Consider the following 57,671-nt stretch of genomic DNA (forward strand, 5'->3'; position numbering starts at 1 on the left):
TAAAGGCATTGATCTCCGCCCCGAATTTAATCCCGTTCTTCTCCAGGTATTCCAGCATGCCTTTATCCCTGAAGTTTTGGGTGCCGTTAAAGGCCATGTGCTCCAGGAAATGGGCGAGCCCCTGCTGATGGTCTTCTTCCAGTATGGAGCCGACATTCTGGGCAAAATAAAAGGAGGCCCTGTTTTTGGGTTCTTCATTGTGCATGATATAATAATGCATGCCGTTGGCAAGTTTTCCGCTGACCAAGTTGGCCGGCGTAAAATCTACTTCGGGGACAGCCTGTGCCGGCATGATTTGCGGTACGATCAGGGAGAGTATCGGGAATACCTTTTTTCCAATATTCATGTGTAGTGCTTTTAATGCCTGTGTATAACAGACGTTTATTTAAAAATTTGAGACAGTTTTTTCTCTACCACGTACCCTCTCAGGTTTTTGGCTATGATCCTGCCCTCCGGGTCTATTAACAGGTTCTGGGGTATGGCCTTTATATCGTATTGGAGGGCGACTTTGTTCTTAAAGCCTTTCAGGTCCGACACATGGCGCCAGGCAAGGTCCTCTTCCTCTATGGCTTTCAGCCACTCGTCCCGTTTGGTGTCCAGGGATACGGCAAGGATATCAAAGCCTTTATCGTGATATTTGGAATAGGCCGCTACGAGATAGGGGTTTTCCTTTCTGCAGGGACCACACCAGGAGGCCCAGAAATCGACCAGAAGGTATTTTCCCCTGTAATCGGAGAGTTTTACCAGGTTGCCATCGGGATCGTTTTGAGCAAAATCTGTGGCCATATCCCCTATGTTCTCATTGGCTTTCTCCAAACCGGCCAAAACCTCTTTTCCGAATCTCAGCTTCCGGAGTTCCGGGGATAAGGTTCCGTACAGCTTTTTGAGCTTTTCGGGATCGTCTTTTGTTTTCAGTTTGTCAAGGGCTTCAAGGCTGAAATAGGAGTCCGGGTTATTGTTGATGTAAACAAACCTCAGGGAATCTTTTATCCGTATCATTTCCATAAGGACGGTGTTCATTTCTTTTATCAGGCGCTCCTTTTCTTCGCCTTCCGCCTGCTTTATATCTTCGGTATGGAGCTTTTCCTTGATGTATTCAGGCAAGGCTATGGCATTGATATATTCTTCATACTGATCGTTGATCTTTGACCCCTGAATTTTTGAATTGGCGAGGGAATCCTTGGCTCGAACAGAAATATCTGCCCGTTCCAGGTACAGCATTTTCATGTCGTTTCCCGGTTTCAGTTCCTGCAGGCCTTTACCGGAAGGATCAAATATCAGAAAGGCGATTTGCGGTTCCGTTAAGGTATCTTCGAGGATAAACATATTATTTTCATAAGACGCCGAATCAATAATGTCTTCCGGCTTTATTTTATAGGGTTTTCTGGATAAATACACCCTGGCATCAGGATGTTCCATCTGTTCCATTTCGATCGAAACGGTAAATCCGGTTTTTTCTTTTTTACTACAGAAAGTCAGTAATAATACGCTGGAGAGACAAGCAAGTTTTTTAATCATTTCGTGTTTTTTTATATGTTTGATTTATTTCGTATTCCTTATCCTAATTGAGGTTGGGGTTTTTCAGCGTTTCGTCGTAAGGGATGGGAAATATGACGTCTGCAGGGTCCCATCCTTCCTTATACGATCCGAACACTTCGTCTGCCCTTTCTGTCCTTATGGTGTCGAACCACCTATGGCTCCATTCCGCAAACAGTTCCCGGGCTCTTTCGTCGTAAATGACCTGTAGCATGGCCGCTTGTGTTGCAGCCGTGACACCTCCGAGATTTGCTCTGGAGCGGATGACATCCAGGTCTGATGTTGCACTGTTCTCTCCCGTAAGATTGTTTTGATGTGTACGGGCTTCTGCCCGTATGAGATACATTTCGGCAAGACGGATAACCATATTGGCTTCTTCGGTTTCCGGACCTGCCGTATTGGAATAGGCCCTGTATTTCAGGGGGCCGTTTCCCGTAGGCGTAAGCCAGGCCGATCTCCGGCTGTCTTCTTCCAGGATCAGCCCCGCCATGACCTCGGTCAGGAATACCCTGGGGGTCTCTATGGCATTCGCAGTGAGCTGAACGTTGGTATAACGGTTCGATCCTGCATTGGCAAATTGCAGTATGCTTTCCCCGGAATCTGCATAAAATACCCTGTCGAGATCTTCCAGTTCGTAGAATCCGGCGTTTATTACTTCTGTGGCCAGACTTTCGGCCTCTTCCCAGTTTTCGCGGTATAGCTGTACGCGGGCCAGGAGTGCTGTGGCGACCCATCTATTGGCACGTATTCTTTCTCCTGCGAGGGTAAAAAGGTCTTCGCTTAGCGATGTTCTGGCCTCGTTAAGGTCCATTATGATCTGGTCATATATCGCAGAAACCGGTGAACGCGGCAGTAACCGCGTTTCCTCGTAATCCGGAATAAGTGCAAGAGGAACCTCCCCGTACAGGTTTACCAGGTAAAAATAACTCAGGGCTCTCATGAATTTGGCTTCTCCGGCAAGTTGTTGTCTGGTTTTTTCTTCCAGTGCCGTAGAGCCTGCGATATTGCCGATAAGGTTATTACACTGGTAAATAATGTTGTAATACCCGCGCCAAAGATTAGTGGTCGACGACCCGGTCGGGTCAATTTCATTGATGGCAAATTCCAGATAGGAGGAGGAATAACTTGCCCGTTCCATTTCATCCGATGCCAGTCCGATGTGGCTGGTGAGGTATGTTATGGAGCTACTGCCGGTGGCATAGGCATAAATGCCTCTTACCGCTGCATTTGCAGATCCCTGGTCAGAAAAGACTTCTTTGGTGTCCAGTAGCTCCGGCGGCAGGTCTACATCGACAAAATCGTTACAACCTATCGGCAATAAAGATGTCAGGATACTGAATACCAGGAAGCGGAGAAATCGTGTTTTTTTATTTTTCATGAATGTCATAACAGTAATTTCTTTAAGGATTAAAGACTGAGTTGAATTCCCATAACAACGGTTCTGAGCGGGGGAAGGGACCGCAGTGTAGCGGTCTCCGGATCACCGGCATTATAGGATGTTATGGTGAGGAGATTATGGCCTTGTGCATACACCGACAGGGAGCTCAGCCCGAGGTGATTCAGTACTTTTTTCTTAAACTGGTAGGACAGTGCCACATTTTTCAACCGGATAAAAGAAACATCCGTATACATCATTGAGGAAAATACGCTGGGGGCATGCCCTCCGTTCAGGTCGTATAAATCCAGAAAGGAGGCGGTAGTGGTATATTTTTGAATGGGATTGGTATCTCCCGGATTTTGCCAGCGGTTCAGGACTACGGAGGGATAGTTTTTTCCGACATACCCGATAGGTTGTGTCAGGGAAGAAGCATATGAACTCAGCCAGCTAAAGCCTTTCTTTTTCCTGAATTGGAAAAAAATATCCAGATTAAACCCTTTATAGGAAAACGTATTCCTCAATCCGCCGTAGAAATTGGGGTCGGTGTCCAGCAATGGCCTGAAATCGCCTCCTCCTTTATCATAGGCAGGCTCATAGGTTCCGTTGCCGTTATAATCTTTCATGCGGTACAGACCGGTTTCGGGATCTACTCCTACCACATGGCCGGAAATGACTGTGTTGAGTGATTTTCCGATGATAAAATCACTGCTATAGCTCGATGATTCCAGTCCCGGAAACTTCTTGAGTTCGTTTTTCGGAATAGTAATATTAAAATTGGTGGTCCATCGGAAATTCCCGTTGCTGATGTTGGTCGAGGACAACATCAGTTCCCAGCCCCGGTTTTGAACCAGCACATCTTCCAGGTTGGCCACCACATTGGCATAGCCCGTAATAAGGGGAAGCGGATAATTTACCAGCGGATCGGAAGAATTGTTGCGGTACCAGGCGGCGGAGAGCCTCAGGCGGTCCATGAAAAAATTCACATCCATTGCAAACTCCAGCTTTATATTCTTTTCCCAGTGCAGGGTAGGCTTGAATAACGATTCCGGGATCAGGGCAACTTCACCGTCATAACTCCCCGGCCCCGAAAACCCGTTCTGAGTAGCGTATACATCCTGAAACTTGTAATTACCTATCTTATCGTTTCCGGTTACGCCATAACTCCCCCTGAATTTCGCAAAGCTGACAGCGGTAAGGTTTTGCATGAAATGCTCATCGCTGATAATCCATGCCGCACCTATTGCACCGAAGCTGGAAAAGCGGAAATCGGGTCCGAAACGGCTGGAACCATCCCTTCTTCCGGAGAGGTTAATGATATATTTATTGTCATGAGCATAATTTACCCTGCCGAAAAAGGCGCCGTAACGGTATTGTGAAAAGCTGCTCGACGGATTCATGAACATGTCCGGTGTTACCGGGCTCAGAGACCCTATCAATCTGTCGTTTTCATATCCTTTGATGGTTAGTGAATACCTGTTTTGCTCATTGCTTTGCAGCGACCCCCCGATAAGAGTGTTCAAAACACCTTTTCCAAGCTTCAGCGTATATTCCACCTGGGGTTCCCAGATCCAGCTTTTAAACTCACTGTTCCCCAGATAGTATAATCCGTCAGCTCCCGTTCTGTCCAGGGGGTTAAATGCCGTGGAAGGCCAGATCTTATCATCTTCTGTTGTGATGAGATTATATCCTATGCTACTTTTCAGGATAAGGTTTTTAATTGGGGTATAGGTGATAAAGGCATTGGCATTCAGCGTTCTGGTTTTTGCCTCGTATTTTCTATAGATATACGACAAGGGATTATCGCTGTCATAGCCCCCTTCATTCCAGGCCAGATCGCCGTTTTCTTCGTATAGTTTGTAATTTGGGGGAAGTGATATGGAAGCAGTAAGGTCGGAAGACGGGCTGGTGTTCCTTGTAGCGGTATAGCTGGCGGAAAACGACCCGGAAAATTTTTCGTCCCGGCTTTTGGTGGATATGTTTACGAAACTCGATACCCTGGTATTGGGAAAGTCTCCCGGGAAAACATTGGTTTCCCTGTGATAGTTACCTCCGAGCCTGAACTGGATCAGCTCACTGCCCCCCGAAAGCGAAAGCTGTGCATCATGAGTATAGGCCGTACCACCTATGAGCTGTTTGACAAGGTTGTGGTCTCTTAAGGTATCGTATTGTGCAAGGTCGTATACCTGGTTCCGGTCTGAGGCCCTGGAGCTGTTTGCCAGTTCGTAAAGGTCCAGTCCGTCATTTCCCAGGGCTTCTTTTCGCATGGCCACATATTGCTTTGTACTAAGCATGTCGGGCAAAGGGGCCATACTGGCACCACTTGAAATGTTGGCGTCGAACTTCAGGGTGCCGGATTTCCCCTTTTTCGTAGTGATCAGCACCACGCCATTGGCCCCCCGGCTCCCGTAAATGGCCGTGGCATCGGCATCTTTCAATACCTCGATACTTTCTATGTCTGCCATGTTAATATTGTACAGGGGGCTTAGTCCGCTCGTGCTGTTGGCGCTTATGGCAGAACCGATATTGTCGAGAAATTCCCCACCACTTGCTATAGGCACATTATCTACTATAATTAACGGTTCGTCTGAAGCGCCGTTCAGTTTATCTATCTGGGTACGACCCCTGATCTCGATATCAAATCCGGAACCCGGATTACCATTGTTCTGGGTGATCAGCATACCTGGTATCCTCCCCGACAGGGCAGCAACCGGATTAACCACGGGAGACTGGCTCAGTTCTTCGCTGGTAATCCTGGAGATGTTCCCGGTACGCATTCTCTCGGAGGTGGAATAATATCCTGCATTTATCGTGACACCGTCCAGCATATCCACTTTTGTGACCAGGGTAATGTCAATAACTGATTTATCCCTAACGGTTATTTCCTGTGATTCAAACCCCATTGCGGTGAAAACCAGTACATTTTCGCGGTTGGGTACTGCAATGGTATAATTCCCGTCCATATCGGTAAAAGTTCCCGAAGAAGTTCCTTTGATACGTACGGTAACACCGGGCACGGGGAGACCCTCATCGTCGGTCACCGTACCGCTTACTCCTTCCTGAACCCTGTTAAACTGAGATTTCTCACGGATAATGATGGTGTTGTTACTGGTGAGTATGATATTGAAATCTTTTTTCTTTATGACCATTCCAAGGAGTTTGTTGGCATTGATGTTTCCTTTCCTCAGAAAAATTTTCGGGAAACCTGCAAAGAGGTCAGACCTGTAAATAAAGGAATATTCTGTCTGTTGATTGATCAGGTCGAAGACCTCGTCCACACTGTAATTGCGGTCGCCTGAGATAGTAATTTCCCTGTTTTGTGACAAAACTTCCCTGGGAGAAAAACCGAATACTGTCGTACAGAATAAAAGAATAAAAATTCTCATGAAAAAAGAGAATAATATTTTTAATTTTGGAAAAAGGACGGGTGTAAAATCTATTTTCATAAATTCAACGTGTGTTAGTTAGATTAATGGTTTAATTAATGCATCAGAAGGGGGAAGTACAGGTCTGTTTTGTAGGAAATTCAACCTGTGTTCCCCTGTTTTATTTAAGAATTACGGTATTTTCATTGATCTCATAGTTTATATTATTCATTTCACTTATAATTTCAAGAATATCGAGCAGGTTCTGTTTTTTCTTTAACCCCCCGTTGAATGTCAGGTTTTCCAGGTCCTTGTTTTTAAAGACGACATCCACGTCATACCATCTGGACAGCACTTTCATGATATCTTTAAGCGGAGTATTGTCAAAGCTGAATATTCCGTCTTTCCAGCAGATCTCCCTGTACACATTTGCCTGGTTTACGGAAATTTTCCCGTCATCCAGGCTCATAACAGCCTGTTGTCCGGGCAGGAGAAGCTGTTGCGAACCCTCTCCGGTGATTTTTATTTTCCCTTCGGACAAGGTGGTGTATATGTTTTTTTCGTTTTTGTAGGCCCTGACATTAAATTCCGTACCTAAAACCTCTATTTCCTGGCCGGGTGAAATAAGCTTGAAAGCATCTCCCTGGTGTTCCGTGCCGGGTGACACATCAAAGTAGGCTTCTCCGTATACCAGTTCTACCTGCCTCGTTTGTCCCGGATGAAAAAATACCGGATACCGGAGTTGTGAATCCGAGTTGAGCCATACGACAGTTCCGTCAGCCAGTTCTACCCTGAACTGGCCTCCTCTCGGAATGGTCAGTATATTAAAATTATTTTCCCGGAGTTTTCCCGTATTGGTACTGTAAACCAGGCTTTCGTCGGTACTGTAATGAATACTGTCGATAAAAGTATTGCCCTTTCCCAGAACGATTTCATCACCGTTACCCAATTGTAAAAGCGCCTTGTTTGTACCCGGCCTTATGTCCTGTAGTACCATTTTTGTGGTAGTCTCTTCCTGTTTTTCATTAGGGGAGGAGTCGTATAATACAACGAGGGTAAGGCACAACAGGAATATACAGGCAGCTGCATACCGGAATATCCTGATGCGGCGCACGCGCTTCCTGTGTTGTAACGAGCTCCCGAACTTCTGCCAGGAAGGATGATGATCGAAACGGTGTTTTGCATTCAGCAATGAATGGAGTTCTACATATTCCTTAAAAAGCACTGTATTTTCATCGCTTTCTATCCATTTGGTCAAAAGGTCACTTTCCTCTTCAGAAATTCTCTTTTCTATATATTTTAGAATTAACTTATTTGCTTCTTTTTGTTTCACTTTGTCCCGGGTCTTTACCATTATGTCGTAAAAAAAGGTAAAAACCCTTGACTTATTTAATTTTTTTTCACATTTGCAGTACACTTTTTCCAGCTTTAGTCTATTATCTATGTATAAAGAGCATCATATTCTATTGAAAAATATCCGCGATGGAGATATACATAGCTTTGAGAAAATTTATGCGGAATTCTATGAGAGCCTGTGTCGTTACCTGCTGAATTATACGACAGACAGAAAGGAAATCGAAGATGCCGTTCAGGACAGCTTTTTGTATTTATGGGAGAAGAGAAGAAAAATTGAGATAAAGACCTCCCTGAAAAATTACCTGTACAGAACGGCTTATAATCGTTTGGCAGATAAGTTCAGAAAGGGGAAAAGGCAGGAGAGCATGCTTGATTTTTACTATCATACTGCCGTGATGGAAGTGACGGAGACAGACCCCGAGTACAAGTCACAGCGTATAAAAAAGCTGGAAGAGTGTATCTCCGGATTGCCGGAACGATGCAGGAGAATATTTGTGGCCTGTAAAATATCAGGGCTTAAATACGGGCAGGTTGCGCAAGAATTCAACCTTTCCCTGAAAACGGTTGAAGGCCATATCACCAATGGCTTTAAATTAATAAGGGCATGTATGAATGACGGGGAATGATCAAACAAAAAAAGCCCCTATCCCTCGCGGGATAAAGGCCTTCAGATATTATGGTGAAGTTGTTATTCCTTCTTGTTGTCGCCCGGCACCGGCTCTTCGTCCTTGGTGGCGTTTTTAAATTCCTTTATCCCGCTCCCGAGTCCGCGCATCAGTTCCGGTATCTTCCTGCCGCCGAAAAGCAGCAGTAATACTACGACGATCAATATGATCTGTGGCGCACCAATCATTCCTAAGATAATATTCAATGACATCATTTTTAATTACTTTTACTCACCAGGTGAGATTTAAAATGCTCCGGCACAAAGACCGGAATGTTTGGTTTCTCCATATATGCCCCGTGGTGTTCCGGGACGCTTTGCAGTAACAAAGGTAAAAAGAAAAGTTGAATCGGGGCGTTAATTATTATATTTTTAAGATATAGTACGGAACGTATAGCGTTATATTTGCAGGAGTTATGACACAGAGCAAACCCAGAAGAAAGAAGCTTGCAAAAAAGCTTTTGCACAAATACCGGCTGGTCATCCTCAATGAGGACACCTTCGAAGAGCGTTTGTCGTTCCGGCTGAACAGGCTCAACGTTTTTGTGGTAGGCACGTCTTTTGCCGTGTTTCTCATTGCGCTCACCACCATCCTTATTGCGTTTACCCCGCTCAGGGAGTATATACCGGGATATTCCTCTACGGCATTGAAACGCCAGGTTGCCGATCTTACCTATAAGGCGGATTCGCTCGAGCAGGTACTGGGGGCGAATGACCGTTATATCACTAACGTCAGGAAGATACTGACCGGAGAGGTCAGTCCCGAAGAGATAGGCGGGGATACTCCCGGGGATTCCCTGTCGCCGGAAGACCGTCCGGACCCGTCCGGCGTAGACCTGTCACCCGGAAAAGAAGACCTCGCCCTGCGTGAAGAAGTGGCTATGGAAGATAAGTACAACCTGATGGGCAGTGCCATGTCTGAAGTGGATTTTGTACTTTTTCCTCCTGTATCCGGGGCCATTTCCAATGAATATAACCTCGAGGAAAAACACTTTGCCGTGGATATTACCGGTGTTTCCGGAACCCCGGTGAAGGCCGTTGCCGACGGGATCGTTATCTTTGCCGAATGGACCGTGGATACCGGGTATGTGTGTATTATAGAGCATTCGTTCGGACTGATCTCCGTATACAAGCACAACGGCTCCCTGAGCAAGTCACAGGGCGACCTGGTGAAGGCCGGGGAAGTGATAGGAACCATGGGAAATACGGGAGAACTGACTACCGGGCCCCATCTGCACCTGGAATTGTGGAGTAACGGATATCCGGTAAACCCCACGGACTATATAGATTTTGATTAAAGAACAAGGGCTTCTGTACCTGATACCGGGTATTAAGGATGGCCGTAGCAATATTTCATTTGGCGTATGTCTCTAAAATCCTTTGCGGCAAAGATTTTTGCCGGAAGTGTATACCGCAGTATACAACGGTGGGCCGGCAGGCCCGTAGAAACTCAGGAAAAGGTATTCCGTAACCTGGTTACCGCAGCGGCTTCAACCGCTTTTGGCAGGGACCATCATTTCGGGCAGATCAGAACCCATGCAGATTTTGTTAAGAATGTCCCGGTACGCGATTATGAAGAACTCAGGCCTTATGTAGACCGGGTGGTCAGCGGAGAAGAAAATGTCCTCTGGAAGGGAAAACCCCTGTATTTTGCCAAAACTTCCGGAACCACTTCGGGAGCAAAATACATTCCCCTCACCGCCGAGTCCATGCCATACCATATCCGTGCAGCCCGGAATGCGATATTGTGCTATATCCATGAAACGGGAAACTCCCGGTTTGTAGACGGGAAAATGATCTTTTTGCAGGGCAGCCCGGTACTTCAGGAAAAAAACGGGGTGAAGCTGGGAAGACTTTCCGGTATCGTAGCCCATTATGTGCCGAAATACCTGCAGAAAAACCGTATGCCCAGCTGGGAAACCAACTGTATAGAGGACTGGGAAACCAAGGTCAGTGCCATTGTGGAGGAAACGCTTTCCGAAAACATGACGGTGATCAGCGGGATCCCCTCCTGGGTACAGATGTACTTCGAGAAATTACAGGCGCGAACCGGTAAAAAAGTGGGGGAGATCTTCAGGCATTTCGAACTGTTTATCTACGGGGGGGTCAATTACGAACCCTACCGGGCGAGGTTTGAGGCCCTTATCGGCAGAAAGGTAGACAGTATAGAACTGTTCCCTGCCAGCGAAGGCTTCTTTGCCTTCCAGGATTCCCGGAAGGAAAAGGGAATGCTGCTGCAGCTGGATTCCGGTATCTTTTACGAGTTTATCCCGGCCGATGAGTTTCCCGGTGAAAACCCGGCACGGCTCACCATAGGAGAGGTGCGCCCCGGAGTTAATTACCTCATGATCATATCCACCAATGCCGGGCTTTGGGGGTATAACCTCGGCGATACCGTACAATTCACCTCCGTAAACCCGTATCGCGTTATCGTCTCCGGCCGGATAAAACACTTCACTTCTGCTTTCGGCGAACACGTTATCGCCAAGGAAGTGGAGCAGGCAATGAAAGAGGGGATAGCCGGTTTCGGGGGCAGTATCAACGAATTTACCGTGGCCCCGCAGACCGACCCGTCCGAAGGGGAACTGCCGTATCACGAATGGCTGATAGAATTCAGTGAAGAGCCACAGGACCTGGAAGGGTTTGCAAAAAGGGTGGACCAGGCCCTGCAGGGACAGAACAGTTATTATTACGACCTTATTTCGGGAAATGTGCTCAGCCCTCTGAAGATCACTAAAATCAGGAAAGGTGGCTTTGCCGGGTACATGAAGAGCATAGGCAAACTCGGCGGGCAGAACAAGGTGCAACGGCTTTCCAACGACCGGAAGCTGGCAGAACAACTGTATGAGTATAGGGCTTAATATAAAAATCCCGTATTTTTGCACGGAAAACAGGATATGAACAAAGTAAAGAACAGAACCAGGGCACAGGAATCTACCAATGCTATTGAACGGATGTATATCGCTATGAGGCATCTGCTCAACAGGGGGTTTTACAAGCCGATGGGTATTTCGGGGGAAACACTTAGAGAGTCATTGCTGCTGCTCCGCCCGGAAATATACGGTTCCATTGCCGAAAACAAGGTAGAACTAAACGGTCTGACCTATATCCTGGACCGGCTTCCCATAGGGATAGAGGAATGTCGCTATATCAACCTCACTTCGGATGAAGGATACAAAAAATCGCATTTTCTCCCTATTATCCCTCCCAAACGGAGACGTAACTGTTACCGTGTGGATGCGGAACAGATGAATGTGGAGATCACCAGGGGGCGGTCGGATATTTACGATATCCTTACCCATCTTACCTTCCTGTATATAGAGTCTGATAAAATACGGCGAAGGGTATATCAGGATGAAACAGGAGAAATTACAAGAGACTGGTTTAAGCTGGAGTGGGCCGTACAGAAGGGAAAGCTGTCCAGGGCAGAGCGGGAAGGGGCTCTTATTCATGTGGCCAGTATCCTGGGCCGCACTTTTGAGGAGGCACTCGATGCGCATAAGGCATTTGCCACCAAACAGATGCCGGAACGGTTTTTACATATCATCTACTGGATGGGAAAACTCGCCATAGAGGAGGAACGGGACAACAACAAGAGGGCCATAACCTTCAGCCCCATTCTCAGGGAACGGCTCGGGCACCATATTCACGGAGAGCGGTGGGCCAATACCATCAAGGGGATACTGCTTGAAAACAACCTCCTGCACCGGCCTGTTCACATCATAAGTGCCAATATGCACAGTGTGATGAACTCCCTGTTTGCTTCCGAAGCACTGAAAAAGGAAGTCCCGGGCAAGGAACGCCTGGAACTTTATGAAATGCTGAGCCTTCCCGAAAATGGCCATTTGCGGGAAAAGGTCACTTCCTTTGCCCGCAGGAACGGGATGATCTCCGTAGATGACAGCTCGGGTACCAATATAGATGTACAGGTATTCGACACCTCGAAAATAGGTTTCACACATAAGGATTACCATTTTAAAGCAGGTGCCGACGGAGAATATCCCCTGTTGTTTGTTATGGATTACGCCTTTGGCGAACAGGCCTATGAAACCATTGACGAGTTTTTAAAACCCTATAAAGACAAAAAGAAAAACAAGGCCGGGGAAAAGCTTCATTTTCTCAATGTCAGGTCGGTTTCCATTATGGGAAAGGCAGGGATACTCGAAGGCGGAAAGGGCGACCTGATGATCCCCTCCGCCCATATTTTTGAAGGCACGGCAGATAATTATCCGTTTGAGAACGAACTCTGCAAAGCCGACTTTGAAGGATATGGCCTCAGGGTGTTCGAAGGAACCATGATAACGGTTCTGGGGACTTCATTGCAGAACAGGGACCTGCTCAAGTTTTTCCATGAGTCTACCTGGAATGTGGTGGGACTGGAAATGGAAGGGGCCCATTATCAGAAAGCCATACAATCGGCATCGAGGATCAGGAAAAGTATTGCTGAGGATGTAAAGGTGAGGTATGCCTATTACGCGTCTGACAACCCCCTGGAAACCGGGAGCACGCTCGCTTCCGGCGGACTTGGAACAACGGGGGTCAAGCCGACGTATCTCATTACCCGGAGAATTCTGGAGCAGGTCCTGAATGAGCAGGAAGAACAAACGCAGTAATTTTAGAAAACAGCTAATGTTATGAATGATAACCCATCGCAACGGCAGGGATCGGATGAAATAGACCTCGGAGTGCTATTGCAGAAAACAGGAGACTTCTTTAAATGGATCATCAGAGGGGTCTATCATATCCTGATGTTTTATAAACGATTCGGCATAGCTCTTCTTATCCTTTTGATCATAGCTTTTGTAGTAGGGTATTTTATGGATAATTCCGGGGGTAGCAGCTATAAGAGTGAGGTGGTGGTGGTGCCCAATTTCGGCAGTGCGGATTACCTCTATTCGGGCATTCAGGAGATAGAGACCAAAAGACAGGGAGGGGACATCAGTTTTCTTAAGGGCATGGGACTGGAAATTTCAGGGGGCTTTAACGGGATCACCGTAGAACCTGTTGTCGATATTTACGGATTTCTCGAAGACACCGATAGGCTGGAAGCGTTCAAGGCTTTGAAGGGCGACATGGCCATGGCCAAAAACCCGGAGATGGCCGTGAATTACAGATACCACAGGATTACCATTCGTACCGGCAGGAAGAACGACGCCAAAGAAATAGTATCGGCCGTACTCCGGTTTCTGAACAGCAATGAATATTACCGGCAGGTAGGGGACAGCCTGAAGAAAAACATGATCTCCAGGCTGGAGACCAGCAGGGAGGCAGCCCTGTATGTCAATGACATCCTTCGCGCACAGGGCAGCAATACAGGGGGGACGTTAGACCCGGGTAGTACCGCGGTAGTACTGAGATCTGAACCTACAGCTGCCTCGGCAGAACTGGTAGATGCCCAGCAGGAACTTTTTAAGACCATTGATAAGCTCAGTATCAGCGCCGTTGATGCCGACAAGGTGGTCAAGGAGGTATCGCAAAGGCTGGATATTCCACAGAGAGGCATTATCACTACGAGGAAATGGATGTTCCCGCTTACCGTGTTTATAGTGTTTTCCGGGATCTTCCTGCTGATCTTCCTTTTCCGGAGAATGAAAGAGATCGCTACGGAGGAAGGGTGATAAATAGGAGACCTCGTTGCAAACGAGAACCAGGCCAAACTACGAACTAACAACCACGAACTAAGAACTGTACCGCATGAACAGCGAAGCGATTTTCGGTATTACCGGGAAGGCTGAATTCGAAACAGCGGCACTCCGGGTATACCGTTACCAGTATCAGCACAATAAGGTGTACGGAAAGTTTTGCGATCTACTGGGCAGGACCCCGGAAAAAGTGCGTGCACTGGCGGAGGTACCTTTCCTGCCGATCTCCTTTTTCAAGACCCGCCGGGTGGTCGCTTCGGAGCGCAGCCCCGAAGAGCTCTTTACCAGCAGCGGAACAACGGGTGAACAGACCAGTAAGCATTACGTTACGGACAGGGGCCTGTATGAAAAGAGCTTTTCTGAGGCTTTCAGGCTTTTTTACGGAGATATTTCGGAATATACGGTACTCGCCCTGTTGCCGTCTTATCTGGAGCGTCAGGGCTCTTCCCTGATCTATATGGCAGACGCACTGATAAAGCGTTCGGGAAGCCGCGATAGCGGGTTCTATCTGCACAACCTCGATACCCTGGCATACAAACTTGCCGAACTCGACGGCAAGGGGAGGAAAATAATATTGATAGGGGTTTCCTTTGCACTGCTCGACCTGGTGGAACAACGGAAATTCAGGCTGAAAAACACTGTCGTTATGGAAACCGGGGGCATGAAAGGGAGGCGGAAGGAACTGGTCCGGGAGGAATTGCACAGCATACTGCGCAAAGGGTTCGGTACAGGCAGTATTCACAGCGAATACGGGATGACCGAACTGCTCTCGCAAGCCTACTCTTCCGGTAATGGCGTCTTTCGTTGTCCTCCCTGGATGGGTGTCCTGACCAGGGACCCCGAAGATGCCCTGTCTTTGCAGGACGCTGGTAAAACAGGAGGGATCAATGTCATTGACCTCGCCAACCTGAATTCCTGTTCCTTTATCGCCACACAGGATCTCGGAAAGCTGCATGCGGATGGCTCTTTTGAAATACTGGGACGTTTTGACCATGCCGATATCAGGGGGTGTAACCTGATGGTGATGTGAGCAGGGGCAACCTATAACCGTCTTTATTTATAATTAGTCTTAGACCGGATTGAAATTATCTGTATATTAGATAGTTAGCTTTTGTTTTTTGTATCTTTGTATGAACGAAACGGAAGCGTAGGACATACGCAGATAAAAAACAGACCGATGAAAGACTTAGTAAGACAGAAATTAGGAATAAACGTAGAGGTAATGGACCTGCTGAACGAACAGGTAGCCATGGAGGCTCATTCCTCAGCCATATATCTTGCCATGGCTTCATGGTGTGACAGGAACGCATTGAACTGCAGTGCAAAATTCTTTTATGAGCAGGCTGAAGAAGAGCGGGAACACATGATGAAGATATTCCGGTTTATCAATGACAATGGGGGGATGGCCTATTCTCCGGAAATCCCTTCGGTATCACATGATTTCGATTCGCTTGAAGGAATATTCGAGATGTCACTGGAACAGGAGATAGGTGTTACCAAATCCATTCACAATATTGTGGCCAGGTGCCGTAAGGTCAATGATTTCGGTACGGAAAACTTCCTGCAATGGTTTGTGAAGGAGCAGATGGAAGAGGAGCAGACCATGAGAAATGCCCTTGACCTGTTCGACCTGATGGGCACCGACGGGATCGCTCTCAAGCTTATCGATGAGCGTATTCCGGGGATCAGTGAATAGCATATAGCACATAGATGAAAACAAAAGAGCCGTCCGCAGGGATGGCTTTTTTTATGGCTTACAATTCCTTAATTCCTCGACCCCATGATCCTCAGGGCCCAGTACAGCAGCATGGCCAGTGATCCTATGGCGGCGACCAGGTAAGTCCTTGCGGCCCATTTCAGGGAATCCTCGGCGCCCTTGTATTCCTGCTGGCTCAGCATATGCTTGTTTTTAAGCCATGCCAGGGCCCGGTTACTGGCGTCGTATTCCACCGGTAAGGTCACCAAGCTGAAAATGGTGGCAAAAGACATCAGTACCAGTCCGGCGACAGCTACGAGAAACCCGAATTGTGAAGCAAGCCCCAGGATAAGCCCCCCGAAGATGAGCCATTGCGACAACCCGGAGGAAACACTTACCAGGGGAACGAGTTTGGACCGTAGCTGAAGCCATTGATAGGCTTTTGCGTGCTGTACGGCGTGCCCGCATTCGTGGGCAGCCACTGCTGCCGCAGCGGCATTCCGCTGGTTATAGACACCCTCGCTGAGGTTTACGGTCTTTTTTGCCGGGTTGTAATGGTCCGTAAGCATGCCGGGAGTGGAAATGACCTTGACATCATAGATGCCGTGGTCGGCGAGCATTTTCTCCGCAATCTCCGCCCCGCTCATACCATTGCGCAAATGAACCTTGGAATAGTACTTAAACTTGCTCTTGAGCTTGTTGCTTACCATCCAGCTGACCAGGGCAATGACCCCGATAATGATATAATATCCTAAATAACCTCCCATGTCTTTTCTGTTTTAAATGCTTAAAAATACAAAAATTTTATCCGGAACAAGGTTACCGTTCCTGACCGGTATGGCAACGGTCTGCCGGGTTGGCCGGACCGGGGTTGCCACGCACTACTTCTGTGGTTCTGACAGGCAAAAAGCCGGCCAAACCGTTGACAGAGATCATATAATTAAGAATATTTTAGCAAATGGTGACACCTGGATGAACTTTTGTCATTCCCCGGAACCGCATCGTCATAAAAGAATAAAAAATAATTTTTTGGGACGCAAGCCCTTCCCCGGGGTATTAATAAATGAAGAATGAATAGTTAATAATGAAGGGGAGGGCATAAGAGTACTATATGGAAGGAGCATCGGAGCGCATTATTTTGAAACTTTTGTTTTCATGTGCAATATTTGGATTTGGTGAATTTCTCCGATGCGGTACGGGGGTGTCATTTGGCATTGGACACCCCGTACCTTCCATCAGCCTACGATATTGATAATCTTTCCCGGAACGATAATTACTTTTTTCGGGCTGCGTCCCTGAAGCTGTTCCATAGTCTTTTCGTGGGCCAATACGGTTTTTTCCATCTCCTCCCGGCTCATATCAAGGGGCAATTCCAGCTTAAAGCGCATTTTGCCGTTAAAGGAAACAGGATATTCCTTGGTGCTTTCTACCAGGTATTTTTCTTCAGGCTCCGGGAAGGGAGCGAAAGCCACAGAGGTTTCATGACCCAGTAATTGCCACAGTTCTTCGGCAATATGCGGGGCATAGGGGGCAACGATAACTGTCAGGGGTTCCAGTACCTCACGGGCATTGCACTTCCGGGAAGTAAGCTCGTTGACCGCGATCATAAAAGAGGATACCGAAGTGTTGAAAGAGAAGCCTTCGATATCTTCATTCACTTTTTTAATGGCCTTGTGCAGTGATTTCAGGTTTTCGGCAGAAGCAGGAGCATCCGAAACATAAAAAGCTCCGTCCTTTCCGGAATGATACAGCTTCCACAGTTTTTTCAGAAAACCGTGAACCCCGGTGATGCCGGCAGTATTCCACGGTTTGGCCTGGTCCAGGGGGCCGAGGAACATCTCGTAAAGACGAAGGGTATCGGCACCGTACTGTTCGCAGATATCGTCCGGGTTGACGACGTTGTATTTGGATTTGGACATTTTTTCCACTTCCCGGCCCACGATATATTTTCCGTCTTCCAGTATGAATTCGGCATCCTTAAACTCGGGCCGCCATGCTTTAAAGGCCTCCGTGTCCAGCTCTTCCGATATATTAACAAGGGAAACATCGGCGTGAATGGCCTCCGTTTCGTACCCGGGGGCAAGGTTCGCCGAGATAAAGGTGTTGGTGCCTTTTTTCCGGTATACAAAAGCACTGCTGCCCAGTATCATCCCCTGGTTGATCAGCTTTCTGGCAAATTCATCTACGGGAACCAGCCCGAGGTCGAACAGGAATTTCTGCCAGAAACGGGCGTAGAGCAGGTGGCCCGTGGCGTGTTCGCTTCCACCGATATAAAGGTCTACGTCCTTCCAGTAGTCCAGGGCTTCCCCTGAGGCAAATTCCGAGGGGTTTCCGGCATCCATATAGCGGTTAAAATACCAGGAACTCCCCGCCCAGCCGGGCATGGTGTTCAGCTCGAGGGGAAATACGGTCTTGTGGTCTGTGCGGTCATTGCTTACCACCTCGTTCCTTTCCGTATCCCAGGCCCAGGTATGCGCATTGCCCAGCGGGGGTTCCCCGGTTTCCGTGGGCAGGTATTTCTCCACTTCCGGGAGCCTTACCGGCAGGTGCTGTGCAGCTATCATTTTCGGCAGGCCGTTCACATAGTATACCGGGAAGGGTTCTCCCCAGTAGCGCTGCCTGCTGAATACGGCATCGCGGAGGCGGTAGTTGGTACGTCCTTTTCCCGCTCCCCTGAGTTCCAGTTCCGCAATGGCTTTTCGGGTGGCCTCTCCCTGGGAAAGACCGCTTAAAAACCCGGAATCCGCAATTACGGTACCCTGTTTTTCACTGTGGGCTGCCTCCGAAATATCGGCGTTTTCAAAGATATTCGGTATGGGCAGGCCGAAGTGACGAGCAAAGTCGTAGTCACGCTGGTCACCGCAGGGCACGGCCATTACGGCCCCGGTACCGTAACCGGCCAGGACATAATCCCCGATCCAGACCGGAACAGCTTCCCCGGTAAAGGGGTGCTCCGCATATGCCCCGGTAAATACCCCCGAAATGGTTTTTACATCGGCCATTCGCTCGCGTTCGCTGCGTTTGGCCGTGGCTTCGATATAGTCGTTCACCGCGGTTTTCTGTGCTTCCGTAGTGATGAGCGGTACCAGTTCGTGTTCCGGGGCCAGGGTCATAAAACTCACCCCGAAAATGGTGTCCGGGCGTGTCGTGAAAACGGGAATGGTATATGTGGTATCTTTTACCCTGAAAATAACCTCCGCACCTTCGGAGCGCCCGATCCAGTTGGTCTGTGAGTCCTTGAGCGGTTGCGGCCAGTCTACACGGCCCAGTCCCTCCAGCAGGCGTTCGGCATAAGCCGTGATACGCATGCTCCACTGTGTCATTTTCTTGCGTACCACGGGGTGGCCTCCACGTTCGGAAACTCCGTTTACGATCTCGTCGTTGGCCAGTACCGTACCCAGTGCAGGGCACCAGTTTACTTCGGTTTCGGCGAGGTAGGTAAGACGGTATTTCAACAGGGTTTTTTCCTTTTCTTCGGCTGAAAAGGCATTCCACTGCGCCGCCGAAAATATCGCGGTATCACTGTCGCATTCCGCATTTACATTTTCATTGCCCCCTGCTTCGAATTTTGCGGTAAGGGATGCAATAGCTTCGGCCTTGCCGGTATCCCTGTTGTACCAGGAGTTGAACAATTGTATGAAGATCCACTGCGTCCACCGGTAATATTCCGGGTCGGAAGTACGTACTTCCCGGCTCCAGTCGAATGAAAACCCTATTTTGTCCAGCTGTTCCCGGTACCTCCTGATATTGGCATCCGTAGTAATGGCGGGATGCTGCCCCGTCTGTATGGCGTATTGCTCCGCCGGCAGCCCGAAAGAATCGTACCCCATGGGATGGAGTACATTATACCCCTGGTGACGTTTGTAGCGGGCATAGATGTCCGATGCGATATATCCCAGCGGATGCCCTACGTGAAGTCCGGCACCCGACGGATAGGGAAACATGTCCAGCACGTAGAATTTAGGCTTTTCAGCACCTTCGGATCCCGGGTTTGCAGCCCGGAAGGTCTGCCGTGTTTTCCAGTATTGCTGCCATTTGGCTTCGATGGTCTTGTGGTCGTATTTCATATGCGGAATGTACCGGAGCCCCGGTATTTTTTACAGTTAAGACACGATTGAAGCGCAAAAGTACAGTTAATGAACGAAACTGGCAATACGGGGGGGAATTCGATAATGTGCCAATAGGTCAATTAGTCAATGTGCAAATTAACCAGATTATCACATTGACACATTATCACATTATCGAATTGGCACATTATCACATTACCCCAATTAATTTTAAAGATTTTTAAGGTCCTTGATTACCTTAAAGGCCTTGTCTATCTGTGCTTCTCCCACGATAATGGTAAATTCATTGGTGGTGGAAATGACCTCGTGAAGGATGATCCCCTCCCATGCGAGACGCTGGAATATGAAATAGTATATTCCCGGAATGACCACATTTTCCTCCGGAAGCTTTACGGTTATGGAGGCGAGGTCCTCCACCTTCTGCGTCATTTTTTCTTCGCGGAACATAGATTCTACCACGGAGTTCTGGGAGTTACTGACCACGATATTGGTTTCGTTAACCCCCCTGGAGGAAGTGTAAAAGGCGTCCTTGTTTTTGTTGACCTCATTCAGGAGATTGGCCTGGCTGTTGAGTATGGTGTCGGAGAGGAGAAAAGTGTAATCGGTAAGGGACGACCGTACCGTGATTTCCCCGATGTTCTTGAGTACTTTCAGGATTTTATGCGTAGCGCGAAACTCCATGTCTGTCGACAACCGTTTGAGCGCCATGACCACAGCACCACTTCGAACTTCCTTGCCCAGTTGGTCCTCAATTTCCGGCCCTATGATGCGGGATAGTGAAGTGAGGTTTATAATTCCTTGTGCCAGAGCACTTTGTAAGAAGGGCTTTGTCTTGATGTAGTTCTCCACTACGGAAGAAATCGTTTTCATTGTGAAATGGTTTTGGTTTTTGAAAAAGCTAAAATAACAATTTGTTTTATTTAAAACAAATGGTAACAAGAATAAATTAAAAAAAATTTCACGAGGCTTTTCCCGTGTTTTAAAAATAATGTGTTATAATTTAATTTGTCTGCCCGTTTATTATCAAGTTAAAGGTTAAAACCCTGCTTTCACCGGCCTGCAATTCCATTGCAGTTACTTTAGTTTGTATATCCTTTGGTTACTGAGTTATTGCGTGTTGACTAAATAACTTAGTAACTCAATAACCTAATAACAAGGCAATTCCATTGCCTTTTTAAACCCCTGGACTTGTTGTCCGGAGTGGTTTAGTTTCGGGAAGCAGCAAATCAGAAGTGAAAGAAGGCATCTTCGATATGGTTCAGTTCGGAGTGCTCCCCTTTCCCCGTGACGGTAATGATATCGAAGCGAACCTCGGAGTTGATGTTACGGGCCCTTACATAGTGGTCTATGGCTTTTACCAGTAGCCTTATTTTTTTCCGGTTCACCGCATCCTGCGGAAGGGCAAACAGGAGTGAACTCCGCGATTTTACCTCCACCACGGCAAGAATATCTCCCTTAAGGGCGATGATGTCTATTTCTGCCCTGGCAAAGGTGTAATTGCGTTCCAGGATGGTGTAACCCTGTTCTTCCAGGTACGCTGCGGCCCTTTGCTCTCCTTCAGATCCGAAATCGTTATGTGCTGCCATAATACGTTGGAAACTATTTTAAAAATACACAAAAAAACAACACGAAGAATTTTCTTTCATGGTTTAGAAACTGTTTAAATTTTGTTTTTGGAATATTTTATAGTGTATTTTTTTGTCAGGCGAAGGTCTTTTGAGGTGCATAGCCATAGCTACGTACCGAAAAATAGCTGAAGCATGGCGGAAAAAGACGCATAAAAGAACCGAAGGATAAAACTTAAACAGTTTCTTAATCCGGAATGGCTCCGGCATGGTAGCAGAAAGCCCGAAAGTTTATAACTTTGCGAAAACATGGATTTATGAGTTACCAAAATTATTTCTCACTCATAACAGCATTTTTATTGCTCTGGGCAGGGGCTTGTAAAGACGGTGCGGCACGTCGCGGGGCCACACATGAGGATGACACTTTCCGGAAAGATCTGCGGGCCGAAAAAGGAGATACCCTGGACCTTGTTTTTGAAAATGGCAAGGCTCATATAAGCATATTTAAAGAAGAACGACAGAAAAAATACCTGCGTTTTACCACGGCAACCCCCGGCACGTTAACCGCGGAAATCACTGCCGGAGATTCCGGGGCCAATCTCCGGTTCGGTCAGATTTTAATGCCCGACGGCACCGCAGACGGGCCATTCGGAAAGACCATCGAATATCATCTGCCCCATGCCGGAACCTATCTTCTGTGGATAGGGGAAAACCAGATGGCCGGCGATCCGTGGGAAGGGGTCTTTGAGGTTAATGCCGTATCGGGCAAGTAGGTTAGGGCCTGCCGTCGTTCGTGAAAGAGAGGATGGTCTTTTCCTTTCCAACCTGGAGTTTTACCCTTTGCCCGAGAATAAGAGCCCTGTTGTCCTGAAGGTGCCCCGCGGGAAAATCAAAGCACACCGGGAAATGGTATTGGTCCGCAATATCCATGACAATGCCTATGGCATCCTTTCCCCACGGGATGCTGTTGTCGTGCATCCGGGTCATTCCGCCTACCACCAGCCCTTTTATATGGTCAAAATACCCGTTCCGCTTAAGGTTCATCATCATCCGGTCTATATGGTAGAGATATTCGTCCAGGTCTTCGATAAACAGTATCTTACCCTCCGTATCTATGGCAGAGGGAGAACCCAGCAGGCTGTACAATATGGAGAGGTTGCCCCCGGTGAGAATCCCTTCCCCGTTCCCGGTACGGTTTTGTGCCCTTGCGGGTACCGTATAGCTCAGGGGCTTTCCGAATAAACCGTCTTTAAGGCTCTGCATGGATTCCGGAGTGTTTTTTTTGACGTTGAGCGGCATGGTGGCATGCAAGGTGGCTATGCCCATATTGTGTATATGGCTGTGCAGTACGGTAACATCGCTGTAGCCCACGATCCATTTCGGTTTTTTACGGAAGTGTTCAAAATCGATCAGGTCAATGATACGAACCGTACCGTACCCGCCCCGGGCAATCCATATGGCCTTTATGGCAGGGTTGTCCAGCATCTGCTGGAGATCTGCGGCCCGCTCGCGGTCTGTTCCCGACAGCTGGTGGTATTCCGGGCCTATGGTATTGCCCGGTACCACATGCAGCCCCCAGTGCCTCAGCGAATCTGTCGCCGGTAACGCATCTTCGGGCTGAAAACTCCTGGCAGTGGCGATAATGCCCACGGTATCACCCTTTTGTAAATAAGGAGGAATAACCATATGTTGCGCATTCAGGAATGCCGTGTGGAAAATGAGCAACAGAACGGGAACGATTTTGTACATGGAAAATATATAACTGGTGAATGACAGGTGGCAAATTAACAAATATGTGGTAAAACAATGATACGATTTGCCGATTTTTACGGTCTAATCCATCCTAATGATTATTTTTGCACTGCTGTCCGGACCGCGTTTTTGTAACGGACAACAGGCGCTTTTGTTGCCTTTCAGCATTTGATTTTTCGAAACCAGAGACCAGAGAAAATACATTTTATGTCACAATACCCGAAACGTTATACCGTTACATCTGCATTGCCCTATACCAACGGCCCCATACATATAGGCCACCTGGCAGGGGTTTATGTACCCTCCGATATTTATGTCCGCTACCTGAGATTGCGCGGAAGGGACGTCGCTTTCGTATGCGGAAGCGATGAACACGGAGTGGCCATTTCCATGAAGGCGAGAAAGGAAGGAGTATCCCCTCAGGAGATTATAGACCGGTATCACGGAATGATCAAAAGATCTTTTGAAGAGTTCGGAATATCATTTGATAATTATTCCCGGACCTCAGCACCGATTCACCACGAAACGGCTTCCGGTTTTTTTCGCAAGCTTTATGACGATAATAAGTTTATCGAGGAGGTTACCGAACAGCTGTACGACGAAAAGGCCGGGCAGTTCCTGGCCGACCGTTTTGTGATAGGCACCTGTCCCAAATGCGGGAATGAAGAGGCCTACGGCGATCAGTGCGAAAGCTGCGGCGCATCGCTCAATGCTACGGACCTGATCAATCCGAAATCCACCATTACCGGGACAACCCCGGTATTGAAAGAAACCCGGCACTGGTTTCTCCCGCTCGACCGGTACGACTCATTCCTCAGGGAATGGATACTGGAAGGGCATAAAAACGACTGGAAACCCAATGTATACGGACAGGTAAAGTCGTGGCTCGACGACGGACTGAAACCCCGGGCCGTAACCCGTGACCTGGACTGGGGCATTCCCGTACCCGTGGAAGGCGCGGAGGGGAAAGTACTGTATGTCTGGTTTGATGCGCCCATAGGCTATATCTCATCGACCAAGGAATGGGCCGAAAGGGAAGGGACAGATTGGGAACCCTACTGGAAAGACAAGGACACCAAACTGGTTCATTTTATCGGAAAAGACAATATCGTATTTCACTGTGTGATCTTTCCCGCCATGCTCAGGGCAGAAGGAAGCTATATCCTTCCGGATAATGTGCCGGCCAATGAGTTTCTCAATCTCGAGGGAAATAAGTTGTCCACTTCAAAAAACTGGGCGGTATGGCTGCACGAATACCTGGAAGACTTTCCGGGAAAACAGGATGTGCTGAGATATACCCTCACCGCCAATGCGCCGGAAACCAAGGACAATGATTTTACCTGGAAAGATTTCCAGGCCAGGAATAACAACGAGCTGGTTGCCATATTCGGAAATTTTGTAAACCGGGTGGTTGTGCTGACCAACAAATATTACGACGGGGAAGTCCCCGGACCCGGAACCTATACCGGTCACGATAGCAAAACCCTTGAGGCCCTCCGCAAATACCCGGATATCATAGCCTCTTCCATAGAACGGTACCGCTTCAGGGAAGCGTTGGGTGAACTGATGAATGTGGCCCGGCTGGGCAATAAATACCTGGCCGATGAAGAACCCTGGAAACAGGTGAAGGAAAACCCGGAAAGAGTGCAGACCGTAATGTATGTGGCGCTTCAGGTGGCAGCAGCGCTGGGAGTGCTCAGCGAACCCTTTCTTCCCTTTACGGCCCGGAAACTTCAGGAAATGCTGGGGCTTAAGGAACCGGGAAAAGGAATATCCTGGGATGCTATTGCAACACCGGGGGCACAATTGCCCGCAGGACACCGGATAGGTAAGGCATCACTGCTCTTTACAAAAATAGAGGATGCCGAGATCGAAAAACAGCTGCAACGCCTGGAACAGACCAGGGAGAGCAATAAAATTGAAAAACAGGATACCACGGTCATGGAGCAAAAAGAAACCATCAGCTACGACGATTTTGCCAGGCTGGATATGAGGATAGGCACCATTGTAGAGGCCGAAAAAATGAAAAAGGCCGATAAGCTCCTGGTGCTGAAAGTGGATACGGGCCTGGATGTCCGTACCATAGTTTCGGGAATCGCACAGAGTTTTACCCCCGAAGAGATCATCGGGAAAAAGGTTACCGTACTGGTCAACCTCGCCCCCCGGAAACTCAGGGGAGTGGAAAGCCAGGGTATGATACTGATGACACAGCAGGCAGATGGCAAGCTGGTATTCCTCAACCCGGACGATACCGTAGCAAACGGGGAGAGTGTTTCATGAGATCAGCACCAATTAAACAACAGGGTAATTAATCAACAGCGCATACGATGAACATATTAATACTGGGCAGTGGCGGAAGAGAACATACTTTTGCCTGGAAGATCGCCCAAAGCGATAAGGTAAAACAATTGTTTATAGCCCCCGGAAATGCGGGAACTGCAAAAACCCGGCTTGCTTCGGGAGCGATGGCAACCAATGTAAATATAGCGGCTACGGATTTTGAGGCGGTAAAAGAGCTCGTGCTGGAAAAGCAGATAGACATGGTGGTTGTGGGCCCCGAAGATCCGCTGGTAAAGGGAATACACGATTATTTCCTGGACGACGAGCAGCTCAGGGAGGTGGCAGTTATAGGTCCGCAAAAAGAAGCAGCCCGCCTGGAAGGGAGCAAGGAATTTGCCAAGGAGTTTATGGAAAGGCACCGGATACCTACGGCGGCCTATCGCAGTTTTACCGCTGCAGAACTGGAAGAAGGCTACGCCTTTCTCCAGACCTTACAGCCTCCTTATGTGCTGAAGGCCGACGGACTGGCCGCGGGAAAGGGAGTACTTATACTGAACGACCTCGAAGAAGCAAAGGCGGAACTCAGGAATATGCTGGTAGAGGCCAAATTCGGAGATGCCAGTACCAAGGTGGTCATTGAGGAATTCCTGAGCGGGATAGAACTGAGTTGTTTTGTGATTACCGACGGGGAAAATTACCTGACGCTTCCCATGGCTAAGGACTACAAGCGTATAGGTGAGGGCGATACCGGCCTTAATACCGGGGGCATGGGGGCGGTTTCCCCGGTGCCGTTTGCCAGTGAGACGTTTGTGAAAAAGATCGAAGACCGTATTGTAAAACCTACCATTTCAGGTTTCCGTAAAGATAACCTGCCCTACAAGGGCTTTGTTTTTATCGGGCTGATCAAGGTAGGTGACGACCCCTATGTTATAGAATACAATGTGCGTATGGGAGACCCGGAGACCGAAGTGGTGCTGCCGAGGGTAAAAAACGACCTGGTGGAGCTCTTTGAAGCCGTACACCGGGGAACACTGGACGGTGTAAGCCTTGAAACAGATGACAGAGCGGCAACTACGGTGATGGCGGTGTCCGGCGGATACCCGGAAGCCTATGAAAAGGGAAAGGAGATCACGGGAGCCGATGATATTGAAGATTCCCTGGTCTTTCACGCGGGGACCCTCCTTGAGAACGATAAGGTACTGACCAGTGGCGGACGCGTAATAGCCGTTACTTCTTACGGAAAAGACTTTAAGGAAGCCCTGCAGCAGTCGTACGGGAATATGAGTAGGCTGTATTTCGACAAAATGTATTACCGCAGGGATATAGGGTTTGACCTGTAGCACGATGCGCCCTTTCCGGGGGCTTAAAATTCCTCTGAGCCTGGCTGGAGACTCCTTCCCTTTCTCCCGATTCCGGGGACCGGCCGGTCCGGATCACAGCATTGTCATTCCGACGACAGAGCCTGTCCCGACCTTTTCGGTAGGGGAGGGATCTCTTATACAAGACGGCTCTCCCCGCAGGGTTATAAAAAACCGGAAGTGATTGAACACCAAACACCCCGGCATTCAATAAAGGCACATTCAGAATTAAATAAACATTTGTAATTCAGCGGATTAATCCGTAATTTAGAGAAACAAAACCCCGAAAATTGGCCAAAGTGCCAAAAAACGGGGTTTTTCTATTTTACGTACCCATGAAATTACAAAGAATCTCGGAATTACAACACACATTTTCCTTTTTATCTTCCACGGAACAATTAACCGCCTATCGGGAACGCTTTTTTGAGAGTGACCTGGGAAAAATCTACCAGGCTATCCCCTGGGATGAGTTAGTCAGGGAATTTGGTTTGAAGCCTTGTGAAAAAGGTCCTCGTTTTATGTTCAGTCCCCGAGGGCGGATCGCTTTAATGGTTTTAAAACATCATGCGGGCTGTTCGGATCGAAAACTTATCGAACAACTTAACAGTAATATCGATTACCAATTCTTTTGTGATATCCATTTGGGATTACAGCGGATCACCAACTACAAGATCGTCAGCCAAATCCGCTGTGAACTCTCCCGGGTATTGGAGATCGATGCGTTAGAAAAGGTATTCTATACCCATTGGAAGCCCTATATTGATGAAGCTGAAAAAGCTGTCGTGGATGCCACCTGCTATGAGAGTGAAGTCCGTTACCCCACCAATCAAAAACTGCTCTGGGAAGCTGTAGAGTGGCTTTACAAAGCCCTGCGGCGGCTATGCCGGGCCCTAAAGGTGAAGCTTCCCCGTAGCAAATACCTCAAATGGAAGAAACGCTATATCGGTTACAGCAAGATGCGCAAGAAAACAGTCAAGAAACGTCGCTCACTTACCCGGGCACTGCTGCGACTCTTGGAGAGGTTCCTGAGTTTTGAAAAGCAGTTGCTCAAAGTGCACTCCGTGGAACTGCCCAAGCGCTACTATAAGACCATGTACACCATTCGGAAGGTCTACCGGCAGCAATGGAACCTGTTCACCACAGGGGAAAAGCCTAAAGGTCGTATTGTGAGTATCGGCAAGGACTACCTGCGTCCCATTGTCCGGGGTAAGGAGATCAAGAAAGTAGAGTTTGGTGCCAAGGTCAACAAGTTACAGATAGACGGGATCAACTTTATAGAACTCATCAGTTTTGATAATTTTAACGAAGGCACCCGGCTGAAGAGTTCCGTGTATAAAGCACAAGGTCTTACCCGAAGAAGACTAAAGGTTCTTGGAGCCGATGCCATCTACGCCACCAATGCCAACCGCAGGTTCGTGACCAGGCATGGGATCAAGACTGATTTTAAACCCAAAGGTCCTAAAGGCAAACACCGTAAAGAGCAAGCCCAACTGAAGGGACAAATCACCAAAGAACGGGCTTCCAGGCTGGAAGGCAGTTTTGGTAAGGAAAAGGAACATTATCACTTGAAAAAGATAAAAGCCAAAACCAGGGCTACCGAAATCTTGTGGATCTTCTTCGGCATCCATACGGCTAACTGTCTGGAAATCGGTAGGCGTATGACAGGACAACTCCACCGACAAGCAGCCTGATATGTTTTTAGAATAAGAGCAAAAACTACAGGATACCTATGTCTGTTTGGTACGACAATCCGGCTAAAACACCTAAAGTATCCTCAAAAAAGAAAAAACTCCGGTGATCCATATAAAATCACCAGAGTTTGTTGTCTATTTTTTTGGAAATTAGCTTACTTCTGAAAGCGCCAATAAAGAAGCCGCTCCTGAAGATCAGGGCGGCTTTTAATATTTTGCCTTAAAGGCCTGCAATAGCACTCTGACTTTTGCGTTTATTTCAGGAAGGAATGTGCAGAAATACTTTTGTTCTCCGTGCCTTCTTCATTGAATTTTTTAAGTTGGAGTATCCAGTAAACAACGGCGCACATACAGATGATGATAAATATCCAGTTCAGGGTGTTTGCCGCCCACCAGCTTTGGAGTTCCAGATCCCGGAGGGCGTGCAGCGGAATAAAAAGGATGTGTTCAAAGAGGTATTGAATGCCTTCAAAAAAATCTTTCATCGCTTCAAGGTAAAAGTTATACTATATTTACCCTGCAAATGTACATCATTTACACTGTAAACCTATAAAAACAAGAGATGATTTCCAGTTTTTTTAACCGGACCAAGCCCATAAACATGTTATTCATAGTGCTCTATGCCGTTTTTTTTTACGGGCTTACCCGGTTTTATCTCTATAAGGCCGACTGGAGCGCAGGGGCTTTGACCGGGTATGCCGGGCAGATACTGGTATTGGTGTTCAGTATATTCCTGATCAGTTTCATCATCCGGAAAAATGCCTTATGTGAAAACAACTCCTATTCCGCGTTGTTATTTGTCGCCTTTATGGCCCTTTTTCCCCAGATATTCGTGAGTCCCGAGATCATTATGGCCAACCTGTTCGTGCTGCTCGCATTGCGGCGGATTATCAGTATCCGTTCGTTTATCCAGGTAAAGCAGAAACTCTTTGATGCTTCGTTGTGGATCTGCGTATCGGCACTTTTCTATGAATGGACGCTGGTATTCCTGCTGCTGGTCTTTGCGGCCATCATGGTGTACAGGGTGGGGGAGTACAGGAACTGGCTGGTGCCTTTTGTCGCGGTTTTTGTGGTGGGGATGTTGCTGCTGACCTATGTGATCTGGTTTCGCGACCTGCACTGGGTGAGGGAAACATTTCCGTTTTCCGTGGATTTTTACAGTATAAGGACCATGACGCCCGGGTTTATCTCGGCAGTTGTTCTTATCGTCCTGACCGGGCTGGTATCGGTCATATCCTTTATAACCCGTTACAAGACCAAACCCTCCGGGGTGCAATCTTCTCTCCTTCTTATTGTCATAGCCATGCTGCTGGCATGTGGGGTGGCTTCGGTATCCAATAACCGCGAAAGTGACGAGGTGGTATTCGCTCTTTTCCCCGTAGCGGTGCTTGCCGCCAATTACCTCCAGGAGATCGTGAGGCCGTGGTGGAAAGAAAGCCTGTTGTGGTTTTTTGTGGCGGCTCCGTTTATCCTGTTGTTTATAAACTGACGGCGCTTTCCCTTGGCTCAGTGCTGTAACTTGGGACCGTAAGCGAGGTCGCCGGCATCGCCAAGCCCGGGAATGATATAGCCCTTTTCATTCAATCTGTCGTCCATAGCGGCGATCCACAGGTGGGAATCTTCCGGAAAATACGCTTCTACCGCTGCAATACCCGGTGTTGAACCGACAACGGCCAGCAGGTGTATTTCCGAAGGAGTTCCCATTTTCTTCAGGGCATCATAGGCAGCCATAAACGATCTCCCGGTGGCCAGCATGGGATCGGCCAGGAGCAGGGTCTTTCCCTGCAGGGAAGGAGAGGAAAGATATTCTACCAGGATCTCGAAGTCATCTCCGTGACCGGTGTGATGGCGATAGGCTGAAACAAAAGCGTTTTCCGCCCCGTCAAAATAATCGAGCAGGCCATTGTGAAAAGCGATACCCGCCCTCAGGATGGAGCAGATGACCACCTTGTTCTGTATGAGCGGAATTTCCTTTTCCCCGAGGGGAGTCGTTACCGTTGTGTTGCGATAGGAAAGCGCTTTGCTCAGCTCGTACCCGAGGATATGGGCTATACGTTGTATATTGGTCCGGAACCGCATGCGGTCTGACTGTATCTTGATATCTCGTGCTTCGGCAATAAACCGGTTGAGCAGGCTGGCCTGTGCCCCTATGTGATGTATCTGCATATCAGGGAGATTTGATTCCCGTAAAATTACACAAAATGTACAAAGCAGCCGCAATACAGACAATTACGGAATCCCGCCGCTGACTTGTCAGGATTGTTGTACATTTGCCGGAAAGAACCCCTCTTCGGCAAAATTAAAGACGAAACGGAAATTTAAATCGTTTTTATAAGCAACGGTTTCGGGGAGAGGGCGTCTTTGGAGTAAGCCATTTTGATAATACAGAAATTGATAGAAAAATTAATAAATATTAAATCTGATGATGTCCGGAAGTATTTATCCAATACTTTCTGGTTGATGTTGGAAAAGGTTTTTCGATTACTTATCAATGTATTTGTCGGAATATGGATTGCCAGAAGTCTTGGACCTGCGAATTATGGAACCCTTAATTTTGGAATTGCATTTGCAACGGTTTTGTTTCCTTTAGTGCATTTTGGATTACAGGGAGTCTTGGTAAAGGAGCTTTATAGTAGCATGCAGGATAAAGAAACCATTTTGGGTACGTCGTTTGTGTTAAAGACCATATTGGGATTGAGTGTTTTTTTATCAATGCTGATATTTTATCATTTTGGTTTATTTCCTACAAAAGACCAGGGTTACATAGTTTTGTTATCTTCTTTATCCGTTGTTTTTTTGTCATTTACCGTCATAGAGAGCTGGTTTGAAGCCAAGGCAGAGAATAGGAAGGTGTCGGTCTACAAGGGGATTTTTTTTATAATATCTTCAGGCATAAAGGTTTTATTCATATTCAATGAAATGCCGGTATTTTATTTTGCCCTGGCATATAGTTTAGAATTTTTTTTGGCTGCCATAGCTTTGATCATTTCATACTTGGGAGAGGAGGGGTCTTTATTTAATTGGAGATATAGTGGTTCTGTATTGAGAAAGCTGATAAATAAATCCTGGCTTCTTATTCTATCAAGTTTCTCAGCAATTCTTTATCTGAAAGTCGATCAGATAATGTTAGGAAACATGACTTCGTCTGATGATTTAGGATACTATTCGGCTGCCGTCAAGTTATCGGAAGCATGGTATTTTGTTCCCTTGGTATTGGGAAATGCTTTATTCCCGGCAATTTTAAGTGCAAAACAAGAAAGTTATGTCAAATATAAAAGGAGAATACAACAATTGAGTGACCTGTTTTTTGTTTTGTCATTTTTTTTGGCTTTTTCAGTTACCTTTAGTGCGAAATTTTGGATAAGAGTTTTTTATGGAGAGGCATATGAACCTTCCGCGGTTATTCTGCAAATTCATATTTGGGCCGGAGTTTTTATTTTTTTGCGGACAGTTTTGAGTAAATGGCTTATTGCAGAAGATAAATATTGGTTTTCTCTTTTATCTCAGGTTTCAGGTGCCGTATCTAATATTGTACTTAATTATTTTTTGATACCCATTTATGGAGGAATAGGAGCGGCAATTGCAACTATAATATCGTATAGTATAACTTCATTTTTTATTTTGGCCCTTTTCAAGGAGACCAGAAATATGTTTTTTATCTTTTTGAGATCAATGTTTTTTCCTGTCAGAATGTTCAGATTATGAAAAAAAGAATAAAGAAGGTGGTTTTATGGGTTGAACACAAAGGGTTAAAAATAATATCCATTAACCCCTGGTTCAGTAGTTTTTATTATTTTCTTTTTTCCTCTGCATTCAGGAGAGAGCATCATGCAGTAATAAAAGGAAGGATACAATATTATAATCAAAATATTTGGGGAAATGATGTCAATTATCTTTTGACACGAAATATTCACAGAATAGAAAAGGGGCTTATAATGAAGCAAAGAAAGCCTGTTTTTGCATTGGAATATATAGAAGAAACTGTTCATGCCTATGAAATTGCGGTTAGGTCATATAGTAATGAACAGGTCAGGGAGTTTAAATGGTATACGGACGTCCTGTCTACATATTTTGAATCTGTGGATCATAGTAACACTGTAATCAATTTGGAGAGGAAGAAGTTTGAAAACTGTAGGATTGGTTTCAAGGATGAACTAAAATCGGCTCCATACAAGAGAAATTTTGATTTGCGTCAGGTTTCTTATGACCAAATGTATAATCTTGCCATTTTGAGAAGATCTGTCAGGTGGTATGAGGAACGAAAGGTTCCCAGAGAACTAATAGACAAAGCCATAAAAATAGCCGGTTTGTCTCCATCGGCATGCAACAGGCAGCCATTTGAGTTTCGTGTATATGACAAGCCTGAACTCGTACGTGAGATAGCTGATATTACTTGGGGGACAAAGGGGTTCAGTCATAATTTCCCCGCATTAATTGTTCTTGTTGGAAAATTAGAAGCTTATTTTGATGAACGGGACAGGCATGTAATATATATTGACGCATCACTTGCCGCAATGTCCTTTATGTTTGCTCTTGAAACACAGGGATTGAGCTCATGCCCTATTAACTGGCCTGATGTGAAAGAATTTGAATCAAAAATGTCCAACTTGTTAAAACTGGTTCCACATGAAAGGCCGGTGATGCTAATTTCATTGGGATATCCGGATAAGGATGCCATGGTTCCTTTTTCGGAAAAGAAAGGGCTTTCGGTATTAAGGACTTATAATAAGATAAATTAAAGTGATAAATGAATATATTGGTAGTAGGAGCTCACTTCTATAATAAAGGAGCTCATTTGATGATGAAAACAGTCATAGATGAATTTAGAAATAAGGAAGAATATACTTTGTATTTAAGCCCGTGTTCTGGTACTAAAGAGCAGATAGAAGGTTTGGGATATAAAATCATGGATTTTCCTTTGAAACATGTAACGGCTTATAGATCATTTAATATATTTTTCTTTTTTGGGAATATTCTGAAATATCTGAAAAAAGAATATAGAGGGACTCTACCTTTTGATGACATAGATGCTGTTCTCGATATATCGGGTTTTGCTTTTAGTGACCAATGGGGAGATCAGGCAGTCCTGAATGTTCATCGATTGATTAATAAAATAAAAGCAAAGGGGAAGAAGTATATTTTCTTACCCCAGGCTTTTGGCCCGTTCTCTTCCAGAATAATAAGAAAGTATATGAGAGAGGGGGTGAGCAAAGCAGATCTTGTTATGGCTCGAGACAATAATTCCTTTGAGATGTTGAAAGAATTGGATCGGAAATCGGAAATTTTAAAATATCCGGATATTACTATAGGATTAAAACCGGGAAAAACAGAGTTTGATCAGGAAAATTTTGCCTGTATTGTTCCTAATGAAAGAATGCTGGATCAAGGCAGAGAATACTGGCCAGAGGGGGAGTATATGAAATACGTAAAGAAGAGTATAAAGAAAATCCTTTCGGGTACAGATTGCAATATATTGGTTCTTGTTCATGATAAAGGAGCCGGAGATATGAAGTTGGGGAGGGAAATAGTTGATGATTTTCCTGAAAATAACAGGATATCTCTATTTTATGAAGAAGATCCTGTGAAGTTAAAATCCATTATCGGACAGGCAAGTTTTGTAATAGGTTCCAGGTATCATGCATTAGTTTCAGCATTATCCCAGAATATCCCATGTATTTCTTTGGGGTGGTCTCATAAATATATAATGTTATTCGAAGAATATAACACAGAAGAATATGTTTTTGAGATTCCTGACGACGAGAAGTTCGATGAAAAGGTAAATTTCATCTGCTCTCTTTCGAAACGAGAAGAAATCATAGATAGGTTAAAGAGTGCAAATCTGGAATTGATAGTGAAGAATGAGGAAATGTGGCAACTTGTTTATGAGAAACTGAATGCATAATAGCAGAAATCATGAAAATTGCTTATCTATTAGAAGTAAACCCCTATATCAATTCGGGAATTGTTAAAAAAATCAATGCTCAGGTAAAGGAATGGAGAAAGCAGGGAAATGAAGTATATATATGCGTTTTGTGGCCACGAAAAAAAGAAAATGAAAAAGTATATTTACAGGGTTCTTTTTTTTCTAACACCATATTGGATAGGTTAGTACCTGACGGTTTTGTAAAAACATATCTTACAAAGATGGGTTCCATCAGCAGGATTGCCTCTTATTTAAAAGGAATAAATCCTGATGTGTTATATGCCCGTCAGAACATATGGTACCCCGGTCTTACGGGTGTATTGGCAAGGTATAATACTGTTCTTGAGCTGAATACCGTCGATTTTATGGAAATGGAGTTTTACTCTACGATCAAGAAAAAGGTTTACCTGTTCGGAAAAAATAGAATCTTAGGTGCGGTTAAGGGCTTAGTGGCGGTGAGCCCCGATATACTGCGATTTTACGAAAAATATAAGAAAGAATATGGTCTGAAAAGTGTAGTTGTTTCCAATGGGATTAAGTTGGCTGATTTTCACAGGAAAAAGAAGCCTGTTGATGGTGAGAAAATATCTCTGGTATTTGTAGGAAGTAAAAACATGAAATGGCATGGGTTAAACAAAGTTTATCGTTTAGCTGAAAGGCTGCCGGAATGCGAGTTCCGAATTGTAGGTTATGAGGGGAAAAACTATAAAAATGTTAGTTTTTATGGGTGGACGAATAAAGAAGAACTTGAAGTTATATATACCAGAAGTCACTTCGGTATCGGGTCTTTTGATAATCATTTGGTAGGCAAATATGTAGATAGCACGCTTAAGGTCCGTGAATATCTCGCTTATGGCCTACCGGTAATTCTCGGTCATTGGGATGTGGATTTCCGGAATTCTGATTTCGTATTTAAAGCAACGGATAAGTCAGGGAACCTTAAAAATATAAGAGCGATAAGAGAGTTTATGCAGAAGTATAAAGATTATACGGTTAGCAGTGAAGAAATCCGAATAATAGAATCTTCTGTAAAAGAGAAAGAAAGACTGGAATTTTTTAAAGAGATAGTATCTAATTAAACAAGAGTGGCGATCTTAAGAAAAACATATACCGCATTATTTTTTATTGGTCTTTTTTTTATCCCTTTTAATTCTTACGAAGGAGTCGGGTTTCTGGGTGAGTTTTCGAGGGAGTCGTCCTTTCTTTTTTTTACTTCGGGTCTTGTATTATATCTTTTGTACGCCTGGGGTAAAAACAAGGTGTTGTTGCCGTTGAAAAACGAGATTTTTATTTATATCATTATTTTCGTTTTTTATTGTTTCCTGACAAGTATTTTAAACAGTTATAATATTTTTCAAAGTTATTTTAAGCATACTTCTGGAATTATCCGTTTTCTGAAACAATATCTGGTTCTTGTGGTTTCGGGGGTATTCCTGTTAATATATTACCTTGGAGCATTTAAAAAGTATACTACGGAAGTATTACTTCTAAAAGTGAGAAAAGTTCTTTTATATTCTTTTATTCTTGTTTGGATATATGCATTAATCGAAATTCTAATTGTTGTTTTTAAAAAAGATTATTTACTTTCCCTACTTCACCTGTTTGATTATTTTCCCTTTACAGAGGTGAGACTGGACCTTAATAATGGAAGGATATCTTCTGTCTCGTTTGAGCCTCCTTTCCTCGCAATATACCTGATTACAATAGCAGCATGGATGTTCAGTTATATTCTTACGAGTAAAAGCTGGCTTCGGTTTCTGCCTACCATTGGGGTTGTGCTGTTAACATATTTTTCCGGATCGAGAACTGCATTAATCGTTATTGGTATCCAGCTTTTATGCTTTTTGGGAGTTGTACTGCATATGAAAAAATATAGAAAGTATATTCTTTACTTGGCGACCCTGATGTTTTCTGGCTTCATTTTTGTAATTATAATAACAAGAGGAGGAGCATTAACAGCAATATCTGATAAGCTTTCAACCCTGAATTTCAAGGAAAACCTTACCAAGAGTGTATCCAACAAAACAAGATTCGGAATGCAATATGCCAATCTAAAAGTTTTTGAAGAGCATCCCATTTTTGGAGTAGGCTTTGGTCAACAGGCTTTTTATAGTCGTGAGCATTATCCATTATGGGCTACCAAAGATAATTATGAATTCGAATTGATGTACCTTAACGAAGAAGAGCGATCTTTTCCTCCAGGGTTCAACTTGTATATCAGGTTACTGGCCGAAACAGGGGTTCTGGGATTATTAATGTTTTTAATACTCTTGTGGCTGGCTGTTGTGAAATTAAAGCGAGCAGTGAAATATGAAGAAGGACTTAATCGTGTTATGGCGATCGTTCTTTTGGTCTCTATAGTAGGATATATCATTAACTGGATGCAGATAGACACCTTTAGAATTTTCGGGTTTTGGGTCTGTATCGCCTTACTAATCCACCTTCAAAAAGAGAAGAAACAATCCGGTAAAGTTTTTAGAATTGAAAAAATCTGATCTGTTATTGCTTATTCCTCATTTCAACAATCCTCAGGGATTGTTGAGATCGCTCAAATCTGTAAAAGAAAAAGAGCCTTTAGATGTTCTGGTCGTAGATGATGGGAGTACAGAGGGTAGAATAGATGATGCTGTTATAGCACAAAATGTATCCTCTAATCTGAATATAAATTATTGTTACCTGGACGGAAACAGGGGGATTGAACATGCCTTAAACAAAGGACTTGCTTACGCATATGACCGCGGCTATACTTTTATTGCGAGGCTTGATTGCGGGGATGTGTGTGTGCCTGACCGATTTGCCATCCAAAAAAGCTTTTTACAAAAGAATAAAGACATCGGAATTGTAGGTTCTTTCGTTCGGTTCTTAGACATGAATAATAAGTTTGTTTATAACCTGGAGTTGCCGGTAAATAATGAGAGTATACAAAAAAAGATGTTTCTGAATAGCATGTTTATTCATCCCACAATTATGTTTCGAAGGGAGGTGCTGGATAAGGTCAGAGAATATCCTGTAAACTATAAGGCAGCAGAAGATTACGCTTTCTTTTTTGAGGTTCTGAAATATTATAAGGGTGCGAATATCCCTGAATATCTGGTGTTTTGTGAGATAAATCCTTATGGGTTGTCGATAAGGAAAAGGAAGGAACAGGTGAAAAACCGGATAAAACTGATCATCCGGAATTTTAGGTTCAGATGGTATGCGGTATATGGGCTAATAAGAAATATCATTATCTGTCTTGTGCCATACCGTATTGTTTTATTTGTAAAATCAAAACTCAAAGGATATGGGAATAAAACTTAATAAGGATGAAGTCTATAACTGGCTGTGCTCTCTGTTATTATTCTTCATTCCCTTATCCACGGCAATACCGAACCTGATTCTTCTTCTCATGTTACCTTTGTTTGTGTGGAAGGTTAAGGAGACAGGGGTTAGACCGTTCAATGAAATTACATATATGTTTCCCCCAATATTGCTATTTTTTTTCTTCCTAAACAGTATATTGAGAGGAGAATTCCACAATGAGATAGATATACTTCTCAGAATGGGTATAATTGTAATTTTATTTTTTGTTTTTTCCCTTGCGACCAACATACAAAGATTATTGTATTTTTTCGTTTTGGGAGTACAATGCAGTATACTGGTATCGGGAATTAACACATTGGATTTTTTTATTCATACTGGTGAATTGCCTTTTGGGAATACCGGGTACGTAAATGAGATATTGCTGTTGGAACGTCCTTATATGGGGTTTGTATGTGTTTTATCAACAATCATTTCCTGGTATATCTTTTTTGAGAGTAAGAAGAAGAAAATCAAAATAGTGTTTTTAGTCAGTTCTTTTCTCTCTGTCTTTTTTATCCTGTTTATCTCGGCAAGAATGTCTCTGTTAACTCTTTTAATAGTTGGAGGTATAGGAGCACTATGCCTCCGAAGAATGAAAAGAAGAAAATTATGGGTACCGCTTGTGTTGATTACTGCTTTTACAATATTTTTATTGTCTGGTGATAGCATAAAAGAGCGCTTTTATCTGAATGGGTCGGTTACAGAAATCGTGAGTACAATGAAAAATTATGAACCGAGATTTACTATATGGCCGTGTAGTTTTGACGTTATGGAGAGAGGCTCCGGGTATAGCAAGGCATTTGGCCTGGGAGGTTTTGGTATGGCGGTGACGTATTTGGTCGATTGTTATAACACATCGATAGAGAACCCCTCCAAGAGAGAATATTATAATACCAAAAAGTTTAATAGCCATAATCAATTTATAGATATATTACTTTCGCATGGGTGGGTAGGGTTGTTTTTATTCATTTTGCTAATAATTATAATTATTTTGAAAGGAGTGAAGGAGGATAGAAACAGGTTTTGGTTCTGGTCAGTGATTATAGCATTTCTCTGTTTCTTGACGGTGGAAAATATGCTCCACAGACAGCTGGGGTGCTATGCTTTCGGGATGTTAGCGATATTTATGAACGGAGCTTTTAATGTCTATTCAGGTAAAGATCTTCCAACTGTTTGAAATTCACGTCTTTATTAAACAATTTTTCAGCCCTGAGTCTTGACCTGGACCCCATCCTTTGTTCGAGAGAGGGAGTTTCCCTAATTGTTGTAATCGCTTTTTCAAATTCGCTTATATCAGAACACAGATAACCTGAAAATCCGTCTTCTACGGCATCCTTATTTCCTATGACATTAGTTGCAATAACCGGTTTTTCTAAAGCCATAGCTTCAATGATGGTATATGGCAGTCCCTCCCATAGAGAGGTCTGAATATAGATATGAAAATCATTCACCAGGTCAAGAGCGGTTTCTCTGGGAAGCCATCCGGTAATACTAATATTGGGGGAGTTTAACAAAGACCTCTGGTCCCCGTCACCGATCCATATAAATTGAATTTCAGGGAATTTCAGTGCAATGCAATTAAATAGCTCTGGGTGTTTCTGTGGACAAATCCTCCCTATGGTACCTATGGTATAGGGTCTGTTTTTCTCCTTGTTTTTTTTGATTATGGTCTTGATGTCAATCCCGTTCCTGATAAGGATGGCAGGTCCTATTTGCCTGGCATATTCTTGTTCTGTATCGCCGCAGGCAATAGTAGTCCCCCCGAAAAAAAGGGTCATACATTTTTCAATAAGCCAAAAAAGCTTTCTTTTGGATTTTGAAATATCTGTACGGACAAAAGAATAACCATGAGGAGAGTAGTATACAACTCTTTTTTTTGATGTAAAAGCATTTGCTATTCTGCCAAGAGCACCAGCCTTTGAAGAGTGTAAGTGGATGATGTCCGGGTCAATTTTTTTTAGTAATCTGACCAGAGAATAAAGGGCATGGACATCCTTAAAAAAGGAGATTTCCCTTACCATTGAAACTTCTATAAGTTCAAAGTGTGTAGAAAATTCAGAGCGGATTTTCTGAGAATCAGTTTCCTTTCTGTTGGCACTGTATATCAAGTAATTTTCTATCCTTCCGGAACTGTGGTTTCGAAAGTATTCTCCGAGGTCTTTCAGATAAGAGTATACCCCTCCTCCTAATGCCTCAACAATATGTACGACTTTCAATTTTTTCTACAAAAATAAGAACTAAACAATTATTACTAACAATAATTAATTTAGTTGAAGCAAGAGAACATGAATTTTTATTCCCTTAAGTTTTCAGAGGAAATGTAATTTGTCAGAATAAGATAATATTAATATAAATCCCAACCCATGAAAAAAACACTAACCCTCCTTCTCACCGCCGTACTTATTCTCTCCTGTTCCACTAAAATCATAACCAGTTTGTCGTCAACACGTAAGGCTCTTCCGGAGGATGCGAAGGTGTTGGTGTTGTCGGTACAGGACAGGAACAAGCTCCTGATGAGTCTCAGGATCCGGTCTTTTCAGGAATCGGTCTCTCCCTTTGTTTTTCCGGTTGTTTTCAGAACGAGCACCCCGAGTATGGCAGCAATGGCAGAGGCGAGTAAAATACCGTATTTGGCCTGGTTGATCATCTCGTTGTCGTTAAAGGCAAGGTTGGTGACAAACAAGGACATGGTAAAGCCCATACCTGCAAGAAGGGATAGTCCCAGAACGTGTCTCCATCCCGTATTTTCGGGTAATCGTGTAATCTTCAGTTTAGACATCAGCCAGGTGAAAGAGAATATCCCCAGGCATTTTCCGGCCACCAGCCCGGCAATGACCCCGAGACTTACGGGATTTGCGATATCATCCAGGAAATTGCCGCCTACGGCCACTCCCGCGTTGGAAAGGGCAAACAGGGGGATGACCAGAAAGTTTACCCAGGGGTGTAATGCCGTCTCCAGTTTTTGCAGCGGGGTCTGTGCCGCATAGCTCACCTCTTTTATCTGTTCTATGATACTGTGTTGTACCGGGGTGGTCAAAGGGCCTTTGAGCGGGATTTCCCGGTTAAACCGGTGCATGAGCCCCTGGATATGGCTGGAATACTCGTTCTCATCGACCTTGGTTCGCGCGGGAATGGCAAAGGCTACCAGCACCCCCGCTATGGTGGCATGCACTCCCGATAGCAGGAAGGCGAGCCATACGCCGCTTATACCGAGAATGGCATAGAAGAGGATGTTTCTTACCCCCATGAAATTGCCGATGAGCAATATCCCGAGAATGACAAGTCCTATGGACAGGTTCACAAGAGAGAGGCTCGAACTGTAAAAAAGGGCGATAACAATAACAGCGCCGAGATCGTCTACGGTAGCCAGGGCCACCAGGAAAACCTTGGCAGCAAGAGGCACCCGTTTGCTGACCAGCCCGAGAAGGGCAAGGGTAAATACGATATCGGTAGCCATGGGAATTCCCCAGCCATCGGCAGACGGCAGGTTATGGTTCATGGAAATATATATGGCCGCAGGAACGAGCATCCCTCCCAGGGCAGCTATAAAGGGAAGGAGGGCCTTTTCGAAGGATGCCAGTTCCCCGCCGATCATTTCGCGTTTAAGCTCAAGCCCCACCACAAAAAAAAACATGGCCATGAGCCCGTCGTTGATCCATTCGTGCAGGGTGTAATCGAGATGAAAGTCTGCAAACCTGATATCCAGCGGGGTCTCCCAGAATTCGTTATAAGCGTGTTCCAGGGGCGAATTGGCAAGAATCAGGGCAGCGATTACGGCCAGGAACAATACAATACCCCCGGCATGTTCGTAATGCATGAATCTGTTTATGGGCGATAAGGTCTTGTCCAGTAGATCTTTCTGCATGGTCTAAATATTTTATTTTCAGCGATCCGGCATTTGGTTTTGGAGATTGGGCCATAGAGAATACCCCGCTTTAAGCCGGAACCACTAAAGTATCGTTTTCTTTAATAAAATACTACGCTTCAATGTTAAAAATTTACAGTTCCGTAGGATCATTGCGGCACCCTGAATTTCCGGTTGCCGGCTGTAGCCGTCATAAGATACTTAAAATATATTATCTTTAACCCTTCGGAAAAACCGATTGCGCCTGGAGGCCACGAGCTATACATTCAAGTATCCTGATCATGGAAAGAGTATTGATTACCGGTGCTGCCGGATTTATCGGGTCGCACTTGTGCGACCGTTTTGTGTCCCGGGGTTTTTACGTCATAGGAATGGACAATCTCATTACGGGGGATATGGGAAATATTTCCCACCTGCTCCCGCTGGAGAATTTTGAGTTCCATCATCACGATGTGACCAAATTTGTCCACGTCCAGGGAACGCTGGATTATATCCTGCATTTTGCTTCCCCGGCCAGTCCTATAGATTATCTCAAGATCCCCATACAGACGCTTAAAGTGAGCTCTCTCGGAATTCACAATCTCCTGGGGCTGGCCAAAGACAAGCGGGCCAGGATACTGATCGCGTCCACTTCCGAGGTTTACGGAGATCCCCTGGTACACCCGCAATCGGAAGACTATTACGGGAATGTCAACACGATCAGCCCGAGAGGGGTCTATGACGAAGCCAAGCGGTTTCAGGAATCCATGACGATGGCTTACCATCGCTTTCACGGTATCGAAACCCGTATAGCGAGGATATTCAACACCTATGGACCCCGCATGAGGCTCAACGACGGCAGGGTAATCCCCGCCTTTATGGGGCAGGCCCTCAGGGGAGAGGACCTTACGGTTTTCGGAGACGGAGCGCAAACCCGTTCTTTCTGCTATATCGACGACCAGGTGGAAGGGCTTTACCGCCTGTTGTTCAGCGATTACAGCAACCCGGTAAATATCGGGAACCCGGAGGAGATCACGATCAGGGAATTTGCCGAAGAGATCATAAAGCTTACGGGAACCGAACAGGGCATTGTATACCGGCCGCTGCCGCAGGACGACCCCATGCAGCGTCAGCCGGATATCGGCAGGGCACGGGAAATACTGCAATGGGAACCTGAGGTAGACCGGGCCGAAGGGATGCGGCGGACCTACGAGTATTTTTCCAGGCTCTCTCCGGAGGAGCTCCGCAAAAAAGAACACAAGGATTTTTCATCTCATATTAAACGGTAAAATTTCGCAACGAAACCCGCAAACCGGTATCTTGGACAAAGAGGAAAGGAGTTGATTTGGGTAAAGAATTTTTGTGCCGCAAGACATTTGAGAAACATATTAACCCATCATTGGTTTACAAATGACGAAATGGACGGAAGTCGGAAGTTGTCATTCCGACGATAGAGCCTGTCCCGGCCTTTTCGGTCGGGGAGGAATCTCCGGCGCTTCCGTTATGTTGTTGAAATTTCTTTGGGCCAGGGTGTAGATTCTTCCCTTCGGTCTGAATGACAGACTAAGAACTAATAAACTAATAAACTAAATGAAATACAAGGCAGGCCGATATTCCATGTATATCAAGCCCATAAATTACATTATGGATCTGCTGGTCATTAACGTACTGGCCATGATACTGCCCATTAATTTTGTCAACCCCTATCTCTTTCATGCCTATCTCACCCTGGCATGGATGATCATTTCCCTGAAGACCGAGTTTTATGAGGTTCAGCGCTACGCCAAGCTCACCAGGGTACTTACCCTTATCTTTCAGCAGTTCGTGTTCTTTTTTCTCGTGCTGTATGCGTTTATCGGCTTTTTTAAGCAGCCCAATATGAGCAGGCTGGCCCTGGCAGAATTCTTTGCATTTAATTTTGTGATCATTTCCTCCCTGAAAGTCCTTACCTACGTACTCCTCCTGCGGTACCGGGCCTTTTTTAAGGGAAATACCCGCCGTGTGGTAGTCCTGGGCGACAACAAGAAAACGCAGCAGCTGATAGATGTCTTTAATTCCAGGCTGGAATTCGGGTATGAATTCAAAAGGCAGTTTTCCCTGGACGAAGGCGACGACCTGTTTACCCTTTACAATTATGTGATTGATCACGACATTGACGAGATCTACTGTTCCATCGCAGAGGTGAGGGACCAGGAAATGCTGGACCTGATAGATTTTGCCGACAACAACATGAAGCTGCTGAAATTCATCCCGGACAACAAGAATATTTTTGCCAAAAAACTCAAATTCGAATATTACGATTATATCCCGATACTGTCGCTTCGGGACATTCCCCTCGAAGACCCCCTTAATGCCTTCGTAAAGCGTTTTTTTGACCTGGTATTTTCTACGGTGGTTATCGTATGTGTACTCTCCTGGCTCACGCCCCTGCTGGCGCTTGTGATAAAGCTGGAATCAAGCGGCCCTGTTTTCTTTCGCCAGCGCAGGCATGGCGTCAATTCACGGGAATTCTACTGTTACAAGTTCCGTTCCATGGCCATGACGGGGGATGCCGATAAAAAGCAGGCTACCAAAGGAGATATGAGGATTACGCGGGTGGGCAGGTTTATCAGGCGAACGAGTATTGATGAACTTCCCCAGTTTTACAATGTTTTCCTGGGACAGATGTCGGTGGTGGGCCCCCGGCCCCATATGGTAAAGCACACCAACCTGTACGGCCAGCAGATCGACAAGTATATGGTGCGCCATTTTGTAAAACCGGGCATTACCGGTCTGGCGCAGACCAGGGGGTACCGCGGTGAAATAGAAACGGAAGCCGATATTGTAAACCGGGTGAAATTCGATATATTCTATATAGAAAACTGGTCGCTGGCCCTGGATATAAAAATTATCGGGCAAACCGTTCTCAATGCCATTCAGGGAGAAGAAAAGGCATATTGAACGGTTCTGCGTATCTTTGCCCGGGAAGCAGTCCCGGTTTTGCGAAAGCAGGTTATTTCTGGAGCAGGGAAACGGTTTCCGCACAGATTATAAAAAAACAGAACTATGGATTTCAGTGCACTGGCCTATGCCATTTTTGAAGAGAGCATACACAAGTATCACGAGCTGGACGAGGTATACCAGCCTTTTGTAAACCCCTATCCCAAAGACAGGATAGAACACCTGCTGTACCGTAAAAACTGGATAGATACCGTACAGTGGCACTACGAAGATATTATCCGGGACCCGGAGATCGATCCTGTAGACGCCCTCGACCTGAAACGGAAGATCGATGCTTCCAACCAGGACCGCACGGATACCGTGGAGTATATCGACAGTTATTTCCTGAACGAATACAGGGGGGTAACCCCCTTGCCGGGTGCAACCATTAATTCGGAGAGCCCTGCCTGGGCCATAGACCGGCTTTCGATACTGGCACTCAAGATCTATCATATGGATGAGGAGGCCCGCCGGGAGGATGCCTCAGAAACACACAAGGCGAAATGCCGTGAAAAGCTCGGCGTGCTGCTGGAACAGCGTAAGGATCTCTCTACGGCCATAGACCAGCTCCTGGACGATATAGCCTCCGGGAAAAAATACATGAAAGTGTACAAGCAGATGAAAATGTATAATGATGAGGAGCTGAACCCTGTGTTGTACCAGAACAGGAAATAGGAACGTTCCCCGGAAAATTCGAAAGGTGAATACACAACCGTCTGCCCCCCTGAAAAAAGGATCTCCCGGAAACGGGACGGAACACCTGCTGGTCATAAGGTTATCGGCCATGGGTGATGTTGCCATGACCGTGCCCGTGCTGATGACCCTGCTACGGCAATACCCCGGCCTGGAGCTTACCGTACTTTCGAGGGAATTTTTCAGGCCTGTGTTTGATGGGATACCCCGGCTGAATTTTTACGCAGCGGATGTCAGGGGAAGGCACAAGGGGATACGAGGGCTTTACCGTTTATACCGGGAGCTTAAAAAGACGGGGATCGGTGCCGTTGCCGATCTTCACCATGTACTTCGCAGTAATATGCTCAGGATATTTTTCCGAATGTCCGGTTTTCCTGTAGTACAGATCGACAAGGGGCGAAAAGAAAAGAAGGCGCTTACCCGTTCCCGGAACAAGGTCCTTAAACCGCTTAAGACAACCCACCAACGCTATGCCGATGTCTTTGGGAAACTCGGATATAGCATCGATATGGAGCACCCCGTTTTCCGGCCCAAAGAACCGCTCGGGGAGACCGTTATCACGGCAACCGGCCTGGATGCGGAGAAAACGGAACAGGGGAAGCTTATAGGAATAGCTCCTTTTGCCGCTTTCGGCGGAAAGAGGTATCCCCCGGATTTGATGGAGAAGGTCATAGCCGGGCTGGATCGTGACGGGTATAATATCCTGCTTTTCGGAGGAGGAGAGGAAGAGATACGGGTTCTGGGACTACTGGAAGGGCGGTACCGCAATGTGACCAGTGTGGCGGGAAAGCTGTCTTTCCGGGAAGAGCTGCAACTGATCTCCAATCTCGATGTCATGGTGGCCATGGACAGTGGTAATGCCCACCTGGCGGCGATGTACGGGGTAAAGACCATAACCCTCTGGGGGGTAACACATCCTTATGCCGGCTTTTATCCCATAGGTCAGCCGAAAGCCAATGCACTGCTTTCGGACAGGGAGAAGTATCCGCTCATTCCCACTTCCGTATACGGCAAAACGGTTCCCGAGGGCTATGAAGAGGTCATGCAGACCATAGACCCGGAATCGGTAAGCAGGAAGATCCGGGAACTGGTGTGATACGGGCTTGTCATGGGAAATTATAGCTCTTGTCACGGCCGGGTCCGGCAGACCGCTTATTCCCCCCCGTCATTTTCCTCTTTCTTTTTTTCGGCTTTTTTCTTTTGTCTCGCGGTCAGCAGATGCGCCTTGTCCGGTTCGCTGAGCAGGAATCCGTACGGCTGGGTCTGCGGGATAATATCGAAAATGACCTTGAGCATGGCCAGTAGCGGCAGGGCCAGGATCATTCCCATCAGGCCGAAGAGCATGCCGCCGAGAAACAGTGAGAGCAATGACACCAGCGGGTTGAGGCTTACCTTGCCCCCTACGATATTCGGAGTGATAAAGTTTCCTTCCAGGGTCTGTACGATCTGGAACCATATGATAACCCCGACGGCATACCAGCCACTGTCTTTGGTGGCCAGCGCAAAAAACGCCGGAATAATAGACCCTATAAAAATGCCGATATACGGAAAAATGGTCAGCAAAGCTGCAAGGATACCGAAAAACCAGGCGTATTCTATTCCCAGAATATACAAGCCTATGGTGTTGAGTACGGCCACTATCCCCATAACGGTAACCAGCCCCACCAGGTAGCTTTTAAGGACGAAATAAATCTTTTCCAGCCCTTCTTCTATGACTGCTTTCGGAGTGGATGAAAAGGCGCGGAAACAAAAATCCCTGAAAAAAACGCGGTAATAAAGGAAAAAAAAGACCATGATGGGAACCAGTATGGCCGATGACAGGGAGTTGCCGATCGAGCTGAGGGTTCTTGTGAGGTAGCTTCCCATGTCCGACATGCTGTCGGAAAGCTTTTCCTTGCCCTGGGACACCAGTTCGTAGGAAGAGACATGCAGTTTGTCTGAAAGCCAGTCGAGCAGTTTGTCGGCTACGCCCTGTATCTTGCTGGCAATGTCCGCCGCATTATTCCCTATGTTGATGGTCTGCGATACCAGGAGATACCCGATGCCCAGTATCACCAGTACACCGAGTATTAATGAAGTGATCGAAGCCCAGGAACGCGCCATTCCTTTGTTTTCCAGTCTCCGGCATAAAGGGTACAGGAGCACGGAGAATATGATGGAAAAAAGTATGGGTACAATAACACTCTGCAGGGTATAGCAGATAAATACGATCAGTACCAGCATCAGCAGGCTGGATGCAATATCGGAACTAATGTTTTTCTTAACGGTGTTTTTCATGAAAGGAAGGGAATGATTTGAATGGTCCTTTGATCAAATATACAGAAAAATCCGGCAGATCCCTTTGATTCCCGGAATATCTTTTGCGGGGGAATAAATGCTTTTGCTTTGTTAAACATAAGATAAAAAAGATCTCACCTAAACTTAACAAGGGCACTTTATCTTTTACGGTTCAATAAAAGCTTAAACAGCTTCCATAACACGGTAACGGTTTGTATAGTACTTATAAGATCATACTGCTTCTGTTCCTGCCCTTTTTCTGCCCGGGACAGGGAACAAAAGCAGAAACGCACACGCTGCATACATTTCGGGATTCCCTGCTCACTGCGTATAAAAGCGAGCTGAAGAAGGCCATACGGCAGGGGGACACCGGGATTATGGCACAGAAGCATATCCGCCTCGGGGATTTTTACCGGAAAAACGAGGTTTTTACCGAAGCCATTGCCCGGTATAACGAGGCCCTGGGAACCCTTTCCGGAACACGGCAGGACAGTGTTCACAGTGTGTTGAACCGCAAGATCGGGGAGATATACCTGTCGCTGAAAATATTTTCGAAGGCGAGGCAATACCTGGAGCAAAGCAAGGCTATTGCCCTGCAAACCGGTTACAAGAAGGGCCAGGCCAGGGCGGAGGGGCTTCTCGGAACCTGTGCGGAAAAGGAAGGGAATTATCTCAAGGCCCTGGAACACCAGCAGCAAAGCCTGGAATTGTTTGAACAGATCGGCGACAGCCGCGGGATCGCCTTTGTTCATGAAAATATAGGAAGTGTGTACGAAGATCTCAGGCAATACGATATCGCATTCGAACATTTTGCCAGATCCCTGTCCTATTTTGAAGGGAGGGACGATGAGGCACAGACCGGTGTGCTGAACAACATGGGAGATGTGTACAGGAAAACGGGTAACCATACCAGGGCGCTGGAATATACTTCAAAGGCATTGCAGATGGCAGAGCGGAACAATGATCTCCATCAGCAGAAAAGCGCACATCAGGACCTTTCGGAAGCCTATGCCGGAATGGGAGACTACCGCAAGGCCTATGAGCACCTGGCGGTGTATGATGCCATGTACAAGGAACTGAATGAAAACCGGGACATCAATAGTTTCAATACGTTACAGGCCGCGTATGATATTAACCAGAAGGAAGCCCAGATCAGGGTTTTGGAGCATCGGAATGAAGTCATAACGGCCAATCGCAACCTTATACTGGTCACGGCAATCGCACTCCTGTCTCTCGGCGGCTTTGCGTATGTATATCGTTCGAGAAAGCGGCAGATGAAAGTGAAACTGCAGGAATACCGGCAGCATTTGCTGCGTGCAGAACTGGACCGGAAAGAAACGGAAGAACGCAGGTTACAGGATGAGATCAGCCTGAAAACCGCAGCGTTGTCCAGGTATAGTCTGAACATGGCCCAGAAAAACAAGCTTGTCGCCGACACCGCCTCCGCCCTTAAAAAAATAGCTTCCCGGAAACAGATGGATGCCCACGCCAGGGTAAGATCACTGGCAAGGGAATTGGACAACAATCTTCAGATAGAAGAGGAATGGGACGAGTTCATGGGCTTTTTCAAAGACATACACCCCGGATTTTTCAGGAAACTGTCAGCTGTCGCCACGGAAAAACTTTCGTCTGCCGAACTTCGCCTTGCCATGCTGCTCCGCCTGAACCTGTCTTCCAAAGAGATTGCCCCCATACTCCGGGTCACACCGGATAGCGTCCGGGTGGCCAGGTACCGCCTGCGTAAAAAACTCCCCATTCCGCCCAAACAGGAGTTAGTCGGTTTTTTGATGGAATTCTGAAAAATTTTTTCTTCAAAAACAGCCTTTCTTCAGTAAATGTTACCTGTGTGTGAACAAACCGTAAATGTTGCCTCCAAGTATCTCTCCGTATGTAAGCTTGTTTCCTGTTTGTTGCTCGTGTTTTTTGTTTGCAAAATATTGGTATACATACTTTTGGGTTGTAATCAAAACCAAAAAAATGAAATTGGAACACTACTTTAAACTGCTTTTTGCAGCACTCCCTGTCCTCCTGTTTCCCGTGTATGTGCAAGCACAGCAATCGGGAAATATCAGGGGAGTTATCACCGATGACACCGGGTTGTACGTCCCGGGTGCCACCGTATTGATCGATGACCTGAACAAGGGCACGGTGACTGACCTCGACGGGGATTTTGTCTTTGTAGACGTATCTGCCGGTACTCATACGCTTTCTGTACATTACCTCGGCTATCAGGCCATAACCCGGGAGATCGAAGTTACTCCGGGAAAAACGGTAAGTATGGAAATATCTCTTACCGAAGAGAATACGGAGCTCGATGAGGTTGTCCTTACCGGGTACGGTTTCGGAAGCCAGGCCAAGGCACTGAATACCCAGAAAAACCGGCAGAATATTACCAATATTATCTCTGCCGACCAGATGGGCAAGTTTCCCGATGCCAATATCGGGGATGCGATAAAACGCGTTCCCGGAATTACCATGAAAATAGACCAGGGGGAAGCACGTGACATCATAATACGCGGACTGGCCCCGCAGCTGAATTCGGTTACCCTTAACGGGACCCGGATCCCGTCTGCCGAGGGAGATAACCGGAATGTACAGATGGACCTGATCCCTTCAGACATGATACAGACCGTTGAGGTAAGCAAGGCCGTGACGCCCGATATGGATGCTGATGCCCTCGGAGGATCGGTAAACCTGGTTACACGCTCTGCTCCGGGAGACTTCAGGCTGTCTGCCACGGCGGGTTCCGGGATCAATACCATCACAGATAAACGCATCCTGAACGGATCGTTTTTGCTCGGCGACCGCAGTAAAAACCAAAAATTCGGCTGGATGTTATCTGCATCCGTCAATGATAACGACTTCGGGAGCGATAATGTAGAGGCCGAATGGAGTGACGAACTGGAATACAATAATGGCGATGAAGATAACCTGGAGCTGGCCGGTGTCCACCCTTACGCGTCCAAAGTGGAGGTCCGGAAATACCTGGTACAGCGTATTCGCCGAAGCATATCTGCCAACTTCGAATACAATTTTAACGCGGATAACAGCATTTACTTCAAGTCTATGTACAACTGGAGGGACGACCGGGAAAACCGTTATACTTCGACAACGGAGATCCTGGACGGGGAGGATATCGGCCCTGCAGATTTTGAAGTGGATACCGGAAATAACCTGGTGCGGTTTCCGGTGGAAGGCGAAAGGTCGCTGAAGGGAGGGGTAGATTCCCGGAGAGGCAAAAGCCGCCGCCTGGAAGAACAGCGTATGCAGAATTACACTCTCGGCGGGGACCACCTTATGGGAAAAATAAAGCTGGACTGGATGACGGCATATTCCGAGGCCAGGGAAAGAAAACCACAGGAGAGGGGTTATGCCTTTGTGAGCGATCCGTATACCGTAGAGAACGGACTCAATACCCGCAAACCCGTCCACCGCGCCCTGACATCGCTTTCGGCAACAGATTATGCCTTTGATTCCTTCGGGGAAGAGACTTCAGAGGCCAGGGAAAGGGATATCAATGCTTTTATCAATGCAGAAATACCGGCCGATTTTTTCGGATACGGCAGCGGAACTGTCAAATTCGGGGTCAGGGGACGTTTTAAAGATAAATCCAACACCCTGGAATTGGCCGGATACAACCCGGAATTTGACCTGGAAACCATGGCCGATACGGATCTGGTGCACTACAATGACAACGACTTTCTCGCGGGAAAGCAATATGTTCCCGGCACCTTTACCGCTGCAACCTATCTCGGAGCCCTGCAATTTTCAGATGCAAGCCTTTTTGAGAAAGAGGACCTCGAAGGAGATTACCTCGGGGAAAATTTTAAGGTAAAGGAAAATGTCGTTGCGGGTTATATCATGGCCAATCAGAAATTATCGGACAAGCTGAGCCTGCTGGCCGGGGTTCGTGTGGAAAATACCTGGGTGGAAAGTGAAGGAAATGAGGTGGTCCTCGATGAGGAAGGGGAATTTGCCGGAAGCAATACCCTGTCGGATAAGAACAACTATGTCAACATACTTCCCGGGCTGCACTTCAGGTATAATGTAAACGACAATACCGTACTCAGGCTGGCGTGGACCAATACGCTTTCGAGGCCCAATTACATAGACCTGGCTCCTTACGAGCAGATCGTGCGCGAAGACGAGGAGGTCTTTTTGGGAAATCCTGATCTCGAACCTACCACTTCCATGAACTTTGACTTCATGGGCGAACACTACTTCCGGTCTGTGGGGATCGTGTCCGGAGGGGTGTTCTACAAAGACCTGAAAGACTTTGTCTATACATTTGTCACCGAAGATGAGGCTACGGGCTATAAACGCTTTCAGCCGCTGAACGGGGATAAAGCAGGTATATTCGGTCTGGAGGCTGCATTTCAGCGCCAGCTGGATTTTCTGCCGGGTTTTGGCAGGAACCTGGGGATCTACCTCAACTATACCTATATTGAGGCCAATGCCAAAGGAGTTACCAATGAAGACGGCGATGAACGCGGTGACCTCGATCTGCCCGGTTCTGCCCCGCATATGTTCAACGGTTCTTTGTCTTATTCCGGCAAGAAGATCGGGGCCCGGATCTCTGCAAATTATTCCGGGGCTTATCTTGATGAACTCGGAGGCGACAGTTTCGAAGACCGCTATTACGACCAGCAGTTTTTTCTCGATTTCAACGCTTCGCTCACCATAAACAAAAACCTGCGTATCTATGCCGATGTGAACAATATCACCAACCAGCCCCTGCGTTTCTACCAGGGAGTGAAAAACCGTACCATGCAGATGGAGTATTACGGCAGGAGGATCACTTTCGGAATAAAGTATGATCTGTTTTGACGGAAGCATGAACCGCCCTGCGAACCTCTCCGGCTTCGCAGTTGATGTATCATGAACAGCCGACACATCCGGGGAGCCTCCGCCCCCCCCTGTTTAATAGCTATATGAAGCGATATGGCCAACCTGTAACCGATACTGTAACATTAAAACAATACAATAAAGATGAAGAAATTAGTTATGCTGAGCATCATAACGGCGATGCTGTCCTGCAAAGAAAAATTACCCGTTATAAAACCGGTGGTGATTACTGAGAAAACTCCGAATGATACCGATGATCCCGCTATATGGGTAAACAGGGAGAACCCGGAAGAAAGCATTGTCTTCGGTACCGACAAGGGAAGTCACGATGTGGCCGATAGCGGGGTATACGCCTTTGACCTCAGTGGAAAGATCATTCCTGAAAAGAGCATTACCGGGCTTATACGCACCAATAATGCCGATGTGGAATACGGTTTGAAACTGAATGATTCCACCTATACCGACATACTGGTATTTACCGAACGTGGACGCGGGCAGATAAGGGTTTTTTCCGTACCGGATATGGCCCCCCTGGACAACGGCGGTTTTAAGGTCTTTACCGATGCCGGCGACAGTAACCCTGAATTTAAGGAACCGATGGGGGTCGCGGTATACAGGAACCCGGATACCGGCCGTGTTTACGCCATTGTAAGCAGAAAGAACGGACCTTCGGAAGGGTATCTCTATCAGTATGAGCTGGCTCCCGGGGAAGGAGGGCTGCAGGCCGGCCTGGTACGGAAGTTTGGCAGGTTCAGCGGGAAAAAGGAAATAGAGGCTATAGCTGTAGACGATGCTTTGGGATACATTTATTACAGCGATGAACAGCAGGGAATACGCAAGTATTATGCCGACCCGGGGAAAGGAGATGAGGAACTGGCTTTTTTCGGAGGGGAACATTTCGAAGATGACAACGAAGGGATTGCCATAGCAGCGTATCCCGATGGCAGCGGGTATATTATCGTATCAAACCAGGGAGCAAATAACTTTAACTTTTTCCGGAGGAACGATAACACTTTCGTAAAGACCCTTAATCTCGGGACTACAAGCACGGACGGGTGCGAGATTACCCTGGAGCCTCTGGGCCCCTCGTTTCCCAATGGTTTGTTTGTGTCTATGAACGATGCCAAAAACTTCTTTTATCACCCCGCAGACTCTCTTTCATTAACAGAGTAAATGATTTTTTAGTATCCTTTCCGGAAAGATAAGGGAATATAAAAAATCGTCGGTTTGCAAACGACGCGATGGCAGGTAGTACCATCAAAGAAACTCCAACAACATTACCGAAAGCCCGGAGATTCCTCCCATACGGTCGGAATGACACTTACAACCTGCAACTTTCAAACAAGACTACAAACTAAATGAAAAAGGAGCAGGATGTGTTGCCTGCTCCTTTGGTATAAAACGGATCTATTTCGAACCGAACAGCTTCCGGGCTACTTTAAGGGCAAGGGCCCTTTTCAGGATATACCCGGTGGTTTTACCGACGAGATTCAAAAAACCCAGGTCGTCCTTGAGGTTGTGATAGTTCAGTTTGATCTCTTCCCGGGCGATATCTTTTTGAAGCCGCAGCGCTTTCAGGTCCTTGTCGACTTCTTCAAAAGAGGTATATACTTTCATTGGCACAGGTTTAGCGGGTTTTCAATGGTTCTAATCATTATCCAGGAAATCCCTGGATGCCTTTATCAGCACCTTGCGCTCTATGGTCTTCCTGAAACCGTAATAGACCACTACGGCAATGAGAATGTAAATTCCTCCCAGGATAAGAAAGCCCAGGGCCAGATTGTCCAGCCATTCTCCTATAAACAAGGCTATGGCAAATGTGATTAATAACATAGCTCCGAAAAGAACAGCTCCGATGATCAGAAAAGTGATCATCGAAGTGGTTCCCTTCGTAAGCTTTTTAAAAACGCTGAGTTTATAGTATTCATACATTTTTTCTATAAACTCCTGGGTACTTTTATTGAGTTCTCCCGCGTTTTCTGAAATGCTGTGTAATGACATAAAAATGCATTAAGTTTGGACGAATATGTTTACGTCCTGTTTCTATTTGGCCGTTTTGGTTTCCTTCTGGAGCTTGGCATTTTTTGCCCTCAATTCTTCCAGCTTGTCCTCCAGGGCCAGCAGGACATCGTCGGCCTTGTGGCTCATGGAGGAAAGAGTGTCTTCCAGTTTGGTCTCGAATTTCTCTCTGGCGTCAGTAGCTTTCCCCGACAATGTGGTCTTTGCCATATGAAGCTGCCGCTCCAGCTCCTTTTGCGTCTTTTTGGCTTTTTTATGTATTTTTTTCCGCGTATTCAGACCCTTGTCCGGAGCATATAAGATACCAATTCCGGCTCCTATGGCCGCACCGGTTAATAATGCTAAAAGTGTTTGTCCTGTTTGCTGTGACATAATGTTCGTATTTTAAGGTTAAAATTCAGTGAATTTTTATAAGTGATATTTAAGGTACGCATTATGAGAGAATTTTACAAATATCAGGGTACATTTAGTTTAATGTTAACAATTGATCGACTTCCAAATAATGGTCGTCAGGCAATTGAGTGTAGCCGAACCAACCGGACAGGACGAGCATTGAAACCATTTATCAAACATAATCGTACAACCGTCCAAAGAAAATTTTTAATATCTTTGAGGTACAGGAAACAGCCGTATGTCACTTGGTGATACGATGCGGGTGTAAGCAGAACCGGAGATACTACAGGCTGTTCGTCAGCCTGAAAATAAATATAAGCCGGTGTCCGGTAAACGCAATGGTTCGTAAGACGATCATGTATGGATGAACCCGGGTGGTTGTAGTAATGCCGTCCGGGTTCTTGTACATATGGTGTTTACACGTCGTCGTAATCCACGGTAATCGAGGAGGTTACCGGGTGCGACTGGCAGGTAAGTACAAATCCCTCTGCAATTTCGCCGTCGGTAAGGATCTGGTTCTTTACCATTTTTACCTCCCCTTCCGTAATCCTGGCCATACAGCTGCTGCATATCCCTCCCTGGCAGGAAAAAGGGACATCGATATCCCGGGCCAGAGCCGCGTCCAGTACTCTTTCCGACTGTGGCATGGTAAATTCGAACTCCTCGTCGTCTACGATCAGTTTTACCCTGGTCTGTCCGTCCAGGTTTTCATCCAGTGGCTGTTCCTCTGCCGAGGAGGTAAACAGTTCGAAATGGATGTTTTCTGCCGGTACACCGCTTTCTTTGAGCGTGTCCGATACGGTATGGATCATTTCCTCGGGACCGCAGAGATAGAAAGCATCAAAGGTCGTATCCTTCTGTTTGTTCTTTATCACGTAGTTTACGGTAGCCCGCTCTATTCTTCCGAAAAGGGCATGGTCCTCCTCGCTGCGCGAATAGATGTAATAGACGGTCAGCCGGTCCGGGTATGCCGCGGCAAGCGCAGTAATTTCATTCTGGAACATGGTCTCTGCCGCACTCCGGTTGCCGTATACCAGTACAAAATGACTCTGGGGCTCTTCGTGGAGCAGCGTCTTCATGATGCCCATTACCGGGGTGATCCCGCTTCCCGCTGCAAAGGCCCCGATGGTGCGTGCCCTGGCGGCATCGGGTATAAAAGTGAAATGCCCTTCGGGAGAGTGAACTTCGAGAACATCACCGGCGCTCAGTACTTCGTTGGCGTATCTTGAAAAAAGGCCGTCCCTGATCTTTTTGATCCCCACAGACAACCGGTTCCCGGAAGGGGGAGAGCAAATGGAATACGAGCGTCTTATTTCCTTTCCGTCAAACTCCTTTTTTATCGTGATGTACTGTCCGGCTTTATGGTGGAATGCCTCCTGCAGGTCCTCCGGGATCTCGAAGGTGACCGTTACCGATCCGGGCGTATTTTTCTCTATCTGGCAAACCCTTAGCGGGTGGAAATGCGACATAACGGGATTTTTCGCAAATTTACATAAAATAGTTGTTTCCGGGAGGGCTTTATGAGCAACCAGGCCGGCACATCACACCGCTCCACATGACTTAATCGCCCCGATACCCGGTCACTTCCGCCTAAAATATTAAATTTGATGTAACAACCGCCATTGAATGATGACCAATCCGGTAGAAAAGATGTGATGCTGCTGAAGTTCCTTTGGGCCGGGGTGTAGATTCCCCGCCTGCCGGCCGGCAGGTTCACTTCGTTCTGAATGACAGGGGATTGTCATCCCGAGCATGGGCGAGGGATCTCCGGTCCTGCCGTGATGCTGTTGAAGCTCCTTTGGGCTGGGTTGGAGATTCTTCACTCCGCTGCGCTGCGTTCTGAATGACAGGATTGTCCGGAACAACCAAACTAAGAACTAAGAACTAACAAACTAAATGATTAAAGACCTTATCAGGCTACAATGGAAATCCTTTTTCCGATCGGCAAGTTTCGGTAAAGACCTGGCGCTGCGTCTTATAATGGGGTTTGTGGCTGCGTATTTTACGGTGTCTTTCCTGTTCCTCGGCATAGTCCTGTATCCCCTGGTAGGAGAACTGTTCCCGGGGCAGGACCGGTTGTCGGTGGTCAACGGAATGGTCTTACAGGTTATGGGGGCAGACCTGCTGGTGCGTTTCTTCCTGCGTACCGTGCCGACGGTAAGCGTAAAACCCATGTTGATATTGCCCCTGAAAAGGCAGAAACTGATCCATTATGTGCTGCTGAAAAGCCTTTTCTCGGTTTTTAACCTGTTTCCCCTGCTTATCGCTCTGCCGTTTTCGGTATATGTAGTTGTAAAGGGGCATTACGGTCTGCATACCATGATGATCTGGAGCGGAAGTATTGTGGCGTTGGTACTTGCGGTGAACTATGCGGATTTTTTTCTCAAACAGCGGTTTTCGTCCGGTATTGCGGCGATATTGCCCTATGTGGCACTGGCACTGGGGATCGTGGTACTGGAATATACGGGGGTTTTTGATGCGGGAAAGGCTTTCGGGCGGTTTCTCCGAAGCCTGCCTGCCACGCCTGTTTTCCTGGCAGGGCTGTTCCTGTTGCCGGTATTGCTGTACCTGCTCAATTATCACATGCTCAGAAAAACATTTTACCTGGACAGGAGTATCGGCTTTCGCGAAGCCGGCGGAAGCATGGCCGATATGGGCTGGGTGAGACGGTTCGGGGACATGGCCCCTTTCCTGCAGCTCGACCTCAAACTCATATGGCGCAACAAACGGCCGAGGACCACGGTGTGGCTGTCCCTGATCTTCCTGGCTTACGGACTGGTCTTTTATACCAACCCGGCCTTCGGGAGCATGTCGGCCTGGTATGTTTTCGTAGGGGTATTTACCTCGGGGGCCTTCATGATCAATTTCGGGCAGTTTGTACCCTCCTGGGACAGTCCTTATTACAGTGTGATAATGGCACAGCCGGTTTCCCTGTACAGATACCTGTTCTCAAAATACCTGCTCATGACCTTTAGCGTAGTGGTGTTGTGCCTGCTGAGCCTGCCCTAT

At 46.4% G+C, this 57,671-nt stretch carries 47 protein-coding genes (2 of these 47 cut by a window edge); 27 read left to right on the plus strand and 20 right to left on the minus strand.

The window, feature by feature from the left end; all coding sequences use genetic code 11:
- From DN748_RS07695 to DN748_RS07715, 5 genes are all read right to left on the minus strand, one after another.
- Positions 1 to 346, minus strand: the beginning of a protein-coding gene (locus DN748_RS07695) for a M16 family metallopeptidase (RefSeq protein WP_112371209.1). It extends 2,450 nt beyond the left edge of the window; 346 of the gene's 2,796 nt are visible here — the first part of the coding sequence; it begins with the start codon at positions 344 to 346; its stop codon lies off the left edge, out of view.
- Between the two features lie 35 nt (positions 347 to 381).
- Complete coding sequence (locus DN748_RS07700) at positions 382 to 1,518, minus strand: TlpA disulfide reductase family protein (RefSeq protein ID WP_112371210.1); 1,137 nt, start codon at positions 1,516 to 1,518, stop codon at positions 382 to 384.
- Between the two features lie 43 nt (positions 1,519 to 1,561).
- A complete protein-coding gene (locus tag DN748_RS07705; RefSeq protein WP_161554502.1) occupies positions 1,562 to 2,914 on the minus strand; it encodes a RagB/SusD family nutrient uptake outer membrane protein in 1,353 nt (450 codons plus the stop codon).
- Positions 2,915 to 2,943: 29 nt separating this feature from the next.
- Positions 2,944 to 6,297 carry a SusC/RagA family TonB-linked outer membrane protein gene (locus DN748_RS07710; RefSeq protein WP_161554503.1) on the minus strand — a complete coding sequence of 1,118 codons (3,354 nt, stop codon included), beginning with the start codon at positions 6,295 to 6,297 and terminating at the stop codon, positions 2,944 to 2,946.
- 160 nt (positions 6,298 to 6,457) lie between these two features.
- A complete protein-coding gene (locus DN748_RS07715) occupies positions 6,458 to 7,609 on the minus strand; it encodes a FecR family protein (protein WP_161554504.1) in 1,152 nt (383 codons plus the stop codon).
- Between the two features lie 109 nt (positions 7,610 to 7,718).
- Between DN748_RS07715 and DN748_RS07720 the strand changes: the two genes are divergently transcribed.
- Complete coding sequence (locus tag DN748_RS07720; protein WP_112371214.1) at positions 7,719 to 8,258, plus strand: RNA polymerase sigma factor; 540 nt, start codon at positions 7,719 to 7,721, stop codon at positions 8,256 to 8,258.
- A gap of 62 nt (positions 8,259 to 8,320) precedes the next feature.
- On the opposite strand, the gene tatA is transcribed toward DN748_RS07720, so the two are convergent.
- Complete coding sequence (gene tatA, locus DN748_RS07725; RefSeq protein ID WP_112371215.1) at positions 8,321 to 8,512, minus strand: twin-arginine translocase TatA/TatE family subunit; 192 nt, start codon at positions 8,510 to 8,512, stop codon at positions 8,321 to 8,323.
- Positions 8,513 to 8,712: 200 nt separating this feature from the next.
- Between tatA and DN748_RS07730 the strand changes: the two genes are divergently transcribed.
- From DN748_RS07730 to DN748_RS07755, 6 genes are all read left to right on the plus strand, one after another.
- Positions 8,713 to 9,594, plus strand: a complete 882-nt coding sequence (locus tag DN748_RS07730; RefSeq protein ID WP_112371216.1) for a M23 family metallopeptidase — start codon at positions 8,713 to 8,715, stop codon at positions 9,592 to 9,594.
- A gap of 66 nt (positions 9,595 to 9,660) precedes the next feature.
- Positions 9,661 to 11,157 (plus strand): GH3 auxin-responsive promoter family protein, encoded by a 1,497-nt coding sequence (locus tag DN748_RS07735; protein ID WP_112371217.1) that lies wholly within the window; start codon positions 9,661 to 9,663, stop codon positions 11,155 to 11,157.
- A 36-nt stretch (positions 11,158 to 11,193) separates the two neighbouring features.
- Entirely contained in the window at positions 11,194 to 12,909 is a 1,716-nt protein-coding gene (locus DN748_RS07740) for a DUF6909 family protein (RefSeq protein ID WP_112371421.1), read from the plus strand.
- Positions 12,910 to 12,930: 21 nt separating this feature from the next.
- Positions 12,931 to 13,914 carry a hypothetical protein gene (locus DN748_RS07745; protein WP_112371218.1) on the plus strand — a complete coding sequence of 328 codons (984 nt, stop codon included), beginning with the start codon at positions 12,931 to 12,933 and terminating at the stop codon, positions 13,912 to 13,914.
- Between the two features lie 76 nt (positions 13,915 to 13,990).
- Positions 13,991 to 14,968, plus strand: coding sequence for a long-chain-fatty-acid--protein ligase (locus DN748_RS07750; RefSeq protein ID WP_112371219.1), 978 nt, complete (start codon positions 13,991 to 13,993; stop codon positions 14,966 to 14,968).
- Between the two features lie 147 nt (positions 14,969 to 15,115).
- Positions 15,116 to 15,634: a ferritin gene (locus DN748_RS07755; protein WP_112371220.1), complete on the plus strand. Its 519-nt coding sequence runs from the start codon at positions 15,116 to 15,118 to the stop codon at positions 15,632 to 15,634.
- A 68-nt stretch (positions 15,635 to 15,702) separates the two neighbouring features.
- On the opposite strand, the gene DN748_RS07760 is transcribed toward DN748_RS07755, so the two are convergent.
- The 4 genes from DN748_RS07760 to DN748_RS07780 all read right to left on the minus strand — a co-directional run bounded on the left by DN748_RS07760 (position 15,703) and on the right by DN748_RS07780 (position 21,287).
- On the minus strand, positions 15,703 to 16,401 hold the full coding sequence (locus DN748_RS07760; RefSeq protein ID WP_112371221.1) for a zinc metallopeptidase: 699 nt from the start codon (positions 16,399 to 16,401) through the stop codon (positions 15,703 to 15,705).
- A gap of 468 nt (positions 16,402 to 16,869) precedes the next feature.
- Positions 16,870 to 19,701, minus strand: a complete 2,832-nt coding sequence (gene leuS / locus DN748_RS07770) for a leucine--tRNA ligase (protein ID WP_112371223.1) — start codon at positions 19,699 to 19,701, stop codon at positions 16,870 to 16,872.
- A gap of 210 nt (positions 19,702 to 19,911) precedes the next feature.
- Positions 19,912 to 20,571 carry an aspartate kinase gene (locus tag DN748_RS07775; RefSeq protein WP_112371224.1) on the minus strand — a complete coding sequence of 220 codons (660 nt, stop codon included), beginning with the start codon at positions 20,569 to 20,571 and terminating at the stop codon, positions 19,912 to 19,914.
- A gap of 356 nt (positions 20,572 to 20,927) precedes the next feature.
- Positions 20,928 to 21,287 carry a YraN family protein gene (locus DN748_RS07780; protein ID WP_112371225.1) on the minus strand — a complete coding sequence of 120 codons (360 nt, stop codon included), beginning with the start codon at positions 21,285 to 21,287 and terminating at the stop codon, positions 20,928 to 20,930.
- Between the two features lie 296 nt (positions 21,288 to 21,583).
- On the opposite strand from DN748_RS07780, the gene DN748_RS07785 reads away from it, so the two are divergent.
- Positions 21,584 to 22,039, plus strand: coding sequence for a hypothetical protein (locus tag DN748_RS07785; protein ID WP_112371226.1), 456 nt, complete (start codon positions 21,584 to 21,586; stop codon positions 22,037 to 22,039).
- A 1-nt stretch (position 22,040) separates the two neighbouring features.
- Here the strand turns inward: DN748_RS07785 and DN748_RS07790 are convergent, their stop codons facing one another.
- Positions 22,041 to 23,015 carry a S66 peptidase family protein gene (locus DN748_RS07790; RefSeq protein ID WP_236636813.1) on the minus strand — a complete coding sequence of 325 codons (975 nt, stop codon included), beginning with the start codon at positions 23,013 to 23,015 and terminating at the stop codon, positions 22,041 to 22,043.
- Between the two features lie 210 nt (positions 23,016 to 23,225).
- Between DN748_RS07790 and metG the strand changes: the two genes are divergently transcribed.
- From metG to DN748_RS07805, 3 genes are all read left to right on the plus strand, one after another.
- A complete protein-coding gene (metG, locus tag DN748_RS07795; RefSeq protein WP_112371227.1) occupies positions 23,226 to 25,298 on the plus strand; it encodes a methionine--tRNA ligase in 2,073 nt (690 codons plus the stop codon).
- 47 nt (positions 25,299 to 25,345) lie between these two features.
- On the plus strand, positions 25,346 to 26,638 hold the full coding sequence (gene purD / locus DN748_RS07800) for a phosphoribosylamine--glycine ligase (protein ID WP_112371228.1): 1,293 nt from the start codon (positions 25,346 to 25,348) through the stop codon (positions 26,636 to 26,638).
- Positions 26,639 to 26,991: 353 nt separating this feature from the next.
- Positions 26,992 to 28,347 (plus strand): transposase, encoded by a 1,356-nt coding sequence (locus DN748_RS07805; RefSeq protein ID WP_112371229.1) that lies wholly within the window; start codon positions 26,992 to 26,994, stop codon positions 28,345 to 28,347.
- 254 nt (positions 28,348 to 28,601) lie between these two features.
- On the opposite strand, the gene DN748_RS07810 is transcribed toward DN748_RS07805, so the two are convergent.
- The gene (locus tag DN748_RS07810; RefSeq protein WP_112371230.1) at positions 28,602 to 28,832 is read right to left on the minus strand and encodes a DUF6341 family protein; all 231 of its coding nucleotides are present in this window, start codon (positions 28,830 to 28,832) and stop codon (positions 28,602 to 28,604) included.
- Positions 28,833 to 28,909: 77 nt separating this feature from the next.
- Here DN748_RS07810 and DN748_RS07815 point away from each other — a divergent pair, with 77 nt between their 5' ends.
- Positions 28,910 to 29,836, plus strand: coding sequence for a DUF6427 family protein (locus DN748_RS07815; RefSeq protein ID WP_112371231.1), 927 nt, complete (start codon positions 28,910 to 28,912; stop codon positions 29,834 to 29,836).
- 17 nt (positions 29,837 to 29,853) lie between these two features.
- Here the strand turns inward: DN748_RS07815 and upp are convergent, their stop codons facing one another.
- Complete coding sequence (gene upp / locus DN748_RS07820; RefSeq protein WP_112371232.1) at positions 29,854 to 30,513, minus strand: uracil phosphoribosyltransferase; 660 nt, start codon at positions 30,511 to 30,513, stop codon at positions 29,854 to 29,856.
- Positions 30,514 to 30,738: 225 nt separating this feature from the next.
- Here upp and DN748_RS07825 point away from each other — a divergent pair, with 225 nt between their 5' ends.
- The 7 genes from DN748_RS07825 to DN748_RS07855 are packed head-to-tail and all read left to right on the plus strand — an operon-like array spanning position 30,739 to position 38,789.
- On the plus strand, positions 30,739 to 32,052 hold the full coding sequence (locus tag DN748_RS07825) for a flippase (protein ID WP_112371233.1): 1,314 nt from the start codon (positions 30,739 to 30,741) through the stop codon (positions 32,050 to 32,052).
- Positions 32,049 to 33,086 carry a nitroreductase family protein gene (locus DN748_RS07830; RefSeq protein WP_112371234.1) on the plus strand — a complete coding sequence of 346 codons (1,038 nt, stop codon included), beginning with the start codon at positions 32,049 to 32,051 and terminating at the stop codon, positions 33,084 to 33,086. The genes DN748_RS07825 and DN748_RS07830 overlap by 4 nt, the downstream gene beginning before the upstream one ends.
- Before the next feature lie 8 nt (positions 33,087 to 33,094).
- Positions 33,095 to 34,249: a polysaccharide pyruvyl transferase family protein gene (locus DN748_RS07835; protein WP_112371235.1), complete on the plus strand. Its 1,155-nt coding sequence runs from the start codon at positions 33,095 to 33,097 to the stop codon at positions 34,247 to 34,249.
- Between the two features lie 11 nt (positions 34,250 to 34,260).
- Positions 34,261 to 35,349 (plus strand): glycosyltransferase, encoded by a 1,089-nt coding sequence (locus DN748_RS07840; protein ID WP_112371236.1) that lies wholly within the window; start codon positions 34,261 to 34,263, stop codon positions 35,347 to 35,349.
- Positions 35,350 to 35,355: 6 nt separating this feature from the next.
- The gene (locus tag DN748_RS07845; protein WP_112371237.1) at positions 35,356 to 36,765 is read left to right on the plus strand and encodes an O-antigen ligase family protein; all 1,410 of its coding nucleotides are present in this window, start codon (positions 35,356 to 35,358) and stop codon (positions 36,763 to 36,765) included.
- Positions 36,752 to 37,570 carry a glycosyltransferase gene (locus DN748_RS07850; protein WP_112371238.1) on the plus strand — a complete coding sequence of 273 codons (819 nt, stop codon included), beginning with the start codon at positions 36,752 to 36,754 and terminating at the stop codon, positions 37,568 to 37,570. The genes DN748_RS07845 and DN748_RS07850 overlap by 14 nt, the downstream gene beginning before the upstream one ends.
- Entirely contained in the window at positions 37,554 to 38,789 is a 1,236-nt protein-coding gene (locus DN748_RS07855; RefSeq protein WP_112371423.1) for an O-antigen ligase family protein, read from the plus strand. The genes DN748_RS07850 and DN748_RS07855 overlap by 17 nt, the downstream gene beginning before the upstream one ends.
- Here the strand turns inward: DN748_RS07855 and DN748_RS07860 are convergent.
- Both DN748_RS07860 and nhaA read right to left on the minus strand, forming a co-directional pair.
- The gene (locus DN748_RS07860; RefSeq protein WP_112371239.1) at positions 38,752 to 39,828 is read right to left on the minus strand and encodes a glycosyltransferase; all 1,077 of its coding nucleotides are present in this window, start codon (positions 39,826 to 39,828) and stop codon (positions 38,752 to 38,754) included. The genes DN748_RS07855 and DN748_RS07860 overlap by 38 nt on opposite strands.
- A gap of 320 nt (positions 39,829 to 40,148) precedes the next feature.
- A complete protein-coding gene (gene nhaA / locus DN748_RS07865; protein WP_112371240.1) occupies positions 40,149 to 41,477 on the minus strand; it encodes a Na+/H+ antiporter NhaA in 1,329 nt (442 codons plus the stop codon).
- A 281-nt stretch (positions 41,478 to 41,758) separates the two neighbouring features.
- Between nhaA and DN748_RS07870 the strand changes: the two genes are divergently transcribed.
- From DN748_RS07870 to DN748_RS07885, 4 genes are all read left to right on the plus strand, one after another.
- Complete coding sequence (locus tag DN748_RS07870; RefSeq protein WP_112371241.1) at positions 41,759 to 42,745, plus strand: UDP-glucuronic acid decarboxylase family protein; 987 nt, start codon at positions 41,759 to 41,761, stop codon at positions 42,743 to 42,745.
- Between the two features lie 301 nt (positions 42,746 to 43,046).
- Positions 43,047 to 44,396, plus strand: coding sequence for an undecaprenyl-phosphate glucose phosphotransferase (locus DN748_RS07875; protein ID WP_112371242.1), 1,350 nt, complete (start codon positions 43,047 to 43,049; stop codon positions 44,394 to 44,396).
- Positions 44,397 to 44,501: 105 nt separating this feature from the next.
- Positions 44,502 to 45,110, plus strand: coding sequence for a DUF4254 domain-containing protein (locus DN748_RS07880; protein ID WP_112371243.1), 609 nt, complete (start codon positions 44,502 to 44,504; stop codon positions 45,108 to 45,110).
- Positions 45,111 to 45,135: 25 nt separating this feature from the next.
- The gene (locus DN748_RS07885) at positions 45,136 to 46,224 is read left to right on the plus strand and encodes a glycosyltransferase family 9 protein (protein WP_317047412.1); all 1,089 of its coding nucleotides are present in this window, start codon (positions 45,136 to 45,138) and stop codon (positions 46,222 to 46,224) included.
- Between the two features lie 56 nt (positions 46,225 to 46,280).
- Here DN748_RS07885 and DN748_RS07890 read toward each other — a convergent pair whose 3' ends face one another.
- Positions 46,281 to 47,405, minus strand: a complete 1,125-nt coding sequence (locus DN748_RS07890) for an AI-2E family transporter (RefSeq protein ID WP_112371244.1) — start codon at positions 47,403 to 47,405, stop codon at positions 46,281 to 46,283.
- A 212-nt stretch (positions 47,406 to 47,617) separates the two neighbouring features.
- On the opposite strand from DN748_RS07890, the gene DN748_RS07895 reads away from it, so the two are divergent.
- The 3 genes from DN748_RS07895 (at position 47,618) to DN748_RS07905 (ending at position 53,423) form a co-directional block, all read left to right on the plus strand.
- A complete protein-coding gene (locus DN748_RS07895; RefSeq protein WP_112371245.1) occupies positions 47,618 to 49,204 on the plus strand; it encodes a tetratricopeptide repeat protein in 1,587 nt (528 codons plus the stop codon).
- A 178-nt stretch (positions 49,205 to 49,382) separates the two neighbouring features.
- Positions 49,383 to 52,232, plus strand: a complete 2,850-nt coding sequence (locus DN748_RS07900) for a TonB-dependent receptor (RefSeq protein WP_112371246.1) — start codon at positions 49,383 to 49,385, stop codon at positions 52,230 to 52,232.
- Positions 52,233 to 52,394: 162 nt separating this feature from the next.
- On the plus strand, positions 52,395 to 53,423 hold the full coding sequence (locus tag DN748_RS07905) for a phytase (RefSeq protein WP_112371247.1): 1,029 nt from the start codon (positions 52,395 to 52,397) through the stop codon (positions 53,421 to 53,423).
- A 234-nt stretch (positions 53,424 to 53,657) separates the two neighbouring features.
- Here the strand turns inward: DN748_RS07905 and DN748_RS07910 are convergent, their stop codons facing one another.
- From DN748_RS07910 to DN748_RS07925, 4 genes are all read right to left on the minus strand, one after another.
- Positions 53,658 to 53,867, minus strand: a complete 210-nt coding sequence (locus tag DN748_RS07910; protein ID WP_112371248.1) for a hypothetical protein — start codon at positions 53,865 to 53,867, stop codon at positions 53,658 to 53,660.
- 30 nt (positions 53,868 to 53,897) lie between these two features.
- Complete coding sequence (locus DN748_RS07915) at positions 53,898 to 54,251, minus strand: phage holin family protein (protein WP_112371249.1); 354 nt, start codon at positions 54,249 to 54,251, stop codon at positions 53,898 to 53,900.
- A 42-nt stretch (positions 54,252 to 54,293) separates the two neighbouring features.
- The gene (locus DN748_RS07920; protein ID WP_112371250.1) at positions 54,294 to 54,641 is read right to left on the minus strand and encodes a YtxH domain-containing protein; all 348 of its coding nucleotides are present in this window, start codon (positions 54,639 to 54,641) and stop codon (positions 54,294 to 54,296) included.
- 437 nt (positions 54,642 to 55,078) lie between these two features.
- Complete coding sequence (locus DN748_RS07925) at positions 55,079 to 56,131, minus strand: ferredoxin--NADP reductase (protein WP_112371251.1); 1,053 nt, start codon at positions 56,129 to 56,131, stop codon at positions 55,079 to 55,081.
- A 427-nt stretch (positions 56,132 to 56,558) separates the two neighbouring features.
- On the opposite strand from DN748_RS07925, the gene DN748_RS07930 reads away from it, so the two are divergent.
- A protein-coding gene (locus DN748_RS07930; RefSeq protein ID WP_112371252.1) for a DUF5687 family protein crosses the window boundary here: on the plus strand, positions 56,559 to 57,671 show its 5' portion. The gene runs 372 nt beyond the window's last position; only the first 1,113 of its 1,485 coding nucleotides appear in the window; it begins with the start codon at positions 56,559 to 56,561; the stop codon falls past the right edge of the window.

The organism is Sinomicrobium soli (assembly GCF_003285545.1).
Lineage (GTDB): Bacteria > Bacteroidota > Bacteroidia > Flavobacteriales > Flavobacteriaceae > Sinomicrobium.

What these genes read in the sequence shown, in the direction of transcription:
- DN748_RS07815 (WP_112371231.1), top strand. Translation starts at nt 28,910, where the DNA reads ATGATTTCCAGTTTTTTTAACCGGACCAAGCCCATAAACATGTTATTC.
- DN748_RS07740 (WP_112371421.1), top strand. Translation starts at nt 11,194, where the DNA reads ATGAACAAAGTAAAGAACAGAACCAGGGCACAGGAATCTACCAATGCT.
- DN748_RS07925 (WP_112371251.1), bottom strand. Translation starts at nt 56,131, where the DNA reads ATGTCGCATTTCCACCCGCTAAGGGTTTGCCAGATAGAGAAAAATACG.
- DN748_RS07720 (WP_112371214.1), top strand. Translation starts at nt 7,719, where the DNA reads ATGTATAAAGAGCATCATATTCTATTGAAAAATATCCGCGATGGAGAT.
- metG (WP_112371227.1), top strand. Translation starts at nt 23,226, where the DNA reads ATGTCACAATACCCGAAACGTTATACCGTTACATCTGCATTGCCCTAT.
- DN748_RS07755 (WP_112371220.1), top strand. Translation starts at nt 15,116, where the DNA reads ATGAAAGACTTAGTAAGACAGAAATTAGGAATAAACGTAGAGGTAATG.
- leuS (WP_112371223.1), bottom strand. Translation starts at nt 19,701, where the DNA reads ATGAAATACGACCACAAGACCATCGAAGCCAAATGGCAGCAATACTGG.
- DN748_RS07775 (WP_112371224.1), bottom strand. Translation starts at nt 20,571, where the DNA reads ATGAAAACGATTTCTTCCGTAGTGGAGAACTACATCAAGACAAAGCCC.
- DN748_RS07900 (WP_112371246.1), top strand. Translation starts at nt 49,383, where the DNA reads ATGAAATTGGAACACTACTTTAAACTGCTTTTTGCAGCACTCCCTGTC.
- DN748_RS07705 (WP_161554502.1), bottom strand. Translation starts at nt 2,914, where the DNA reads ATGAAAAATAAAAAAACACGATTTCTCCGCTTCCTGGTATTCAGTATC.
- DN748_RS07710 (WP_161554503.1), bottom strand. Translation starts at nt 6,297, where the DNA reads ATGAGAATTTTTATTCTTTTATTCTGTACGACAGTATTCGGTTTTTCT.
- DN748_RS07835 (WP_112371235.1), top strand. Translation starts at nt 33,095, where the DNA reads ATGAATATATTGGTAGTAGGAGCTCACTTCTATAATAAAGGAGCTCAT.
- DN748_RS07890 (WP_112371244.1), bottom strand. Translation starts at nt 47,405, where the DNA reads ATGAAAAACACCGTTAAGAAAAACATTAGTTCCGATATTGCATCCAGC.
- DN748_RS07875 (WP_112371242.1), top strand. Translation starts at nt 43,047, where the DNA reads ATGAAATACAAGGCAGGCCGATATTCCATGTATATCAAGCCCATAAAT.
- DN748_RS07855 (WP_112371423.1), top strand. Translation starts at nt 37,554, where the DNA reads ATGGGAATAAAACTTAATAAGGATGAAGTCTATAACTGGCTGTGCTCT.
- DN748_RS07700 (WP_112371210.1), bottom strand. Translation starts at nt 1,518, where the DNA reads ATGATTAAAAAACTTGCTTGTCTCTCCAGCGTATTATTACTGACTTTC.
- DN748_RS07910 (WP_112371248.1), bottom strand. Translation starts at nt 53,867, where the DNA reads ATGAAAGTATATACCTCTTTTGAAGAAGTCGACAAGGACCTGAAAGCG.
- DN748_RS07840 (WP_112371236.1), top strand. Translation starts at nt 34,261, where the DNA reads ATGAAAATTGCTTATCTATTAGAAGTAAACCCCTATATCAATTCGGGA.
- DN748_RS07870 (WP_112371241.1), top strand. Translation starts at nt 41,759, where the DNA reads ATGGAAAGAGTATTGATTACCGGTGCTGCCGGATTTATCGGGTCGCAC.
- DN748_RS07880 (WP_112371243.1), top strand. Translation starts at nt 44,502, where the DNA reads ATGGATTTCAGTGCACTGGCCTATGCCATTTTTGAAGAGAGCATACAC.
- DN748_RS07915 (WP_112371249.1), bottom strand. Translation starts at nt 54,251, where the DNA reads ATGTCATTACACAGCATTTCAGAAAACGCGGGAGAACTCAATAAAAGT.
- purD (WP_112371228.1), top strand. Translation starts at nt 25,346, where the DNA reads ATGAACATATTAATACTGGGCAGTGGCGGAAGAGAACATACTTTTGCC.
- DN748_RS07760 (WP_112371221.1), bottom strand. Translation starts at nt 16,401, where the DNA reads ATGGGAGGTTATTTAGGATATTATATCATTATCGGGGTCATTGCCCTG.
- DN748_RS07790 (WP_236636813.1), bottom strand. Translation starts at nt 23,015, where the DNA reads ATGTACAAAATCGTTCCCGTTCTGTTGCTCATTTTCCACACGGCATTC.
- DN748_RS07735 (WP_112371217.1), top strand. Translation starts at nt 9,661, where the DNA reads ATGTCTCTAAAATCCTTTGCGGCAAAGATTTTTGCCGGAAGTGTATAC.
- DN748_RS07830 (WP_112371234.1), top strand. Translation starts at nt 32,049, where the DNA reads ATGAAAAAAAGAATAAAGAAGGTGGTTTTATGGGTTGAACACAAAGGG.
- upp (WP_112371232.1), bottom strand. Translation starts at nt 30,513, where the DNA reads ATGCAGATACATCACATAGGGGCACAGGCCAGCCTGCTCAACCGGTTT.
- DN748_RS07805 (WP_112371229.1), top strand. Translation starts at nt 26,992, where the DNA reads ATGAAATTACAAAGAATCTCGGAATTACAACACACATTTTCCTTTTTA.
- DN748_RS07920 (WP_112371250.1), bottom strand. Translation starts at nt 54,641, where the DNA reads ATGTCACAGCAAACAGGACAAACACTTTTAGCATTATTAACCGGTGCG.
- DN748_RS07730 (WP_112371216.1), top strand. Translation starts at nt 8,713, where the DNA reads ATGACACAGAGCAAACCCAGAAGAAAGAAGCTTGCAAAAAAGCTTTTG.
- tatA (WP_112371215.1), bottom strand. Translation starts at nt 8,512, where the DNA reads ATGATGTCATTGAATATTATCTTAGGAATGATTGGTGCGCCACAGATC.
- DN748_RS07785 (WP_112371226.1), top strand. Translation starts at nt 21,584, where the DNA reads ATGAGTTACCAAAATTATTTCTCACTCATAACAGCATTTTTATTGCTC.
- DN748_RS07905 (WP_112371247.1), top strand. Translation starts at nt 52,395, where the DNA reads ATGAAGAAATTAGTTATGCTGAGCATCATAACGGCGATGCTGTCCTGC.
- DN748_RS07750 (WP_112371219.1), top strand. Translation starts at nt 13,991, where the DNA reads ATGAACAGCGAAGCGATTTTCGGTATTACCGGGAAGGCTGAATTCGAA.
- nhaA (WP_112371240.1), bottom strand. Translation starts at nt 41,477, where the DNA reads ATGCAGAAAGATCTACTGGACAAGACCTTATCGCCCATAAACAGATTC.
- DN748_RS07780 (WP_112371225.1), bottom strand. Translation starts at nt 21,287, where the DNA reads ATGGCAGCACATAACGATTTCGGATCTGAAGGAGAGCAAAGGGCCGCA.
- DN748_RS07745 (WP_112371218.1), top strand. Translation starts at nt 12,931, where the DNA reads ATGAATGATAACCCATCGCAACGGCAGGGATCGGATGAAATAGACCTC.
- DN748_RS07810 (WP_112371230.1), bottom strand. Translation starts at nt 28,832, where the DNA reads ATGAAAGATTTTTTTGAAGGCATTCAATACCTCTTTGAACACATCCTT.